Genomic DNA, 44,052 nt, shown 5'->3' with positions numbered 1-44,052 from the left:
ACCCCATCGCTGCGCGATGGGCGAGCGAACCACCGCGCTGCGCGCGGTGGTTGCGCTCCCGCTCCGCGGGAGCGCTGGTGGCTCGCTGCGCGAGCCACTCACCTCCGGTGCTGCGCACCGGAGGTGACGCCCTGTTCGCTGCGCTCCCAGGGCTGCGGGGCTTTGCCCCGATGCCTCGGGTTTCCGCTTCGCTTCAACCCGGGGCCGCCGGGTCCGCTGTGCTCCCCCGCCTCAACGGTCCTTCCGGCTGCGCCTCCAGTCCCAGGGCCCGCTGGCGCGGGCCCTGGCTGGCTGTGAGGGTGGGTCGCTCTCCGGTCTGGGTCTCATGACTTTCCTCTTGCATGAGGAAGCTGAGGCCTCGGTGGCTGGTGCCGGCGGTGCCGGCGGCGGGGTGCGGGACGGTCAGGCTTGATCGGCCTTGCTTGTGGGTGTCCAGGTCCAGGGCTTTGGCGCAGACGCTGGGCCCTCCATGGCACTGCGGAGCTTTTCCTTCAGGCTCTTCGGCAGTGCTTCCTTCTCTTCTCGCGTGTGCACGAGCTGGGCCGTGGTCACCCGTATATGGCACTCGCGGTGACGTTGCTTCACGAGCACTACCCATGACCCGTCTTGAGTGAGCAGGGCATGGCGGGCAGGCTCGTCTCCCGGGCGGGCGTGACGGGCCAGAATGCCTGGCAGGTAGTGCAGTGCCGCGTCCTCGGCGGCCGCGACCGCTTCCCTACGGTCTGAGCCGATGCGGTGCGTGCCTGTGAGCATCCATCGATGCAGTTTGAGGTCGGTACCGTCGACGCGTTGGGTGGTTCGGGTGTCCTCTTCGATGAGGACGTACCAGTCTGCGGTCATGGGTGGACGTTATCCGCTGGTGTGGCCCGGGGTGTGTCTCAGCTTGATGCAGCATGTAGAGTTGGCACAATAGCAGGATGCCCTAGAGGGTCTTCTAGTGGATCCAGGTGCTGATTCTCGTCTTCGGTGGATCGCATTGCCCATACTCGACAGCCATTTCGTAAGAATGGTTGCCGACGTAGACGCAGGGTGAGTAGACGGGCTGCATGCCGTACCAGGCTGTCCATATGAGGGCGGTGAGGGCGAGGGCGGATGCCAGGTGCTTCCACGTAGGGGGTCCTGCGATGGGACGGATCATGGCGCTGATCCTAGGACAGAGGGTGAGGGGTCTTGATTTCGCTCAGGGAGCATCAGGTAGACCAGCGGTCGGCGTTCCGTAGGTGGGTGGGATTTCCTGCAAGATCACCTGTGCCGCCGGAGGGGGTACGGGGCACGATCGTGTCGGCGACCGGGTCGGGCAAGACGATCACGGCCGCCGCGTGCGCGCTGGAGTCCTTCGCGGGCGGCCGGATCCTAGTCACCGTCCCGACCCTGGACCTGCTCGTACAGACCGCCCAGGCGTGGCGCCTGGTGGGTCACACCGCCCCGATGGTCGCGGTGTGCTCGCTGGAGAACGACGCGGTCCTGGGCTCGCTGGGGGTGCGCACCACCACCAACCCGATCCAGCTTGCCCTGTGGGCCGGGTCCGGGCCGGTCGTCGTGTTCGCCACCTACGCCTCCCTTGTGGACCGGGAGGACGTCGACGCTCCCGAGGGGCAGCGGAAGGTTCGCGGGCCGCTGGAGGCCGCGCTGGCGGGCGGGGAGCGGCTCTACGGGCAGCGCATGGACGGCTTCGACCTCGCGATCGTGGATGAGGCCCACGGCACCGCTGGTGATCTTGGGCGTCCTTGGGCGGCGATCCACGACAACCAGCGGATCCCGGCGGACTTCCGGCTCTACCTGACCGCGACCCCGCGCATCCTCGCCGCTGCCCAGCCCCAAAGGGGCGCGGGAGGCCAGGAGGCTGAGATCGCGTCCATGGCCGACGACCCGGACGGCACCTACGGCGCGTGGATCGCGGAGCTCGGGCTCTCGGAGGCGATCGAGCGGGAGATTCTCGCCGGGTTCGAGATCGACGTGCTGGAGATCCACGACCCCTCGCCCGTGTTCGGGGAGTCGGAGGAGGCGCGGCGGGGCCGGCGCCTGGCGCTGTTGCAGACCGCACTTTTGGAGCACGCCGCGGCGTACAACCTGCGTACGGTCATGACGTTCCACCAGAAGGTCGAGGAAGCCGCGGCGTTCGCGGCCAAGCTCCCCGAGACCGCAGCCGCGCTGTACATGAACAACGCCTCGGACGAGGACCTGGCAAAGGCGGAGCGGCTGCCCGCGTCGTCGATCGACGCGGAGTTCTACGAGCTCGAGGCCGGCCGCCACGTACCCCCGGACCGCGTCTGGTCGGCGTGGCTGTGCGGCGACCACCTCGTCACCGAGCGACGCGAGGTCCTGCGGCAGTTCGCCAACGGCATCGACGCCGCGGGCCGGCGGGTGCACCGGGCGTTCCTCGCGAGCTGTCGCGTGCTCGGGGAAGGCGTGGACATCACCGGCGAGCGGGGAGTCGACTCGATCTGCTTCGCCGACACCCGCGGCTCGCAGGTCGAGATCGTCCAGAACATCGGACGGGCGCTGAGGCTCAACAAGGACGGCTCCACCAAGGTCGCCCGGATCATCGTGCCGGTCTTCCTGGAGCCCGGCGAGAACCCCACCGATATGATCGCCAGCGCCTCGTTCCGCCCCCTCGTGGCGGTTCTCCAGGGCTTGCGTTCGCATGACGAACGTCTGGTCGAGCAGCTCGCCTCCCGCGCCCTCACCAGCGGCAAGCGCACAGTTCACGTACGGCGCGACGAAGACGGGCAGATCGTCGGGGCCGACGGGGAGGACCAGGAGGACGACGACACGCAGGCCGTTCCAAAGGCGGCGGTGCTGCACTTCTCCAGCCCGCGCGACGCCGCGACCATCGCCGCGTTCCTCCGTACGCGGGTCTACCGGCCGGAGTCCCTGGTCTGGCTCGAGGGCTACCAGGCGCTGCTGCGGTGGCGGAAGGAGCACGAGATCACCGGCCTCTACGCCGTGCCCTATGACGTGGAGACCGAGGTCGGCGTGACGAAGGACTTCCCCCTGGGGCGGTGGGTGCACCAGCAGAGGAAGGCACTGCGGGCGGGTGAGCTGGCGGAGCGGCGTAAGGTGCTGCTCGACTTGCCGGAGGCCGGGATGGTGTGGGAGCCCGGCGAGGAAGCCTGGGAGAACAAGCTCGCCGCTCTCCGCTCCTACAGGCGGGCCATGGGACACCTCGCCCCGCGACAGGACGCCGTGTGGGGCGAGGGCGAGGCGATGGTGCCGGTCGGCCAGCACATGGCGAACCTGCGCCGGAAGGGCGGTCTGGGGAAGGACGCGGAGCGGGCCGCCGTACGCGCGCAGCAGCTCGCCGCGATCGACGAGGACTGGAACTGCCCGTGGCCCCTGGACTGGCAGCGGCACTACCGCGTCCTCGCCGACCTCGCCGCCGACGAGGACGGCGGCGTCCTGCCGGCCATCGAACCCGGGGTGCTCTTCGACGGCGACGACATCGGCAAGTGGCTGAAGCGGCAGAAGAACCCGGGCACCTGGGCACAGCTGTCGGACGAGCAGCAGCAGCGGCTGGCGAAGCTGGGCGTGACGCCCGACCAGACCCTGGCCCCCACCCTGGCGGCCAGTCGCGGGGCAAAGAGCCCGAGCAAGGCACAGCAGGCATTCCAACGCGGCCTGACCGCCCTCGCCCAGTGGGTAGAGCGAGAAGGCGCCCACCGGCCCGTGCCGAGGGGGCACGCTGAGGAGATCGTGGTCGACGGCGAGACAGAACCGGTAGCCGTCAGACTGGGCGTGTGGGTATCGAACACGAAATCGAGGAGAGACCGGCTGGACGCCGACCAACTCGCCGCACTCGCGAAGCTGGGCATGGAGTGGGCGTAATGCTCATTGACGGGAGTCAGCCTGCCTGGTGGACGCTGCGTGTGGATGGCAGCCGGGCCTGGCTTGACGTAGAGCTCACGATTGCATCCAGGCAGCGAAGGCGTCGACAAGGCCCGTGTAGAACCGCTCGCCAGGCACCGATCCCGGGTTCTTGCTGGCGTCATAGAACGCGACATTGGTGAAGGTGGCAGAGGCGGAGGCGTTGAGGTTCTTGTAGAAGGCGAGCTTGCCGCGGCCGAATCCGACGAACAGCCAGAAGACGCCAAGTGAGGCGGTGTTCTGGAGCATGGATCGGACCTCCACTTTGTCCCAGGGTTCGTCGCCGACCTGGGTCACGATGAAGGCGGGGTCTGCAGCGCCGGACTCTTGGTAGTGGCTGACCGCGCGACGCATCGCGTCGGCGACATTGCCCCATCCCCAGTCGACCTGGGTATGCAGCTGCCCGATACGGCCGCGGTAGTTGTCCAGCCGGATCTCCTCCAAGAACGGCTCTCGCCCACTGGAGAAGATCACGGGCACCGTGCCGTCGTCGTCGAGGTTGGCCGACAGAGCCAAGACGCGTTCGGCGAAGGCCTGCACGGCGAACGATTCGTAAAGCTCTTCCATGTGCCAGTCGTGATCCAGAATGAGGTAGACGGCAGCTCGCCGCCCCGTAATCCCTCGATCTGCAAGAGCTTGGCCAGCCTGTCGCACGGGAGCCAGCAGACCCGGAGCCTGTCGCTCCACCTTCGTCAGGTCGACCGCAGCGGCCGTAGTCGTGCGTGTCTGCGCAGGGAGTGACGCGGAAGAGGGCTCGGGATCGACATCAACACCGTAGTCGGTCGCCAGTCCTGCAAGGCCGGAGGCGTAGCCCTGCCCCACGGCCCGGATCTTCCACCCGTCACCGCGGCGGTATACCTCCGCCAGGACCACGACTGTCTCCCCCGACCCGAAGTCCGGCGCGGTGAACGACACCGCCCGGGCGCCACTCTGGGTAATCGTCAGCTGCGGCGCGCGGGTAAGACGGCGCCGGGCTGCAGCGGGTCAGCACTCGCCACAACAACCACACGGTGTACGTCTGCCGGCAGGCGAGACAACTCGGCAGTGACAGCCGCGCCGTCAACGGACACCCCGTCTTGGGCCGGGTGGTTGTAGAAAAGTAGGTCATGATCGCCGCGAACCTTGTCATCAGGGCCGACCAGCAACGCGGACACGTCCGCTGAGAGCCCCGGCACCGCCACCGACAGCACCGTCCGCGTTGTCAGCAGTGACACATTTTCGCCCTTGCGCAGCGACGTCGTCTGCATTCCCGCCCCCTGTTGATCACTGGAGAAGAAGCGGTAGTCACCTATACGCGCATCTGCGGCCGCTTCGCCGTATCTAGAGCATGCACATCCTTCCTGCGCGGCTGCCTGGGCCATACCAGTGATCACTGAACATGAACCCTGGCCAACCAAGATGACAAGACCACGACGAAGCCGACGGGGTCCTGCTGTTGCTGCCCTATACCGGCAGTGTCCAGCGCTGGGCCACCTCGGACCCGGCCACCGACGAGGTGCTGCGCATCTGGTACGTCGCTGTCACACGCGCCCTCCGCCTGGCCGCCATCGCCCTGCTCGAGGAAGGGATCGACGCACTGGCACACCTGCTGGCAGCGCGTCGGGTGCCAGTCCGCATCGTCTGATCCCTCTTCCATCTGAGCCACAGGTCTGGGGGCGGGGAATGAAGGCTCGCGGCGGACGGCATCCAGCGCCGTCGTGAGGTGAGGGCACCCGTCTGTAGCCGGCCTGCGAGGAATCCGGTGTGCATGCGTCCTTCATTGAACATCCGCCACAACCCCCGCCCGGTTCGGTGAACACGAGACCATGGTGCAGTGACCCGTTACCCCAGCCTCCTGCGGATTGCTCCTCTGCTGGGGGAGACGACCTCGTCGCTGATCTGCCGCATCGCCTGCCGCTATGGGATGGAAGCAAAGGTGCTGCGGGCCTGCTGGAAGTGGCGCAACTATCCGCCCGGGCACGAGGGCGGAGGCGCACGGGCCGATGCCGAGGTGCTGCTGTTGGCGGCCGGACGCCGACGCCTGGCAGGCCTGTGCGGCGTCGAGGAAGGCGTGCTGGCACGGGCGTTGCCGTCCTGGGGAGAAGGAGACGCCAAGCTGCGCGCCGAGGATGACGATCCGGTGGGGCTGTGGCGGGTCGGTGGCGCGGTAGCCGGTCCGGTGGCGTTCGGCTGCCGGCTGTGCACGGCCCGGCGCACCGGGCAGGGGCTGCTGGCAGTGCGGGATGTGCCGCGGTGGGAGCGGGTGTGCGGGCGGCATGGGCGGTGGCTGCTGGACGCGGACGCCAACCAGCCCCTGGAGCACCTCGATCTGCGAGGTCTGCCGGAGGTAGTAGCGGCGCAGCGGCGGTGGGCCTCGGTGTCGCGGCGGGCGGTGCGGGCCGGCGCGGAGCCGGAGCGGGTGCTCGCGCTGGCGCGTGCGGTGGTGGCCCGGTGGTGGGAGCAGGCTTACGGCTGGGAGCGGGAGACGGTGTGGCCGCAGCGCCTGCACCTAGGAGCTGTCTTTCAACCTGAATCCGTGCCCTCAGCGGTGCCGTCGATCAACTGCTCATGCGGGCTGGCCAACGGCCACAGCTGGGTGGTCAGGGGTTGTTAGTGCCGTTCTGCGAGAGAAGGGGCAGTTGGTCGATGAGGTGAGACAGTGGCTGGTCCCCCTGAGCGTCGCTGTTCTCGGCACACTGCAGATTCTGGTCTGCGCTGAGGGTGCCCTGCACTCCGATGCTGGTCAGCGCGACGATGTTCTGCACGTTCGTGATGGGGATGCCGATACACGGGGCGTTCGTACCAGTCGAGGAATTCGGTGGCGGAGGAGACGTTGGGGCCCCAAAAGCCGCGGTGCGGTAAGCCGGTCGACCAGATCGCCTGGCGCCGACGTCGTGATCGAGTGCCCGTGCAGGGCGCCGGCGCTCGATCACGGCGGCACGTGGCCGCACTCCACTACGCGGGCTTCCTCAACGGGCTCGAGGTGATCCGAGGGGGACGCCCTGACTTGGGAGCTCCTTGACCAAGTGGGCCAGGTACTCCTTTGCACCCAGGTCATCGCCAGCCAGCGCTGCCGCCTGTCCGGCCCACAGATTCACGTACTCCGGCCTTCCCTGGGCAGCGGCGGCCCGGCGGATGGGCTGCATCAGGGCGTTCTGGATGGGATACGGAGGCACGGCGTCCTCGTACGCCGCCATGTCGCGGACGAACCGGTTGGGTATGCCGCGGGCGGTGCGGCCGGAGAAGAGCCGGGTGAGGACGGTCGTACGGGCCGCTGGGGTCCCGAGCTGACGCTTGTGGGCGTCGCTCGCGCCGGATTCCCGGGTGGCGAGGAACGCGGTGCCGATCTGCACGGCGTCGGCGCCGAGGGTGAGGGCGGCCCGGATGCCGCGGCTGTCGGCAATACCACCAGCGGCGATGACGGGCGCGGTCACGGCGTCGGCGATCTGCGGCACCAGCGAGAAGGTGCCGACCAGCGACTCCCGTACGGGTGCGAGGAACGCCCCGCGGTGCCCGCCCGCGTCACTGCCCGAGGCCACGATGGCGTCGAGGCCCGCGTCGTCGAGGGCGACGGCTTCCTCCACTGTCGTCGCCGTGCCGATCAGGGCGATGCCTTTACGGCGCGCCTCGTCGACGACGCGGCGCGGCGGGATGCCCATGACGAAGCTGATGACGGGCGGCGCGGCGCCGAGGAGTGCGTCGATCTGATCGTCGAAGTCAGGCAGGGCTTCGACTTCCTCGTAGGCGGGGGCTGCGGCGCCGAGTTCGTTGTAGTGGGGACGGAGCCGCTCGACGTGAGCGGTGAGTACGGCGTTGTCCGGCAGTGCGGAGCGCTCGCCCTCCAGTGGCACCCAGAGGTTCACGGCGAACGGCCGACTCGTGGCGGCTTTCAGGGTGGTGAGGAGCTCGGTGATCGCGGTGGGGGTGAGAATGTGCGCGCCGTAGGATCCGAGGCCGCCGCCCTCACTGACCGCGGCGGTGAGGGCGACGGAGGAAAGTCCGCCGCCGAAGGGGCCCTGGACGATGGGGTGCTCGATGCCCAGCAGGTCGCCGAGCCGGCCCGGGCCGCTCATGCGGTCACCACCAGGGCGGCGGCCTCGCGGCCGTGGGCGAACTGCAGGGCGGTGCGGGCGACGCGGGCGCCGAGGTGGTGGGCGGTGCGTAGGTCCGAGTCGGTGGGGGCTTGGTCGGGTCCGAGGTCGGAGGAGGACTGGGCCATGGCGCCGACGAAACCGCCGAGGCGGTTGAGGTCGTCCGGGCTGCCGGTAGAGGTGTAGGCCCAGCCGGGGAGCAGGCCGAGCGAGACCCAGGTCATGCCGTGCTGCGCGGCGAGGACGGCCAAGGACAGCAGCACGTTGTCCTTGTTGCCGTTGATGCCGGCGGAGTTGGTGAAACCGGCGGCGAGCTTGCCCTGCCAGCCCTGCTCGGCCCATACCTTGCTGCTGGCCTCGGCGAACCGCTGGAAGACGGCAGAGGTGGACCCCATATAGGTGGGCGAGCCGAAGATGATCGCGTCAGCCTCCTCGAGAGCCGCCCAGAGACTGTCGTCCAGAGTGGCGACGTCCCGCAGGTCGGCGCGCACGCCGGGGACCGAAGCGACGCCGGCCGCGACGGCGGCGGCCTGGCGCTTTGTGTGGCCGTAGCCGCTGTGGTGAGCAATAACGACGGAAAGTGGCGCGGACATGGATGTCCCTTCGTTCTCTGTGAAGCGGTACGCGAAGCAACCCGACCATAGACGACCGGTCAACTATTTACTAGCTCGCGAGTCGGATAGTTGACCGGACGTATACTCAGCCTCATGGGACGCACCAGCACGGCACGCGAACGCCTCATCGACGCCACCGGTGAACTGATGCAGAGCCGCGGCTACAGCAACCTCGGCGTTGCCGAAATCTGCGCCAAGGCAGAGGTGAAGAAGGGCAGCTTCTACCACTTCTTCGAATCCAAACAGGCGCTGACGGTCGAAGCCGTCAACGCCTACTGGCGCGCCGAACGCAGCTGCTGGACCACCGAGCTGGCCGCCTCCGGCCCCGCCCTCGACCGCCTGAAGCGACTCCTGGACACCATGGCGCAGCTCCAGCGCCGGATGAAGGAGACCTCGGGGACGGTCGACGGCTGCCTCCTCGGCAACCTCGCACTGGAGCTGGCCACCCAGGAGCCCGCCGTGCAGACCCGCCTGGAAGAGATCTTCGACGAACAGATCGCACTCGTCGCCGCCACCCTCAACGACGCTGCCGACGAGGGAACCGTCCCCCGCGAGCGAGCCACAGCGGCCACCGCACGAGCCGTGGTCGCCCACCTCGAAGGACTGGTCATGTTCGCCAAGCTCAAGAACGACCCCACTGTCCTCAACGACCTGTGGCCGCACACACTGCTGCTGCTCGGAGCCGCAGGCTAAGAAGTCGTTGACGCCAGCTCGTCGGCGCGGGCGCCGGGGACCAGCCGGGCGAGTTCGGCGAGCAGCGCGGCGTGGGCGAGGACCGGCGGCGTCAGAAGGTCGGCGGCAGCTTCACGGGCGCCCGGGTCGCGGTAGTGCCCGAGGTGCGCGGCCAGGGCGTGAGCGAGCCAGGCGTCGACGTCGGCCTGGACGTACCCGTCGGCTCGCCGGGTCAGCTCGTCGCGCGCGGCTTCGTCCCCGTCGCGGGGCTCGGTCTGCTCCAAAGCGTGGAGCTCGCGCAGCGCCTGGAGCTCGTCGGCGCGGGCCGCGATCCGCTGCGCCTCGCGTACGGCGGCCTCGCGTACGGCGGCCTCGCGTACGGCGGCCTCGCGGTCGGCGGCGGCCGTGGCTTCGGCGGCGAGCTCCGGCCTGGATGACGTCGTCGCTTTCCGGGTCGTAGACGGCCCAGCGGCGCGGCGGCGAGCAGCTGGGTCCAGGCGCTCCCACTCCGCGAGCTCCGCCCGGCCGCGGACGCCGTCCGTCAGGTCCTCGTGGCGGGAGTCCTGCCGCGCGTCGAAGCGGGCGTCCTCGAGGGCGCGATGGCGCCGGCGTCCATCCCCTTCGCCCGGCGCCGTACGACGCGCCGCCCGATGCGCGCGGGGTCGACCGGCTCCCGGAGCAAGGCGACGCGCGGGGCGAGCGGGCGGCGGGCGGTACGCGGGGGCGGCCAGGGAGTGGTCATCTTCGGCCTCGCATTCATAGTGCGGATTCAGAAGCGGGCCGTCATCAGAGCACTGTACGACGGCCCGCCGGATTGAGCCGAAGCACGAGAGTTGTCACCGTCGGCATCCACTGACCTGCGGATTCGATCGAGTGAAGCGCGGCGGTTGTCATAGATCGGCGCGCTGCTTGTCACCAGCAGCGCGCGACGTGCGGTTGGTGTCACCGACTCCTGCGTCCCATCAGTTGCCTGAGGGAGCAGCGGCCCGACGACCAGCGCGGTGCGCCATGTCCGGCCCCGAAGATCGATGACCGCTTGCGTGGATCGCCTGATCCCGCGGCATACGAGCAACAGGCGGTGGAGGCGTTGCCTGGCGGGCGGGTAGGACGGCACCATGGAGGCACCAGAACACGGGGGTGGAGCCGATGAGTCGCTTAGTACTGCCGTCCCTCTCCCCATACAAGCCAGCGCTGCCCCTGCAGGAAGCCGCCCCACTGGTCGGCCCCAAGGACGGCAAAGTTCATGTCCTGGAACACGAGTACCCATGGCGCTACGACGCATGGCGCGCAGTACACATAGGCCCCTTGTTCCTGGTGCGGACCCCTCAGCGGCAGGACGCGGCCCGACAGTTCCTGTTCGACAGGGCGGGTGTCGAAATCCGGACCGCCACAGTGATGAGCTGCCTTGTGCCGTGCACGGCACAGACCTGCCGCCGCTGGGTCGAAGGCGCCGTCGCCTATGCCTCCGCCATGGACGACATCTGCGCCGAGCTCATCGCCGCCCACCGTCGTGCCAGCTCCGTTCCGCAGTGGAGGCGCTTCGCCGCACCCCTCGCCCTGCGTAACTGGGAGCAGACCCGGCAGCGCTACGAGCGGGTCATCCAGGAGGCCAGTGAGGCCTACAAGCCGGTCCGCAAAGAGATCCTGCAAGCGATCGATGCCGAAAAGGACAAGGCCGCCGAACACGCACGGCAGGCAGCTAAGGCCCGCCACCGCAGGGCCGAGCTCGCCGAACGGCCCATCTGGGGCTGGTCATCGGCGGCAACGAACGACCGGCCGATTGCCCACATCTTCCGGCACGACCTGTACGCCGGTGACAGCCTCGCCCTGACTTCGCCGCAGGTGAATGGACCCCTCGGCTTGCCGGGTCTGCGCCAGGCGCTCAAAGTCCTGAAGCCGGCCCAGCTGCAGTGGGACAGCACGGCGATCACTCAGACGGAGCGTGAGCTGGAAGGCGTGAGCTTCGAGAGCTGGTGGCGGGAACTGTTCTCCGAGGACTACCGCACCTTTACATCGCCCCCGCCAAGCCCCCCATCCCGCAACTGGGGCGGTGGCACGGCCACCGGCGGAACAGGCGGTTTCACAGGCGGGCTCAGCTTCGGCGGGTACTGACGCAGCCAAGCCCCGCCCCACGCTCCTGGCAGCCTCAGCGATCAGGTCTGGCACTGCTTGGTGGATGCCGGGGACCAGCCGCTCCAGGAACCGCCGCTGACCTGGGCGTGCACTCGGATTTCGACCTTGACACTGTCGCATGCCCGGTCCTTGCTTCCCGCTTCGACCGGACCCACAGTCGCACCCGCCCCGACCGAGATACGGCTGCTGCCCAACTTCTTCCAGTCAAGGCCCGGAGTACGCCAATATGCCTCGTAGGAAACATTTACCGCCCTGGGTCCTGTGTTCCGTAGCGTGACATACGCCGTCACCTCCCGGTAAGGGACGTCGCCCAGCCATTGCCTCTGGGCGCTGATGCAGCCGTTGACCGCCACACGGCCGGTCGACGTGCCCCCGCCACAGGCGATTGACGCGGCGTGAGCATTGACCGGAAGGGTCAACACGGTAAGCGCGGCTGCACCCAGCACCGTTCCCATACCCCTGACATGCATGACATGTGCCCTTCGCTGGGTTTCTTACTGCCTGAAGGGACCATGGCTCACATCAGAGCATGGCATGTGGTTTCGACCAGCCCTTCATCCAAACGGGTACGGCTCGCGGCTTCGAGCGCGGCCAGGCGCCGGTTGAGGTTGGGGTCGTCGCTGGCGTCGATGACGACGCGGACGGTACGGCGCGGGACGACGGGCCGGGCGGCGGGGACTTGCGTCTGCTCGGCGGCGGCCAGGGTCTCAGTCACGCAGGCCGCCGCCGAGAAGGGAGTAGGCGTTGTGGACCGTGGTCTCGTCGACGGTGTCCAGGTTCTGCTCGGCGCACAGGGAGGCGGCGGTGTGGGTGAAGACGGCCCAGTCGCGCATGGTGCCGTGGCCGTAGGAGTTGTCGACCTCGACCAGCAGTTCGTCAGGGGCGTCGCCGTAGATCGGGTGGTAGCGGCGCATCAGGGCCGGGACCTTCGCCAGGGCCAGGGGTGAGAAGGGCAGGCGGCGGAAGACTCGGGAGCGGAGCATCGGCCTCCTTGGACAGGACCTCCCAGCAGCCGTCTCCGCCGACGTAGAGCAGGGCGAAGCGGGTCTTGGGGTGGTCATGGAAGTGGCGCAGCAGCTCGATGCAGTCGCCGTTCAGGCGCTGGGCCTCGTCGACGACGCCCAGGCGCATCGGGGTGGCAAGCAGGCCGACCATGGTGGTGAGGTCGAACCAGGTCATGAAAAATCGAACAGAGTCGGAAGCAGGTGCCTCCCGATGAGAACGGAAGGCACCAGGTGGTCCGGGCCTCCTTGTGGTCGCCGCGCTCCGTCCGTGCCCCCAGTCACAGGCCTTCCGCCAACCGTTGGATCGTCCTCCAGCGCGGGGCGTCGTCATCAGGGACATCCGGAGACGCGAAGTGGAAAGGCACGCGAAGGTAGCCGGCCAGCGCCCGGCCGACCTCGGCGGCGGCAACACCAGGAGGGCTGTCAGATCGGTGGTGGATGGCGCCTCCACCGCCGCCACACGGCCTGGGAGAGCCGCGGCGCGGGCTGCGAGCGAGGGGGGCCAGCGGATCAGACGGCGTGCGCTGCACGCGGTCGCCCAGAGCCTCGTATCGCGCGTGGACCACCCGCTCGGCTTCGTGCCGGCCAACTCCCAGCGGGCGCAGCGCCTCCCAGACGGACCTGACCGCCGACAGCCGACGGTCGCGCAGCACGTCGGCATCGACCTCTCGGCAGGTCCGCCCTGGTCGACATCCTCCAAGCCTTGCGCTCCCACTCGGAACGCATGGTCGACCAGCTCGCCTCCCGCGCCCTGACCCGCGGCACCGAACGCCGGCGTATCCACGTCCGGCCCGCCGGCGCGGCCGGCCCGGAGAACGGAGACATGCCCGAGGAGAGCAGCGAGGCGCAGCAGGAGGTCGACCGGGTCACCTCGGTCGTGGTCAACTTCGCCTCCCCCGCGACGCCGCCGACATCGCCGCCCTCACCCGCTGCCGCGTCATCCGGCCCCAGTCCCTGGTCTGGCTGGAGGGCTACCAGGCCCTTCTCCGGTGGCGCGTCGAGAACGGGATCACCGGCCTGCACGCCGTCCCCTATGACGTCGAGACCGTAGTCGGGACGACGAACGCGTTTCCGCTGGGGCGATGGGTCCACCAACAGCGAAAAGCGCTGCGGGCCGGTGAACTCGACCCCCACCGCAAAACCCTCCTCGACGAGGTTGGCATGGTCTGGGAACCCGGTGAGGAAGCGTGGGAGAACAAACTCGCCGCGCTGCGATCCTACCGGCGGGCCATGGGGCACCTCGCGCCGCGTCAGGACGCGGTGTGGGGCGAAGGCGAGGGAGAGGGCCTGGTGCCGGTTGGGCAGCACCTGGCCAACCTCCGCCGCAAAGACGGCCTCGGGAAGGAGCCGGAACGGGCCGCAGTACGCGCGGAGCAGCTGGCGGAGATCGACCCCGACTGGAACTGCCCCTGGCCACTCGAGTGGCAACGCCACTACAAGGTGCTCGCCGACCTCGCCGCCGACGAGGCCGGCGGAATGCTGCCCGACATCCAACCCGGCGTGCACTTTGACGGCGACGACATCGGACGATGGCTCCAGCAGCAGCGCAAGCCCGCCACCTGGAAGCAGCTGTCGACCGAACAGCAGGAACGGCTGTCCAAGCTGGGCGTACAGCCCGACCAGGCACCGGCCCCCGCGCCGGCGGCGGCGCGTACGGCGAAGGGCCCGAACAAGGCACAGCAGGCATTCCAACGCGGCCTGACCGCCCTCGCCCAGTACGTCGCCCGAGAGGGAGAGCCCGCGGTGAAGCGGACCCACCGAGAGAAGATCTTCATCGACGGCCAGGAGCACGATCTGGCCCTGGGGATCTGGTACGCCAACCAGAAACAACGCCGCGACAAACTCACCCAGGAACAGCTCAACGCACTCGCCGAGCTCGGCATCGAATGGGCATGAGGCGTACCAAACGCGTACACAGCGCGCACCAATCACCGCATAAAACCGTACCAACCAGCTCCCCCACGAGATGGCGAAAAGCCCATATCCGGCGGTGGTCTCACAGGGCCTGGCGGCCTTTCGGCAGGGCTCAGTGCTCCGGCAGCTCCCATGCAGCGAACCAGTGGGGGAACGGTCCGGCGGAGGGTGGGAAGGCGAACGGCGGGGTGCGATCGGTGAGCAGGCGCAGCACGAACTCGCCGGTGCCGTAGTCGAAGCGCCGCCACTCACCGTCCAGGTACTGCACCAGGACCGGCCAGTCGTCGGGATCGGCCGGTCCAGTCAGCCAGTGGAAGGTCGGCTCCTGCTCGGAGGTCCCTCATATGAGCACGCCGCCGGGCGCGGGGTGGACCGGGTACGGCCGGTACAGGTTGGCGTACCGCTTCATGTCCCGGCCCCCGGGAGACCAGATCCGTGCCCAGCGCTCCCGGCACCAGCAGGTCCAGGTACTCGTCGAAGCTGCCCGGGCCGAAGGCGTCGACGATGTCCTTGTAGTCACCGGGCAGCGCGGTGCCCAGTGCGGCCTCCGTCGTGGCCCAGTCGACGCCGCGCCGATCGGGCTCCGTCCATCCGGTGGCCTCCCGCAGCAACTTCACCCACCCGACACCGGCCGGGCGGGTGAACGCGTGTCGGGCGAGGATCGCGACGCGGCACGGGCCGTCGGCGGAGGACGACAGAGCCGGAGCTCCCCGGCCCTGGTCCACCGCCCGGTCGCGCGCGCGGTTGATCCGCTGTGGCTGGGACTCAGGCGGTCGCGTGAATGCGCGTTTCGGGGCCGTGCCAGTCCAGGCACAGGACGGTCGCGTCGTCTCTCGGCGGCTGGCCGTCATAGACGTCGGTGACCGCGCCGACCAGCGCGCGTACAACCTCCCGCGGGTGCTCGTCGGCCGTCTTACGAAGGAGGCCGGGCAGGTCGACCGCTTCGGCTTCGCGTTCCTGCATCCCGTCGGTATGGAGCAGGAGGCGGTCGCCGGGGCGCAGGTCGAGGTCCTGGATCTGGTAGATGCCCGGATGGTGGCCGAAGCCGAAAGGCATGTTCACGGTCAGGTCAAGTTCGGTGACCGTGCCGTCGCGCAGGAGGAGGGGTCGGGGGTGGCCGGCGTTGACGAGCTGGGCGCCGCTTCCGTCGAGGGCGATGCGCAGGAGCTGGCCGGTGACGAAGGTGCGGTGGCCGTGGTCGAGGAGGGCCTGGTGGGCTTGGCGGGCCTGTTCGGCGAGGTCTTCTCCGGCGCGGCGGGCGCCGCGGGAGGCGTTGACCAGGAGGGTGGCCATCAGGGAGGCGTGGACGTCGTGGCCCATGGCGTCGGTGATGGACAGGTGCAGGGTGTCGTTGTCGAGGCTGTAGTCGTACGTGTCACCTGCAATGGTGGCGGCCGGGACCAGAGCGCCGGCCAGCGTGAACTGGGGAGCTTCGCAGGCGGCGGCGGAGGGCAGGAGCTGGCGCTGGATCTCAGCGGCGACGCTGACGGTGGTGGTGCGGTTGCCCCAGTGGTAGAGGTCGGTGAATCGGCGGTCGGTGACGATGATGTAGGCCAGCGCGTGCGCGGCCTCCTCTACCTGGGAGAGGACGTCCGGGGTGACCTCGGCGAGGAACAGCTCCAGGACGCCGATGGTGTCGCCGCGGTTCGTCACCGGGGCCAGGACCCGCTGCCCGTGATCGCCCTCCGGCTCACGCACCAGCTGCTGGGTGCGCAGGACCTCGTCGTAGATGCTGCTGTCCACGAGGGGGATCCTCTCTGCGCGGCCTTCCAGATGCGTGCCCTCCGTGTCGTGGACGCGCAGCATGCGCCGGCCCACGATGTCGACGAACAGGAACGACACGTACTGCGCCCCGAACCGGTCCCGCAGATTACGTGCGACAACGTCGAGGGAGTCCACCGGCGCGGCAGTCTCCGCCGCGGCCAGTACCTCGGCCAGCCCGGTCCGGTCACGCGCCACGCCAGCCTCCACACGTCTTGGACCACAGAACGATACGTGGCCCGCCGGGGTACCGGTCCCGCTTCTGTGATCCGCCACCTCGCTCGGATGGCCTCGTACGGCCTGCGGCAGCCGAGGAACCCTGGTGAGGCAGGTCCGCCAAGCGGATCGTGTACCCGCTCCCCGAGCAGGACTGGCGTCGGGTCCGCTCCGACGGCCTCGCCATCGGAGTCGAGCGCCGTCCGGACGACGTCCGCGTCTTCCTCGCCGCTGCCGGGGGTTCGAGGACGCAGAGGACGTGGACCTCACCGATTCCGCCGTCGTGCAATGGCGTGGCGCAGGCCCGAAGCGTGGGACCCACCCCGGCAAGCCCGTTGCAGCCGACGGCATCCGAGAGGGCTGGCGCCTGCTGCTACCACGGGAGCTCCGCGCAGATGGTCTTGCCGCCTTCCGGACCGGCTCTCGTAGCCGAGATGGTCCGTCATCTCACCGTCGAGAGCGGACTCCAGCAGCCGCTTCGTCAGCTGCTGGAGCAGACCGCCCTCTCCCGTCAGCTGCAGGCTCTCGGTCTGGGCTCGGGCCACGAGCTCGTTCAGGAACTGGTCATCCACAGCTGCAGGCGCAGCCCCCGCCTCAGATGCCGGGGCTATGTTCTCGCTGGTCACAGGTGCACTCTTCCATGATCGGCGTTACACCGTTCTTCGTACAGTCCCACTCCCCGCTGAGCTGGAGGGCCGGCGTCCGGCAGAGCAACCGGAGCGCATAGAACCAGCTCAGGGGCATCTGACCAACAAACGAAGAGCAGACCACTTACCCACTGGGCGGTGCCTGGACGGCCGCGCCGGGGAGTGAAAGGTGACCGGTGCGGTCAGCGTGCAGGGTGACAGTTCCCCTGTCGATGGGCTGGTGGATGAATCCCGAGGTGCCGTGGTACCGGGGAGCGAAGCGCGCCTGTTCCAGGTTCCCGGAGATCACGTATTCCAGGTGGTGCAGGTAGGCGGTTGTGTAGCGGTCGGCTCCCAGGCCGGACGCGCGGACTGCTGTCAGCATGTCGGTGACCTGCTGTTCTTTGTCGCTGATGAGGTCGGCGACCTGGTTGATTGCCTGCTGGAGCGTGGCGCCGTCGGCGAGCAGGACGCATACCGCGTTGACGTGGTCTCCGGCGAAGTGTTCGGTGCGGAACGAGAACAGGTCGTTGGAGAAGAGCAGGTGCTCGGCACAGGCCCAGTGCACGGGGCGCAGCTGGGTGAGGGTGTCGTCGGGGAGATCGACGCCTGCGGCGTATTCGGTGAGGATGAAGTACACCCAGGCTGCCAGGCTCTGTTCCAGGCGCAGGGTGGTGTAGCTCGTCAGGTCCAGGATTGCGTCTGGGGCGCGGGAGGGCATCTCTGTGAAGCAGCCGCGGCCGAAGTCTTCGGTGGCCGTGCGCAGACGGTGTCGCTGGCGTGCGGGCATCCGGCCGGCCATGTCGTGCCAGATGTCTGCCAGGGCTGTGCCGTACGCCGTGGTGGCGGTTCCTCCGTCCAGGACGGTGAGCATATCGGTGAAGATCCGCTTTACGTCGGCGGCGGCGTTGGGGCCTTTGCGGAGGAAGAGGTCGTCGAAGGCGAAGAGGAAGGATGTCAGCCGGGACAGGTCGTGGAAACGGGCCTCGTCGGTGGCTGGATAGGTGACTGCTGTCCACAGGGCACTGCGCTGGGAGAGGAACGCGCTCAACGCGTTCTCGGTGGGAAAGGGGTAGTTCTGGCGCATCCACTGGTCGTGCAGGGGCTCCAGCCTGTCGATGGCGGGGTGCCGGCCGGTGGCCAGTTGGCGGGGCAGGGCGGGCAGTTCGAAGGTGGCGCCCGGCGGGATCACATGCGTCATGCGGCAGGTCCCTCGGCATCCATGCTCGTGCGAGAGGTCCAGGCCACGCAGTCCTCACAGGAGCTGGAGACGTGGATCCAGGGGAAGCCCTGGTATCGCACACATTCGGGAGCAGACGAAGCTGTCCTCGCCGGCTGCCTGTGGGTGCCGTGGGCCGGGACACAGTTGGGGGTCATCTTGCCTCTGTCTGCGTAGGGAACCACCTCCTTGTACGGCCAGAGTGGCAGCTGTGCGCGGACTTTCGCGAAGGTTGATTCTTTCGGGTGAACTGCTCGCTGATCCGTTTGGAGTCTGGCGGCGGCGTGCTGGAGTGATACCGCTTCAGACGTCAGCCCGTTGCGGCTACGTTCCCTGAAGTTCCCGGGGCGTCTCGCGGCGGGGACAACGAGTCCCGAAGGGTTGGCACCGATGGTGTTGCGTACCGTGCCCGTACGGCCGCACCCGACCGCTCATGGTCCTGCAGCCGCCGCACCGGTCGCCATGCCTGTCACTGACGGTCTCCTCTGTCGTGGGGAGCACGGACAAGGATCTGCCGTGATGCTCTCCCCGCCTCTGCCGGGGGCCGGTCTGGACCTGATGGGCTTCAAGGACGCGGTCGAGGCGCTCCTCGCCGCATTCCTGGATCGCAAGGCCCCGCCGGCGGACAGCAGCGGATCGCCGGACCTGGCCGCGCCACTGCGCCGCTTCATCGACGCGGGCGGCAAGCGCATCCGCCCGATCCTGGCCTTCGTGGGCTGGCACGCTGCCGGTGGCACCGGCGACCCGAGGACGGTCTGCCACCTGGCGGCATCGCTGGAACTCTTCCACGTGTTCGCCCTGATCCATGACGACGTCATGGACTCCTCCGCCCTGCGCCGGGGCCGCCCCACGGTCCACCGCGCACTCGCCCGCGCCCATCAGGGCGACGACAGCGCTATCCCCGCCGCGGCAGCCGCCCGGTTCGGCGAGGGCGCGGCCGTCCTCATCGGCGATCTCGCCATGGTGTGGTCAGACGAACTCCTGGTTGACGGCGGCGCCACGCCCGAGCAGCTGGCCGCCCTCTGGCCGGTCCTGCACGCCATGCGGTACGAGATCGTTGTGGGCCAGTATCTGGACCTGCAGGCCACCGGAACCGCCTCGCCAGATGCGGAAAGAGCACTGCGGATCGGGCACTACAAGACGGCGAAATACACCGTGGAGCGACCCCTGCACCTCGGCGCCCTCACGTCCGGTGCTGACCAGATCCTCCTGGACCGGCTCTCCGCGATCGCCCTGCCGCTGGGAGAAGCCTTTCAGCTGCGCGATGACCTGCTGGGCGTTTTCGGTGATCACGCGAGCACCGGCAAGTCGGCGCTCGAGGACCTGCGGGACGGCAAAGCGACGGTGCTCACCGCCCTCGCGCTACAGGCAGCCACTCCCATGGAGCGCAAGGAACTCACCGGCTGGCTGGGCAACCCTCACCTCACCCACGAACAGGCCGCTGCCGCCCGGCACGTCATCATGGCGACCGGCGCGCCGGCCCAGGTCGAAGAAATGATCACGGCCCGCTACCACACAGCGGTAAAGGCGCTCGATGACGCGTTCCTGCCCTGCGCCGCACGGCACGCCCTGCACGACATCGCCCAGGCGGTCACCGAGCGCACTACGTGAGGCTGCCTGCTTCACGTATGAGGTGCCGGGGCGGACTGCCCACGCCCTGCGTACGCGCCGCCACCCGCCGGTGCATTCCGCTCCCCGACCCGAGGTACTGTCATGCCCCCTCTATCCGATCAGACGCATTCGACCGTGCACGCAGACAACGCTCTGCTCGACAGCCTCGCCTCAGACGCAACCGAAGAACTCACAACGGCCATCGCGTATCTGAAGGGATCTCTCGCTGCTCACCGCCGTCACCGCGCCTGGATCTTCGACTTCGACGGCACCCTGGTGGACAGCGAACCACTGAACGTCGCCACTGCCCAGGCCGTCCTGCGCGGCTGCGGCCTTCAAGCCGACGCCGACTGGCTGACCGCGGGGCCCTTCACCCCCGCCTCCATGCTGCGCACCCGGGTCCTCGACCACTACAAGATCGACCTGCCCTGGAGCGACGAACGGCTCCTGAAGGAGGGCGGCGCCTTCTGGCTCGCTCACACCCACCAGCTACAGCCAGTCCGCTGCGTCGCAGCCCTCGCCCGAGCCGCAAAGGCAAAGGGCCTGCCGGTGGCCGTCGCCTCGGCCAACCACAGCGGCTTCATCCGCGCCGGCCTGTCCGCCACTGCTCTGGACGACGTCTTCGACATCGTCGTCGCCCAGGACCAGGTCGCCCGCACCAAGCCCGCACCAGACGTCTTCCTGCACGCCGCCCGCCTTCTGAACCTCGATCCCGCAGCCTGCCTGGCCTTCGAGAACACCGACCCAGGGATCGCAGCAGCCACTGCCGCAGGCATGGACGTCGTAGACATCCGCACCTGGTCCCACCCCACCCGTCCCGGCTCCTCCTCCTGATTATTTCTGCTGATCTTCGTTCGGGTCCTTGGCAGTCGAGCCGCTGGCGGCAGAGTCCTGCGGGAGGCATCGGTCATCGTCGGCGCGGGCGTTGACGTACAGGGCCGGCCAGCGCGTCTCGGCTCCTGGCGGGCAGGCGGCCGCCAGGGCCTCGCTGATGTCGGCGACGACGCGCAGCGCATGCACGCTCCACACCCGGCCGACGCGGTGAACGTTGCGCCGTACGACCGTCTGTCCCGTCTCGAAGGTACCTCCCGGGCGACTGGTCGACCGAGGAGTTCTTCGAGCAGCTCGTCGCCTTCGAAGCCCCTCACCCACGTACCCTCGCGAAGCTGGGCGTCGACTGGGCGTGACCCGGTTCGGCGCTGAACCGGAGAACACGAGACCCCGGAGCCGCGACGGCCTCGGGGTCTCGTGTGTCAGGCCGCTGCAACACGGTGGTGCAACAGTGATCACGGACGGGCATCCATCCCTATCACCGCAGGTCAGGGGTGCAACACGGGTCGGGTGTTGCAGCGGATGCCTGGGAGCTGGCTACCTTCGGCGCGGGATAGTCACCTGCGCCTCCGCCAGCACAATGTCGGTGGCCGGGTCGCGGTGGGTGGGAACGTACAGGCCCCAGTCGGCGTCGCCAGCGGTGAGCCAGTCGCCGTCCCACGGGGCATCAGTGGTTTCCAGCACGCGGCCGGCGAGCGGGCCGCCCAGGAGTCGGACGATCACAGCGGTACCTCCATTCCGGCGGGACCTCCGCCGAGTCCAGCTAAGGGGTGAAGGCGGGAGGCCGTCCTCCGTGACCGGGACGCAGCCCGCACAGCGCGTGAGCAGCGCCGCAAGGAGCTGTTGCACCGTTGGTCAGAGCTGTTTCTGGCCCGTGTACGCGAGATCGACCCGAGCAAGAACATCGCGACCATCGACGCCGAGGACTTCACCACGCTGGTGGACGGCAAGGCCTTCGAGGACAGCTCGGTAGCAGGAGGGCCCAAGACAGTCACCAATATCGCGGTCCTGCTCTCCTTGCGGGACCTTGCACGCGAGGAGCCGACGGTCATCGTGCCTCCGTTCTTGCTCATCGACTCCCCGCTGAGCGGATTCGGCGCCCAGGGCCTGGATGAGCAGATCAGTACCCGGCTTCTCAAGGCCCTGATCACCGCGGCCGACGACCCTTCCCCTGACGGCTTCGCCTGCCAGATCATCACCGTCACCAACGATCCTCTGCCTCAGGCACACTCCGGTGTCCGCGAGATCCGGCTCAGCCCCGAGCACCGCTATTTCGATCACGCGCCCTTGATCGACAGGCCGCTCAGCGCGTGAAGGCTGCCCCTGACCTGTCGGCGGTCCGGTCGTCGGCAGGTCAGGGCTGCGGCAAGGCGGTGCGGTCGGTGACGATGATGTGCAGGGCGTGCAAGGGCTGTGCGCGGGTGGGGCGGATGACTTCGATCCACTCAGTGACGTCTTCCAGGAGGTAGGCGAGGCGGCCGTAGCGCTGCCAGCCCAGCCCGATCCCGAAGACAGGGTCTGGCGCGGTGTCCCAGCGGCCGTGGAGCGGCTCTCCGTGAAGGTGGACGGCGGCCATGTCACACCCGCGTGTCTCGGCATGCGCAAGAGCCGCTGAAGCTGCCCTGCGCAGAGGGCTGGTCGGAGACCAGCGCGTGAGTGCGCGCTGGGCCAGCGGGTGTGCCGGCTCGGTTCCGTCGAGCGCCAACTGGGTGATGGTCACCGCTTTCCTGCCGACCATGGCGGCAAGGTCTGCACGGACCGGGCGGGGGATCCACTGGTCGAGTCCTTCGAAGGCGTCGATCATGTGGTCGCGTTGAGCCCGGCCGGCCAAGGGATCTGAGGTGAGGTCGGCCAGGCGGGCTCGCGCGGCTGCCATGGGTTCGCCTTTGCGCCACAGGAGCATCAGGGGGATGCCGTCCTTCTCCAGATTCTCGCGCTGCCGCAACTGGAGCTGGATCCCACGCGAACGCCCCTTCAAGGCACGCTTCATCGACCCCGACGGATCCCGCCCGTAGGACAGAGCATGGACGAACTCTGCAGTCAGGCGGTCATCCGTGCGGTGCTCGACGACGACGTCGACGTCGGCCGGCTCGAGCGCTCCTCGGGCATACGAGCCGAAGACGTAGACCTCGTCGGCCAGGTCCAACGGCCAGCCGCCCGCCTCCAGGCGATCGAGCATGTCCGTCAGAAGCTGAGTGGCACGCTCACGTTTCATTCCGGCTCCAATTGAGCTATTGGCAAAGGAGATTCGACGGTAGAGGGCACTTGAGACATGCCGGGCGCTTTGGGTTGTCAGTGCCTTCGATGGGATGACGTTTGCCGCGTCCTTCAGGCAGGCGAGGCGGCATGCACTGTGGAATGGAGAGAACTTCCGGCCGCCGGACACACCGAGCCTGCTCCAGGGGCGGGTGAGCGCAGGCAGCAGTGAAGCGAACGGCATGCGCAGCGTCTTCACGAGGGCTGCTGGCCGCAAGGAAATGTCGGGACCCTCTCTTGGTGCGTACGCCTCGACCTCTTCGCGTCGGAGATGTCTCACGTCACGGGGCGCGGTAGCCGAGCCCCTCCAGCGCGGGGGCGGCTGGCGGGAGAATATCTGGCAACTTGCCCAGGCTGCCCGGGTTAGGGGGATAATGCTGCTGTGCTCGAGGGGTGGCACCGGGCGTGTGCCGGAGCCGGTTGCAAGGGGGGCTGGGATGAGGCATGTACCGCAGAACACGGTGGAGTTGCCGCGTCGTATGAAGCACCTGGCCGGTCGACGCCCGGGTGATGACGCTCTTTGAAATCGGCCACACCCTGCTCAGGGGTGACCCCACACCTGCTCGTGATTTCCCAGTCTGGAGTGACATGACCTCCGTGGGGTAGGGGGCCGGTTTGTTCCTCGGCTGACGGTCAGGGTTGGTTCGCGATCCGTCGGCCGAGCTGTTCGAGGAACTCCTGCAAGCTGGACGCGGCGACCTCGAAGTCGTCAGACCACGAGGCGGTGGTGGACTTCCAGACTTGTCCGCTGTCTCCGATTGCGAACAGGTGGCCCCCGCCGTCGCTGGCGAAGACCAATGCGATCGATTCGCTGTCGATCGGAGCGGGGCCGTACTCGCGGAAGTGTTCCGCAGCCGTCGCAGGTGAGTGGATGAAGTACCCGTTGTCGACGTCGGGCAGGGAAGCCTCGCTGATCACCCAGTAGAGCGTGGTCAGGTCGGATGGGATCGGCGTCATGTCTACGAGTGGGTCCGTCGCCTGGTGGCTGTCGTCGGTTGCGAGCGTCACGGCGTTGTGACCGGGCGGGAAGCCGTGGGTCGGAAGGAAGGACTGCATCAGCTTCGTCAGCGCCGCGTCGGCCTGTTCCCGCCAGGACCGGACCCACTCCGCGTCAAGCCGTTCACCAGGCACGTTTCCCCCTCAAATACGCGTGGGGCCCGCCGGCGCGAGCCCGGAAGAACATATCGGAGGGCTCAGCATGGGGTCCGATGAGCACCGGGCTTTCCGATCCGCGGCTCCTGGATCAGTCAAACCTGCTCAGGCGATCTCCCCACTCATCGTGTGATCTTGCCCGGCGTGTCGAACTGGGATCGGAGTGTCGTGGAGAGCCTGCGTGCGCAAGTTCGGCCTGGTCGGGGGCCTGGATGCTCACGCGGGAGGAAGACGTGGATGCTCACGCACTGCGTCGTCAGGGTTGGACGATCTCGGCGATCGCACGTCATCTGGGACGTGACCGCAAGACGATCCGTGCCTATCTGAACGGCGATCAGGTCCTGGTCAACGACGTCAGAGCCCGGACGCCTTCGTGCCCTTCCTGCAGTACTGCCGACAGCGGCTCGCCGATGATCCGCATCTGTGGGCCTCGACCCTGTTCGACGAGGTCAGGGACTTGGGCTATGAAGGCGGCTACTCGACCTTCACCCGTGCGCTTCGCCGCTATCAGGTCCGCCCGCACTGCGAGCCGTGTCACGCCGCGACGGGCCGGAACGTCGCGGTGATCGCGCACCCGCCGGGCGAGGAGATCCAGTTCGACTGGCTGGAGCTTCCGGACGCGCCCGAGTCGTGGGGAGTGGGCGAGCACGCTCACCTGCTGGTCGGGGCACTCGCGCATTCTGGCCGGTGGCGGGCGGTGCTGGCGGAGTCCGAGGACTTTCCGCACCTGGTCCAGGCCCTCGACCAGGTGGTCCGGAAGCTGGGCGGGACCGCGAGGCGGTGGCGCTTCGACCGGATGGCCACGGTCTGTTCCCTTGGTCGGCGAGCTGGTCGCCACGGATGATCCGTGGGAGCCGTACCGGCTCGTCGATGCGCCGGGGGTGCCTGTTGAAGGGGCTGCTGCTTTCCTGCGGGACCTGCAGGCGGCGGGGCGGCCAGCGACGACGGCTCGTTCCTATGGGATGGATCTACTGCGCTGGTTCCGCTTTCTCTGGGCTGTCGAGGTGCCGTGGGACCGGGCCAGCCGCATCGAGGCAAGGGACTTCTCCCGCTGGCTGCAGGTCGCGGGGCAGCCGTCGCGCCCTCACTGGCGGCGTCCCGATGTGGTCGGCCAGTGGGCTCCGGGTGGAAAGCCGTACGCGACGTCGGTCCGTACGCACAGCGAGACGGTCCTGCGAACCTTCTACGACTTCCACCGTGATGCCGGCAGCGGCCCGCTCCTCAACCCGTTCCCGCTGGACCGCTCACGGCGGGGACGACGAGCGCACGCCCGCCGGAACCCGATGGAACCGCACCTCAAAGAGCGCGCCGACTCTACCGGCCGAGGTTGCCGCAGAGGGTTCCTCGCAGTGTCCCCGACGATGAGTTCAACGAGATCTTCGCGCGGCTGCCCTCGCACCGGGACCGGGCCCTGGTGGCTTTCTACGTCTCCACCGGGGCCCGCGCCAGCGAACTTCTGACCGCGTGGCAGGGCGGGGCCGACCCGGGCCGTCAGCTGATCAGCATGGTCCGCAAGGGCACCGGAGAGGTCCAGGAACTACCTGCCTCGACCGACGCATTCGTCTGGCTGCGCCTCTACCAGCTGGAAATGGAGGACGCCATCCCGAAGGGGCGGAGACTGCCGCTGTGGTGGACACTGCGCAACCCGTCCCGGCCACTGACCTATCACGCGGCCCACCGGATGTTCGAACGAGTCAACTTCTCCTACTCCAGCCCCGCCGTCCTCGGCACCCGGCAGGCCGCCTTCGAGGAACGCCTGCGCCGCGAACTCACGGCGCTCAGCCCGAACGGCACCTTCGAGAACACCGTCCCCATCGAAGCCGTCATCGCCACCAGGCCGTAGCCGCCCGGCCGCTTGAAGAACCGCCGGCCTGCCCCCGCCGCCCCTGCAGCACACGACTCGGCAGGCCGGCCCGCGGCGGGGAACGGCCGGTGTGCCACGCTGGAGGAGCCCGGTGGGGTCGCGCCCGTGAAGCGGAACCACAGCGACCGGTCAGAGCCGTCCATGCTGTGGCAGCTGTCCTTGGCTGCGGCAGATCATGGAGTTCTCGGCGATCGGCAGCGGGTGACGAGCTGGTGTTCCACAGGTGGCCGAGAGCCGGCCTCTGCGTTGCAGACGACATGGTGCCGACTGTTGGAGCAGAGGCCGGTGATCACCGCTTCTCGACTCATTCGTCTTCGGCGTCCGGATCTTCGTCGGGGTATTCGCTCGGGGTATCGCTGACGCCCCACTCCTGGTGTGTCAGCACTGCTCCGTGCGGGGCGATGATCCGGCGGAGGGTGTCACTCGCCAGTAGGGCGGCGGCGGCTTCGGCCGGGGCGATGTGCGTTTGGCCCTCCAGCAGCTCAGCGGTGCCGGGTTGCCGCGTCACGAAGTCGGACCACGCAGCGCGATCGGTTACCTCGAACGCCCAGGATCCGGACACCACAAAGCACGTGTCGGAGCAACGTTCCACTGATCGGCTCGAATCATCGGACCGGTCGGATCCCGTATGCTCCTCGGTTTCGTCGATGACGCCGAGTCCCTCGACCTCTTCCAGTTCATCGAACGGACTGTCCCAGCCAGTTGCCTCGCGGACAGATCTGCCGTAGGAGACCGCTGCGGACCGCAACGACTCATAGGCTTCGACGCCCGCTTCTCCTGCCGAGCCCGGCTCGGACATCAGTCGAGCGTGCTGACGCAGAGCGGCGATCAGTTCCTCCAAGGCGACGGGAACTTCCATGGGTTACTCCTTTCCGTTGTGGGAGTTCGGGACCCACGGTGCAGTACTTCCAAAGCGTTTGCGGAAGACCGTGCCCGGCATCGCGAACGCAGCTTCTACAGCGCTGTGGTCGACGATGTTGCGGGCGGGGCGTTTGGGAACCTTTCGGTATCCACACGCGCGCATGAGGTCGGTGGCCGACTTCCAGCTGTCTGCGGCCACCACCACCTCGTCGACGGCATCGCAGGCATTGCTCGCATCGGCCAAGACCGCGTATGCGATGACCGTGTCCTTGATCGTAGCCTTGGCGCTCATTCCGCCCATCTGCACTCCAATCGGTGACGGCGGGGCCGCAGTACGGCCCCGCCGTCTCATCTCCATGCCAGGAGACAACTATTGTCGGGTTGGCTCAGTAGGTGCTACCTCAGCCCATGCGACCGCGACCGCGACCGTGCCAACGGTAGTGGATCGTCCCCCATCGGCCGTTCTTCCTCCACGTCAGGTGGGCGTGGCCGCCGTTGCTGCACGGCCCCCGAAGTTCGCAGGAGTAACCCCGCCGCGTCAGGCTCTGGTAGTCCTTCCTGCGCTGCTGGTATGCCTTCCGGCGGTTGCTGAACCACTTGCTGCTGTTGCGTGAACAGTTGTGGACAAGGGAAGGCTGCCCGTCGGCGACCACGTAGTAGGTGTGGGTGCCGGCGACGGTCAGGTTGAAGACGGTGCGGACTGCCTGCGTGCGGCCGGTGGCCGTGACCTTCGGCGCGCTCCCGTCAGGGTTCGACAGGCGCGAGCCCGGTGTCAGCTGGACCGCGTCGACCCATCCGCGTCCCTGGACGAAGAAGGGGTGGTTGGCGGTCGCGGTGATCTTCTGCGACCGGCCGTCGCCGTCCGCGTCCACGGACAGGGTGATGAGGTCCTTGGTGCCGTGACCGGTGATCACGTCGGAGACCGCGGAGACCTTCGTCTCGCCGGTGATCTCGTCGACCGCCTTGACCAGGTCTCCGACCTTCACCTGGCTGATCGGCTTGGTGCTGCCGTCGGCCATGACGACCGGCGTCTCGGGCAGGAAGGAGTTGCGGCGGCAGCTGCGGCCGATGGTGCGTGCGGCCCGCAGGGCGCGGTAGCCGCGGTAGGCCCGGTAGCCCCAGGCGGCGGCACCGAGGCCGGGGATGAACCCGACCGCGGTGAGCGCGATGTCCCACTTGTTGCGCCAGGCCCAGCGCTTGGCCTTCTTGAAGAACTTCTTCCAGCCCCACTTGCCGTCGAGGTCGAAGCAGTTGACCGGGTCGGCCGAGCAGTACTCGTAGGCGTTGGCGTTGCCGCCCTGCTGGGGATCGACGGACAGGAAGCGGCCGGTGGCGGGGTTGTACTGGCGTACGCCCATGAGCGTGAAGCCTGCAACCGTCTCGCTGGAGCGCTGCTTTCCGCCCAGCCAGCCGTAGCGCACGGCCTGCTGCTTGTCACGCGGATTGCCGTACTCGTCGGTGTCGAGGACGATCGGCGCCTCACCCGCGGCGAGCGGGAGCTGAAGCGCCACGTCACCGTGAATGTCGGTGAACTGGAGCACCGTGTCACCGGTGGCGCTGGTGACCGCGCCGAGGTTCCCGGAGAGGGCGTCGACGTTGCGGGTCAGGGCGCCGGTGGCGGTGTTCTCGACGATCCAGCGCGGATTGTCGTTGTCGCCGTCGTAGTGGTTGAGCTTGTTCTCGGTCGGCGACCAGGTTCCGCCGCTGTTGGTCTCCACCGTCCAGCCGCGGAAGCGCAGCGCGGCATCGAGGGTCCACGTCTGCCGCTTGGCGCTGCTGGTCTGCTGGTAGGCGAGATCGTTGGCGTAGTAGCCGACGCTCACGCCGCCCGGCAGGGAGGTGGTGCGGCCGAACGCGTCGTAGACGTAGCCCGCGTCGGTGATGCGGTCGGCGCTGTCGAACGTCGAGGTCTTGCTGGTTCCTCCGGTGGTGGGGCAGTCCATGCCGGGCGTCGAGGCGGCCGTGGTCAGGGACGTGCGGTTGGCGTGCTTGTCGAACCCGTAGGTGCGCCGGGTGCAGACCGTCTCCACCGTGTCGTCGACCTGGACGAGGCGGCCGACGGCGTCGTAGCGGTAGGTCTGGTCCGACCAGCCGGCGTGGCTGGTCGTCTGACCCTGCACGGACTCGGTGACCGTGTCGGACATCACCACGGTGCCGTCGCTGTCACGGGTGTAGGTGCGCTTGACCGGAGTGCCGGTGGTGTCCTCGGTCTGGGTGAGGGTGTATCCGCCGGGCAGCTTCTCCGTGGCGACCGAGCCGTCCGCGTCGTACGCCGCCTGGAAGACACCCGCGATCGAGTCCGTTGCCTTGGTGGCCAGGCCACGCGGCTCGGCGGTGTGGTCGTAGGTGAAGGTGACCGTTGAGGGGACGGTGTCGCCGATCTTGACCGGCCGGTCCAGCAGGTCGTATTCGGTCGTGGTCCTGCCGCCGTCGGCGTCCGTGTACGAGGCCAGTCGGCCGAGCTTGTCGTAGACCCGCGTGATGGTGCCGCCGGTCGGCGACGTCGTACGGATCTCCTCCCCGGTGACCGGGTCGTACTCGGTGGTGGCGTCCGGGACGGCCTGGCCGCTGCCGCCGGTGACCTTCACCGTGACGGGGCGGCCCGCCGCGTCGTACGTGGTGGTCGAGGTCCGCGTGACGCCGTTGGCGGTGTCGGTGCCGGTCGTGGCGTTGCCCCACCAGTCGTACTGGGTGGTGGTGGTCGGCAATTGCGCCGGGTTGCTGCCACCACCGGTGATGGCGCCTCCCGGGCCGGTGGAGCACACCAGGTCGGCCCACTCCGGGCGGCCGTTGCAGGTGCCGGTGCCGGTGGCCGACCAGTAGGTGGTCACCACGGTGCCCGCGTCGGCCCCTGTGCTGCCCGTGTTGTACGTCTTGGTGACGCGGCCCTGGGCGTCGTACTCGGTCGTGGTGGTGATGGCCAGTCCGGCCGGGTCCTGGATGGACTTCGTCGGAAGGCCCCTGGCCCAGTCGTACTGGGTCTCGGCGACACGCTTCTCGGCGTGGACGCCGGGGTGCTCGCGGACCTGGGCGCCGGTGGTGACCCTGGTGACCTGGTCCTTGATCGTGGCGGTCCCATCGGTGGGACGGCCCGCGTCGTAGTCGTTGACGGTCCAGCTACGAGCCACGACCGAGGTACCGGCCGTCACCAGGGTGGTGGTACCCGACTTCAGGTCCGCGGTGAGGTCGACGCGCCGCAGCGGGCCGAACTCCTCAAGCTCACGGGTGCCGTTGTCGTTGTAGACGGACTTGGTGGTGAGCAGGTCGGCACGCTCGGACGAGGCCCGAGAGGCGATGCCCAGCTCGGCCTGCATTGCACGGTCCGCGGCGCTCGTGCCCAGTGCCACGGCCCGGTTGGCCGCCGTCAGTTCACGGACGGTGTTGCCGAAGCGGTCGTACTCGGTCGTCGTGATGTGCCCGCCGGGCGTGGCGGCGTTCACCGCGCGGCCCGACGCGCCCATGTAGGTGACGTCCGCACGCTGGTAAGACGTGGCGGACAGGGCACTGCCGGCGTTCGACGCCGGGGCGACGTCGGCGGGGAACACGGCGGTCGCATCGGTCGGCGCGTCCGTCTGCCCCCACGCCTTCACATCGGCGGCGCCCATCTTGTAGGGGGCGGTGGTACCGGTTAGCGGCACGTCGTAGACGACGCTGGTGGCGGCCGTCCCTTCAACCACGTCGAGGGTGCCCTGCCGCAGCGCGGGCCGCGATGCCTTGAGCAGCATGCCGTCGCCGGCCGCGCTACTGGCGCCGGCCTTGCCGTAGGTGAACGTCCACGGCAGCTGACCGGACGGGGTGACCTGAGTGACGCGACCCGCGGTGTCGTAGGCGTACTGCGTCTTCAGCGCGGGGCTGATCAGAGGGTTCCACGTCTCGGCGAGCCGGCCCGCGTCGTCGTACCGGTAGGTCTGCACGGCCTTGGAGGTCGCCGAGGCGGCCCCGGGGTCGGTCGACCACAGACGGATCTCCTTCACCTGGCCGGCGAAGTCGCCGAACGTGGTGGCGTTGGCCGTGGTGGCGGTCGCGTAGACGAACTCCAGCGAGCGGCAGCCCTTGGTGGCGGGCGTCGCGGTGCAGGTCGCGGCGGACGCCGCCGAGGTGGGCGCGATGACGCGCTTGGGACGGGCCAGCGTCTTGCCAGCGACGTTCACCGTCTCGGAGACGACGGTCGTCGTGGTCTGCGCCATGCCGTCCAGCAGCGCGCTGGAGACCTGCCAGGTCGTCGAGGCCGGATCCGGCTTGGTGAACTCGGTGACCGTGCCCTCGGTGTCGGAAAGGGTGAAGCTACCGGTCACGCTCCCGGTGAGCGTCAGCTCCTCCGAGCCCGGCTCCGGCACCCAGCCGTTCTTGGCAGCGTTCGCGGTGAAGGAGGTCTCCTCGCCCTCCAGATCCACCACGGCCACGGCCGTGTCCGAGACCCTTCGCAGATGCGAGTAGTCGGAGTTGGTGGCCTCGGCGGCTGTGCCCGAGACCCACTCCTTGCCGAAGATGGCCGCTTGACCGGTCTGCTGCGCCCCGGCGTCCGGCTTACGGGAGGACGCGCTGCGGGTGACGGACAGGTCGAAGTGCGTGGTGTCGGTGGTGGACAGACTGTAGTCACCGGTGAGCAGGTTCAGCGAACCCGGGCCGATCTCGTCCACAGCGGCACCGGATGCGCTGCGGTCGACGACGACGGAGAGGGGCTGGGTGCTGCCGGTCGCGGAGTTGGGACCCGTGAAGTCGGCCTTGATCTGGACGGTGCCGTCCGGATCGACCGTATCGGTGGCATTCCACACCAGTGGGCTGTTCCTGCCACCGCTGAGCGGTACTGGCCAGGCGGTCAGCGCGGTGCCACCGGAAGTGACCTGACCGGCCGGGATCGTCACCCAGGCGTCGGCCTCGGAACGGCGCCAGGAGAAGGAGACCTTGTCGTACTTACCGCCGTCGGCCTCAGCGACCAGCGGCAGGCGACGGGCGGTGCGCTCGCCTTCGCTCGGCTGAACGAACCCGCCGGGACCGGCATGGAAGGTGTACTCGACCGGCTCCGACTTGTTGTCGGCCTTGTCCACTTGCCGCACCTGGAGGGTGTGGGTGCCGTCCTTGGGCGGGGTGACCGAGATGGCCTTGGCGGTAGTGGAGCCTGCGGTGGCGGCCTTGGTCCAGGTCACGCCGTCGAGGGACCACTCCAGCCAGTTGTGGTCGGTGCCGTTGGGGGTGACGGTGAAGGTTCCGGCCTGCCCTGCGCCCTTGACCCACGCGGTGGTCGGGTAGTCCGTCGAGGTGATGCCGGTGGGGGCGGACGGTGCGGCGGTGTCGACCGTGAAGGTCTTCCACGCCGACCAGCCCAGGTTGTAGTGGGCTCCGTCGTACGGGGAGGTGCGGAACTTGTACGTCTTGCCGTTGGTCAGCACACCGGCCGGGACGGTCACGGAGGCGACCTGGCCGGAGTTCACCCAGGGGGAGACGATGACATCGCCGACCTGGGTGTTGGTGGCGTTGTCGAAGATCTGGAAGGTGCCGTTGACCTTGTCACCGTTGGCGTCGACGAAGGTGTCCCGCAGCGTCGGGGTGAGCGTGTTGACCACGTAGGCGCCGCTGTAGGAGAAGTACGGCGGGCCGGCCTCCTGCTTGGTGCCGGTGCGCGGCCGGTAGTTGTAGGTGACGGTCAGTTTCGGAACGTTGGAGGCGGCGTTGGCGGAGTTGACCCGCTTCCACTCCTTGGTGTCGTTCTCGTCGGTGGCCTTCAGCCCCATGCCGGCGTGGGACCACTTGTTGTTCGCCCAGTGCTGGACCAGGTCGGTGACGTCGGCGTTGATCCACCCGTCGGGCTGCGTGGAGCACCCGGGGTTGCCCTTGGTCTGGGTGGAGGTGGCCATCTTGGTGACCATGGACGGCTGGTTCGTCCAGCGCGAGGCGGTGGAGGCGTTGTTCGCCGTCCACACCTCCCACGGCTGCGCGGTGCAGTCGGTGTTGCCGGAGTGGAAGTTCCACAGGCTCAGGGTGGCGCTGGAGACCATGGCGTCGGAGACCGGCGCGGTGTTCCAGGTGATGAAGGAACGGGCCGTGCGCCAGGTGCCGTCGCCGTTCTTCGTCCCCGGGTTGCCGAGGTCGAGTTCGACGTCGTTGGACCAGTCGACGGTCTCGCCCTGCTGCACGTAGGTGTCGAACAGGTTGCCCAGAGCCGAGGTGGAGGGGTCGACGGTGACGGGGTACTTGGTGGCCGGGTCGGCGAGGAAGGCCGCGTCCGGAGTGATGACCAGGTCGACGCCGCCCTTGGTCTTGACGACCTTCATCGCGACCTTGGAACGGTGGGTGTGCTCACCGGAGACCTTGTCGACGGTGGCGTCCCACATGACCGGGGCCGGCATCGTCGCGGTCTTCTTCGACTTCTTGTCCGTGAACAGCACGCTGCCGTCGGCCTGCTGCTCGACCTTCAGACCTTTGGTCTTCAGCGGCAGCGTGTAGGAGAAGCCGTCGGTGGCGGGCTTCTGCTTGAGTTCGACGAACTGCTCGAAGCCCGTACGAGTGGCTTCGACCACCACGTCTGCGCCAGGCACCGCGTTCACGTAGGTGGCACGGGTGCCGTCCAGCTGCGGCGCGGGCAGTCCGCCCCGCCACTGGAGCGTGATCTGCTCATCACCCTGGCCGAGAGTGACCAGATCAGTGGCGGCGGCAGTCTGTGCCGCGCGCAGAGAGCGCGCGGGCACACCGGTCTTCCCGGCCAGGGTCAGGCCTTCGGGATGTGCCTGGGCCGCGACCGAGCCGTCGGGGCGGGTGACCAGGTCGACGTTGACGTCGCGCCAGTCACCCGTGGCGGAGTCCTGGAAGCGCACCGGCCCGGCAGCCAGTTCGGTGGTGAGAGAGCCGTCCTTGTTGGCCCAGGTAGTCGACGTCTCGGTCCGCTCGGAGAGCACCTCGACCCTCGTACCGGACAGCTTCGCGGCCACGCGCGCCGACGCAATGTCGGCCGCTTGCGTCACCGCCTCCTGCTTCGGCTCAGCCGCAGGCGCCTGACGCGACTGAGCCATGGCGTAACTGGCGCCGTCCAGCACAGTGATGGCCAAGACCAAGGCGAGACCGCCGGCGATATGCCGCAGGCTTCTCCCGGTCCAGGGCCGATCCCGCTCCTCCGGAGCGGGTATGTGAATCGTCATGATCCCTCTGTCTCATGGTTTCTGACGCACCGTCTTGCGGTGCACTCGTGAACGTACAGAGAGAAAAATCGGCAAAAATTTCACAAAAGTCCTGCAAGGTGACAGTGAAGTTCCAATTTGCTAAGTGATTTGCAGCACTCGCGTCCAGCTCAGGAGTGCTGCCGGTGCGGGTGGCGTCGGGGCGCCCGCCCTCGCGCAGGTGGGCGAGGTAGCCCATCTCCATAGGCAGTGGTTTGACCGCGTCGAACAGTTCGGCCGGGACCAGGACGGTGGCGCACTGCTCGTCGTACTCGTCCGGGCGCAGGCTTTCCGGCGGCAGCGTCGGCGGTGTGCCGTCGCCGAGGTCGCCCTCCAGGAGTCGGCGCACGGTGCCAGCGGTGACCAGGCCGACCGCGTTGGGGTCTTCGGGCAGCTCGTCCTCGCGGAACACCAGCAGCGCCATCCATGGCACGGCGCCCGGCTGCCCCGGCGCCAGGGGGCGGTTCCAGGGCAGGCCGGGGGTGTCGAGGTTGATGTGGGCGAGGGTCTGGCTGTAGGTGCCGACGGCGTCGGGGACGGGGAACTGCGCGTTGATGCCGGTCGGGTCGAAGCTGAAGCGCGGCTGGACGACGTCGAAGGGCTGCGGGGTGGCGTCGATGACGCGGTCCGCTCCATCGAGGTCCTTCAGGATCTGGCGGTTGTCGATCCGGTAGCGGCCTGCGTACAGCGAGGGGATGCGGTGGTCGAAGAACCGGGTGCGGTGCTGGGCGCCCGGCGCGGTGGTGCGCGGCTGGGGGCGGGTTCGGAGGTGGTGGTCACGTGGCGTGCCTTTCGACAGGACGCGGCAAAGAACAGGGGGCGGACAGGGCGCCGTGAGCAGCGCATGGCGGTGCGCAGCCGCCCCATGGGGCCCGGAGGCGGGCGGTGTGGGGCGGGAGTGGGGCGGCCGGTCAGCCGGCGACGAGCATCGGTTCGGCGGTGAAGGCGGTGCTCTCGGCGTTCGCGTGGGCGCTGAGGTTGGTGTCGAGCGGGCCGAGGTTCGCGCCGAGGCCGGTGAGGGCCTGGGCAGGTGCGCTGCGGTTTTCGCGGGTGGCGGTGGTGTCGATGCCGTCCTGGATCGCGGCGATGACGCCGCCGGGCCGCGTCGGGGTAGGCCCGGCAGCGGGCTCGTCGGCGGTCAGCGGCTGGTTGCCGTCGGGGTTGATCGGGTCGAAGGAGATGGCCTTCTCGTCGAGGAACCCGCTGTCGGTGCCGTGGTCGACCGGCGGTGAGGTGAGCCGGATGCCGAGGATCCGGTCGGGGATGATCCCGTCGTTCGGTGCGTCGGCCCGCCGGCCCCACAGGCCGTTGGGCACGTTGCCACGCAGGACCGCACGGCCCCACGGCGTCAGGGTCGCGGCCTGGCCGTTGCAGGCGAGCCAGATCTTCAGCTCGCTGCCCTTGCCCTGTAGGCGCATGGGCAGGATGTCCACGGCGGTGTCGGAGGCGGCCTCGACGGTGTCGCTGCCCTGGTTCAGATAGATCTTGCTGACGGGGGCCTGGGTGTCGGCGGTGGACGTGAAGCCGCCGCTGCTGACCAGCCACGGCTTGACGTCGCCGCGGGTGGTTGGGGCTCCCTCGCCGGTGTAGCCGGCGATCGCCGTGGTGCGGACCATGTTCTCCGGCGGCGGCAGCATCCCCTGGAAGCCGCCCCACCCCAGTGCGGGGGCCTGGCTGCGGCGGTCGGCGCCGAAGCCGATGGTGAAGGAGGTGAACCACAGGTGGACCGTGGCCTCACCCCCGACCGCGGGGCCCCGGATACGGACGCTGACGCCGACCTCGACCGAGATCCTGATCTTGACGAACCAGACCTTGATGGTCGCCGAGACCCCGACCCGGACGCCGATACCGACGTCGAAGTAGAAGGGGTTCCACTCCAGCAGGGCATCCACCCGGGCGGAGAGCCAGGCGCGGAGCATTCCGGACTGGAAGACCACCTCCAGGGAGCCGCCGGCCATCAGGGACTTGGGAGTGAACGCGGCGTAGGCGTTGCCGGTGATGCTGACGGTGGAGCCGACGCTCCAGGTCAGACCGGCGGGTTGCTGCTCGGGGTAGCGGGTCGGGAGCTACCGGCCGGCGGGGATCGCGCCGAGCATGAAGGCGAAGTCGCCGGCCTGCGGGTGGTCGCCGAACCAGAACTTCATGCCGACGCCTCCGCGCAGCTTGCAGTTCGGGTCGATGAGGAACGTCTTCTCGGTGAACGCCGCGCCGATGCTCGGTTCCCCGGCCGTCGGGCTGAAGGTCGCCTCGATGCCGATCTCCACCCGGGCGATCTTCTTCTCGCTCTTGTTGGGCAGCTGCATCCCGGCCGCGCCGAGCAGGCTGATCGTCAGGTCGGATCCGGTCTGCACCAGTGCCAGAGCGTGGCCGCGGAAGGTCTCGAAGCAGTCGAAGGCCAGCCCGGCGGCGAACCACAGGTCGCCCTCCTGCGGCGTCACCCATGGGAGGGAGCCGCCGATCAGCGAGCCCAGGACCTTGAGCGGGTCAACCTCCTCGTCGTCGGCGCCGATCTCGCCCGGGTTGTCGAGCGCGACCAGGAACGGGAAGTTGCCCAGCGCGTCAGCCATCGGCACTCGTACCCGGCTGTTCCAGCCGAACCCGGCGGAGATGCCGCGCAGCTGGAACAGCGGCGGCCCGAAGCCGACCTCGCTGCCCAGGGAGCCGTAGGCGAACAGCGAGGGATCGGCGCCGCTGCCATCGGGCACGACGTACGCGCCCATGGCGGAGCCGTTGAACGCGCCGGTGTCCACAAGGAGAACCCCGCCGACGACCGTCTTGTACGGCGGGGAGGCAGGCAGCGCTGTCAGTGCGCCGGCTGTGCGCAGCGGCGGACTGCAGTAGTCGACGCTCACACCGTTGTCGCCGCGGGTGTGCCGATCGGCGACCAGCCCCGCACCGCGGGGGCTTCGAGGACCCGCATGCCCTTGCGGCGCCGCGGCCCGGGGCGGGGGTGAGGATGCCGTGCTCGGTCACCAGCGCCTGCGGGACGCGGTCACGTACGGCGCCGTACGTGGGGCAGGGCGCGGCCCAGGCCGTCTAGGCGGTCGGGGTCGGCCGGTGGGGCGGAGACGCGCCGAGTCAGCCGCAGGACCCGTCCCTCCGTCACCACCCACGCGCCGGGGGGAACATCCGTGCCGGCCGGGGCGCCGTCGACCAGGACCAGAGCCCTCGCGTCGCCGAGATCCACGGTGGCCACCGTTCCGGTCACCCACTCGTCGTCGGCGGTGAACGCCAGGTCCACCGGCGCCGTGGACGCGGTGATCGTGGCCTGCCCGCCGACCGACAGAGCCCGCGGATCACACACCGCGCCCGCGATCCGCACCGTGCCGCCGGGAAAGACGAGCGCGGCGGCATGCGGGTCGTTGAACAGCGACGCAGGGATCTCGACCGCGCCCCCCGCCGCCTGATCGAGAAGCTTCCGAACGTCTTCCACACGTGCTGTCACAGCAGTCCAGCCCTCTACTGCGGCAAAAGGGAAACGCGAAAGCCCGCGTCGGCCCGGCGACGCGTCCACTGCGAGGACCCTATCCGGCCAACAACACCATGTGCACAAGCGGCTACTTTCTGTAGCATAGTTGACCGAAAGGCCCCGCCCTCGACGCCCGGCATACGGATGCAACGCCCCCTCCGAGGCCGCCCCACACGGGCAGACGACTCCGGCGAACCACCGACCAGCTTCGGGCGCCGGGGCAGCGCCACCGGCTCAGCATGATCACCGAACAGGCCGTCGGACCCGGCGGGCCCGCTGCTCTTCAGCCCCGACGAGAAGAAGCTCTACTCGTGGCCCGCACCCCGCGCGACACCCGGTACACAGACGTCGCCGTCGCCCGGCTCCCCGCGGACGGCTCCGACGTGGCGGACGAGGACGCAGCCCAGCTCTCCCCGCTCGTCCGCCACCACGCGGCCGGGCACAGCCGCCGTCGGCCTCCCAGGTGTCCTCGCCGCTTCGGGCGTCACGCATACGGCGGCCGGCAGCGGTTTCGTCGGACATCAGGACACCGGCGGCCAGGACGCTGCCGGGGACGCCGCGGCAGCCATGAGCCGGGCGGCCGCGGCGGGTTCGGTCTCGGGCGGGATCACCAGCAGATCGCAGCGGCCGACGGTGTAGGAGAGCAGGATCATCTTGTCGGGATCCTGTTCGGTGAACCAGCCTACGTGCACGGTGTGCCCGCCGGCGGGGGCGGCCGTTCCGCGGTCCGGCGTCGCCCGGCACACGGTTCTCTTTCGCCCGGCGCCACGGGCATGCACGCCGAACGGCCCGCACCGTCACCCGGTACGGGCCGTTCATCCACCCAAGAGCCCGCCGGAAGGGGGGCGGCAGGCTCTGCATATCCTGAGCGGTCCCACTCGCTCACCACCCGCATGCCCCTGATCCCACGGCCCACACCCAGTGATCCGACCGAACAGCCCGGACAGCCGGTCCGGGCCTGCCTGAGGCCGGCGCAGACGATCGCAGAGGCGGTTCGGTGGCAGCGGCGCAGGTCGGCGCAGAGCCGTGCGGTCATACCCGGCGCCCCCGGTACGCGCCCTACCCCGCGCGGTGTCCCCGAGGCCGCCCAGTGCCGGCCGAGTTCCTCGGCGGCTACCTGGAGGGTCGGGTCTCACCGGTCGAGCGGGACGGCCCGCAGGACCTGACGGACCAGCGGAAGGTACGCGGCCGCCTGTCTCCTCGCCGTGGTCAGCGGTCAGATGCCGAAGTCCGCCGCCGGCAGGCCAAGCGCAGCGCACGCCTCGCGGATGATCTGCTCCTCGGCAGGGTCGATGAAGCCGTCCGCACCCGCGACCACGATGCCGGTCTGGATGACGGCCCGTGCCTCGGTGGGCTTCTTCGACACCTTGACGACCTCCTGAAGCACCGCCGTCTTGCCCATGACGAAGCCGGCTGAAAGCTGGTCGACGTGCTTGTTGAAACGCTGGCGGAGCTGGTCGGCGGGGAAGTTCTGCAGGACGTCGTTGGTGAGGATGAGCGACTCGACGTGCTGGCGCTCGGCCGGATCGACCCGTCCGTCAGCGGCGGCCACCAACGCGCACATGGCCATGCTGGCGTCCCGGAAAGCGCCGCTCTTCAGTTCCGTCTTCAGCGACGTGAGCTGCGTCTTCAGCGCGCTCACGAGCTCGGCCCTGGAACCGCCCCCGGGCGGTGCGCCGGACGGCCCATGGCCGCCGGATCCGCCGCGCACCCCTTGGGCCTGCTGCAGACCTCTTGTCGCCTGGTCCTTGATCCGATCCCACATCGCCACTCGTGCCACCTCAGCTTCTGCCACGTCGTCCCTTGTTGGACACGCTTCCTCGCGCGTCACCCTGCTAACGCCTTCGACACACTGTGAAGTTCCACCACGGCGACTGTCACGGCGCCCTCGGCACCCGTGCCACCCCAGCGCAGGCGCAGGCCGGAGCGGCGCAGCGCGAGGACGACCGAGACGCGAGGCCCGGGCAGGACCGGCACCCCGCCGAGGAGGCCGAGCACCGCCAGGATGTGGGTCGACCTGGTCCGCAGGGATAAGAGCAACGATCTCGATCGCCTTCGCGGTCGGCAGCGCGGTCCAGTACGGCGCCGGCTCGTACTACCTGACCGCCAACGGCCAGGTCGCCGCCAAACCGTACGTCCTGCTGAGGAACGCGCTGGAGCGCAAGGCAAGTTCGCGCTCCGCGACTGCGAGCGCCTCGGCCTGCTCCGCCCTCTCTGTGACGCGTTGCTGCTGTCGGGGCTGCACTGGGGTGATGAGATCCGCTCCCCGGACGAGCTCACTCCGAAGGAGACCGAGCTCACCGACGACAAGGGCGAGGGCGCGCTCGCGCTGATGAAGACGATGACCGTAGACTCGATCACCGACCTCGACGTCTCCGACCGTTACACGGAGGCGCTCCTCGAGGTCATCGAGGAGCGACAAGCCCGCACCGAAGCAAAAGACGGCGGCGAAGAAGGCCCCGGCCAATAAGACGGCCGGCGCACGGCGCCGGAAGTCCGCCCGATCTGGGCCTCGAACGAGGCCTCGCCGCTGTCACCGCCGGCTTCACGCTGCTTGGAATTCCGCCATTGTCGAAGGCCACGTCAACCGGATCAGAATGATCAAGCGCCCAGATGTACGGCCGGGCCGGCTCCGACGTGCTACAGGAACGAGTCCTCCTTTCCTGACCGCAGCTCTGTCGATCGACAGGCGGGTTTGTTGAGCTGATCGCGTACGGCACGGGAGCCAGGCCCAGCTTGCTCCGGCATGAGTCGACGGCCCGCGTGACCCAGGCGGTCATGGCGTCGCGGTCTGCCGCGATCGCGTGGAGCTCACGAGCCGTGTCCGCGTCCCCGAGCAGGGCGGCTGCGATCCCTGAGTCGAAGCTGTCCCAGAGGAACCCGCGCCGCACCGGCCTGGATGTCAGGTATCGGGCGGCATCCGGCAGGACGGGGAACCTCTCCCTCAGCGCGGTCACGTTCGCAGCCGCCTGCCGGCTGAGTTCGTGTGCCAGCCGTGTGAACTGGTCCTCGGCGCGAAACAGATCGGAGCCGGCCCGGACGGCGTCCACGTGGAAGGCGAAGTGGTCCACGTCGTGCCGCAGCCACATCGCGCCGACGTACAGACCGCTGCCGGCAATCCGCGGTGGGGTGAACTCCACAACCCCGAGCCGCCACCCGTGATCATCGATCCACAGCCGCGACCGCCCGCGCTGGGCCAGGCCGAGCGGCTTCAGGGACTCCCGGGCCGCTGAGGTGATGATCCGGAGTACCGGACTACGAGCTGCCATGACCGGCATTAGCGGCTGTCCTGGACGTGACCCGAGCTCCAGTAGCTGGACAGGCCGGCGGTCGTCCTCCTGGTCCCGGTGGCGGCCGTGACCAGGGAGCGCCGCCTGGGCGTCGGTCCGGGGACCGCCGAGGTCTGTGACGCGGCGCCCGGCAGGGTCACCGCGGGGCGGGGCGATGGATGCCGGCGATCGTGGTTCAGGGACGACGGTCAGTGGAGCATCACGTACATCCTGTGCCGTCGAGGTGCGCGCTTGCGGTGTGGAGGCGGGTTTGGGGGCAAGGCTGGAGGAATGACGATGTCGCTCGGTGCCTTTGTCCTCGGCACGCCGGATCCTCCCGCGCTGGCTGACTTCTATCGAGCCCTGTTGGGCTGGCAGGAAGCCGAGCGCGTGGCGGAGTGGGTCCGGCTCAAGGATCCAGAGCAGGAACGCCCGAGTCTCAGCTTCCAGCTGGAGACCGATCACATTCCTCCCACCTGGCCGCAGCGCCCGGGTACTCAGCAAATGCAAGGACACCTGGACCTACAGGTCGACAACCTGGAAGCGGAGACCGAGCGGGCATGCGCTCTGGGCGCGACGTTGGAGGAGCACCAACCCCAGAAGGATGTGCGGGTCCTCCGCGACCCTCATGGCCATCCGTTCTGCCTCTTCCTTCCCGGCGCCTGACGTCCCCTCTGTCCCACCGACTCCCGGCGACTCCTGGCGGCCGAAGGGTCATGGACAAGTCATGGCACTCCACTACCTGCCGACCGCCATCCCTGCTGAGCTGGAGGGCAAGCCCAGCCCGTCTCCGGCGAAATGCCTCTCTTCTTTCGCACCGGTCCGCCCGCCGCCGTCGAAGAGGTGATCCTCAGCCTGGACCCGGTGGACTGTGACCGTCGATCCTCACCGGCGCGGTGGCGAGCCGAAGGGGCCTGCCCGAGCGCGCCACGGCAGTTCCTCGAGGCGAGCGGGAGCGAGAGCAGCAGCAACCCGGCGCTCCGGACGGGCTATGCCGTGACCCGCCGGTACTGCGCCAGGCCAGAGCACCCGATACGCGGGCGGTGGCGTCTTGTCCACCCGCGCTCCCAACGCGTCCTTGACCGAGCGCGGGCAGCCTCTCAACCGCGTAGGGGCGGTGATGGACCGACCGCGTGCACGGAAGTTCGGTGTCACGCAAGGGGACGGCCCGGCCTTCCGGCTTGCCGGCCGGCTCTCCGGCTCGTGCCGGCTTCCCTCCCGGTCCCGCGGGCTGAACAGGTCTGTGTGAAGCGCCTGTACCTGGGCCGCGAGCAAGCCCGAGACGGTCGCAGCGGCTCGCCCGGTCCACAAGAAGCCAGGCGAACCGTACTTCCCGGGCCGGCGCCGCGACTCTTTCATTGCAGCCTCGCAGAGGCGGTCTCGCCCATCTGGCCGTGCCGGTATGAGTCAGCCCCTGTCGGACGGTCCCAAGCGGCTCCCCGGTGGGGGTCGCATGCCCGGGACCGATCTCGCGCGGCCGCGTCACGTGCACCAACAGATCCCCCGCTGGACCACGGAGCATGAACCTGTTGCGTCTGAGCTGCGGTAAAGCGGGTAGGCGGGGGAACCGCCGCCCTTTCGACGCATGGAGTGCGAGGGGACCTACGGCCCCGAGCACCCGCCGTACGAAAAGATGCCCCCATGAGCCCCACCTCGGTCCTGCCCCTCCCCCGCCGGTCGGTGCGCGCAGCCGCTCGTGCGTCTGTCGCTGTCCCGACTTCGGCGCTCGACGCGATGCTGGACGCAACCTACGAGACGCACCGGCGTTTCCGGCACGGCGCTTTTGCCGAGCCCTGCCCGACCTGCCACGTCCCGGCGGGTGAGCTCTGCCTGGCGCGTCGCAGTGTGCACGCCGCCCGCCGACTGGCGCACCGGGTTCGGGTGGTGCAAGCCAAGCCGGTTCCCCACACGGCCGCGGAGGCCCGCTGAACGCAAGGGCAGGCGGCCGTCTTCTTCCGTGCCAGGCAGGTGAGGCGGAGGGGGAGAAAGTCAGGACGGGGTGGTCGATGTGGTGGTGCTCGGTCTCCACGCCGTACCGCCCGCCCCATGCCTCCCCCACCTGACGACCGGCCGTCTCCTACCGCAGCGCCGCTGCGCCGCTGCGCCGCGGTGCCGTGGTGCCGTGGCCTGGCGCGCGGTCGTGAGCCGGACCAGACGGCCCACCGGCACCCCACCGGCCAGGGCGCACAGCTGGACGGCGGTCCGGGAGTGGGGATTATATCCAGCGGCGGCTTGGGAGCCTCCTTGTGGCAGGCAGGTATCGCCTGTTCAGGTGCCGACGGCGGTGACACCGAACATCAGGGTCCGGCGACTGACGTCGTAGTGCACGGTCGGTGTGCTGCGCAGGAGGTCCTGGAGCACGTCGGCGTCGTCGGCGTCGACGGTCAGCACCTCCTCCCAGGCACCTTCATCGAGGACGAGCTGCAGGGTGAGGGTGCCCCGGGCGGCGGGCTCACCGGCGACCCAGCTGAATTGGTAGTGGCTGAGCTGGCGCACCTTGATGCTGTCGTCCGTGACGGGCTGGGTCACCTTGGTCGTAGCGGCTCTGGGCATGATGGTTCTCCTCGCGCGGGGTCATGCGGTTGCGGGCTGCCGCGGCTGGAGTGCAAGGCATGGACGTCCCTGCGGCCGTGGCCAGTGGAATCAGGTTCTGGGTGAACGGCGGCGTCCACCAGGCGAGGCGCCCACGCGGCGTATCCCGGGTGGGGCGGAAGCGGGCGCCCGTGGGGTTTGCTGTGTCCCTAACCGCCACTTCCTGGAGATACATCGTGCCGTCCTTCCGCAAGACCTTCACGGCCGTTTTTCTTGCTGCTGCCGCGGCGATGGCCGGTCCTGGCGGCACGGCGGCCAACGATCATGCCGAGCGGGGCGTGAAGGCGGCGTCGTACGGGCTGTGCAACGACTTCACCACGCGGGCGGCGCGATGAACGTCGACCAGGGGCCGGTCTGTATGGAGTTCTACGTCGCCAGTCGCGTCGATGACCAGCACAACGGCATCGTCGTGAAGGTGCTCAACAACGTATTCGCGCACGTCGTCGCAGACGGCATCGGCATCCCACACGGCTCGGCACAGCAGATGCTGCATGCCGTGCGGGCTGGCCTCCCCGGCCCACTCGGCGATCGTCCAGCAGTTCTTGCTCGGTAGGTCCGACAACAGGCCCAACACCAACCGTCGAGCCCGCAGTCGTGGTTCGTACCGGGCGAACCGGCCCGCTATCCGGCTCATGGCCGCCTCGAACGCCTCCCGCCATCGGGCGGGATCTGCCACCGTCTCATCGTCAGTCCACACAACTCACGATGATCAACGGTGGCCACAACCGTCTCCGCACCCGCCCCACCTGCAAGATTACGGTTCAACTAGTGGCCAAGACGGCAGGGGCGAGTCCGCGCTTCTGACCTCATCAGGGTGGTGGGGGCGGGCGGGCCCCCCCCCCCACCCCCCCCGAGAACAAAAGCAAAAGGGACACAAACACCCCCCCGACCAACAACCCGCGC

Annotated in this window: 37 protein-coding genes and 6 pseudogenes; 15 read left to right on the top strand and 28 right to left on the bottom strand. The window is 68.8% G+C overall.

The annotated features are described in order from the left end of the window. Window positions 1–402: 402 nt before the first annotated feature. Window positions 403–840 (bottom strand): hypothetical protein, encoded by a 438-nt coding sequence (locus tag ABT034_RS32260; RefSeq protein ID WP_351220633.1) that lies wholly within the window; start codon window positions 838–840, stop codon window positions 403–405. A 330-nt stretch (window positions 841–1,170) separates the two neighbouring features. Between ABT034_RS32260 and ABT034_RS32255 the strand changes: the two genes are divergently transcribed. Then, the gene (locus ABT034_RS32255) at window positions 1,171–3,825 is read left to right on the top strand and encodes a DEAD/DEAH box helicase (protein WP_351220632.1); all 2,655 of its coding nucleotides are present in this window, start codon (window positions 1,171–1,173) and stop codon (window positions 3,823–3,825) included. A gap of 75 nt (window positions 3,826–3,900) precedes the next feature. Here ABT034_RS32255 and ABT034_RS32250 read toward each other — a convergent pair whose 3' ends face one another. Together ABT034_RS32250 and ABT034_RS32245 are read right to left on the bottom strand one after the other, a co-directional pair. Continuing rightward, entirely contained in the window at window positions 3,901–4,737 is an 837-nt protein-coding gene (locus ABT034_RS32250; RefSeq protein WP_351220631.1) for a VWA domain-containing protein, read from the bottom strand. Window positions 4,738–4,805: 68 nt separating this feature from the next. After that, entirely contained in the window at window positions 4,806–5,111 is a 306-nt protein-coding gene (locus ABT034_RS32245; protein ID WP_351220630.1) for a TerD family protein, read from the bottom strand. A gap of 188 nt (window positions 5,112–5,299) precedes the next feature. On the opposite strand from ABT034_RS32245, the gene ABT034_RS32240 reads away from it, so the two are divergent. Continuing rightward, a complete protein-coding gene (locus ABT034_RS32240) occupies window positions 5,300–5,488 on the top strand; it encodes a hypothetical protein (RefSeq protein ID WP_351220629.1) in 189 nt (62 codons plus the stop codon). Window positions 5,489–5,677: 189 nt separating this feature from the next. Beyond that, window positions 5,678–6,457 carry a hypothetical protein gene (locus tag ABT034_RS32235; RefSeq protein ID WP_351220628.1) on the top strand — a complete coding sequence of 260 codons (780 nt, stop codon included), beginning with the start codon at window positions 5,678–5,680 and terminating at the stop codon, window positions 6,455–6,457. On the opposite strand, the gene ABT034_RS35370 is transcribed toward ABT034_RS32235, so the two are convergent. The 3 genes from ABT034_RS35370 to ABT034_RS32225 are packed head-to-tail and all read right to left on the bottom strand — an operon-like array spanning window position 6,444 to window position 8,527. Further along, window positions 6,444–6,776, bottom strand: coding sequence for a rodlin (locus ABT034_RS35370; protein ID WP_502973102.1), 333 nt, complete (start codon window positions 6,774–6,776; stop codon window positions 6,444–6,446). The two genes, ABT034_RS32235 and ABT034_RS35370, sit on opposite strands and share 14 nt — an antisense overlap. Before the next feature lie 36 nt (window positions 6,777–6,812). Then, on the bottom strand, window positions 6,813–7,916 hold the full coding sequence (locus ABT034_RS32230; RefSeq protein ID WP_351220627.1) for an NAD(P)H-dependent flavin oxidoreductase: 1,104 nt from the start codon (window positions 7,914–7,916) through the stop codon (window positions 6,813–6,815). Next, entirely contained in the window at window positions 7,913–8,527 is a 615-nt protein-coding gene (locus tag ABT034_RS32225) for a flavodoxin family protein (RefSeq protein ID WP_351220626.1), read from the bottom strand. Before ABT034_RS32225 ends, ABT034_RS32230 begins: the two co-directional genes overlap by 4 nt. A 114-nt stretch (window positions 8,528–8,641) precedes the next feature. On the opposite strand from ABT034_RS32225, the gene ABT034_RS32220 reads away from it, so the two are divergent. Next, on the top strand, window positions 8,642–9,241 hold the full coding sequence (locus ABT034_RS32220) for a TetR/AcrR family transcriptional regulator (protein ID WP_351220625.1): 600 nt from the start codon (window positions 8,642–8,644) through the stop codon (window positions 9,239–9,241). Here ABT034_RS32220 and ABT034_RS32215 read toward each other — a convergent pair. After that, on the bottom strand, window positions 9,238–9,504 hold the full coding sequence (locus ABT034_RS32215; protein WP_351220624.1) for a hypothetical protein: 267 nt from the start codon (window positions 9,502–9,504) through the stop codon (window positions 9,238–9,240). The genes ABT034_RS32220 and ABT034_RS32215 overlap by 4 nt on opposite strands. A 3-nt stretch (window positions 9,505–9,507) precedes the next feature. Between ABT034_RS32215 and ABT034_RS32210 the strand changes: the two genes are divergently transcribed. Both ABT034_RS32210 and ABT034_RS32205 read left to right on the top strand, forming a co-directional pair. After that, complete coding sequence (locus ABT034_RS32210; RefSeq protein ID WP_351220623.1) at window positions 9,508–9,657, top strand: hypothetical protein; 150 nt, start codon at window positions 9,508–9,510, stop codon at window positions 9,655–9,657. A gap of 868 nt (window positions 9,658–10,525) precedes the next feature. After that, a complete protein-coding gene (locus tag ABT034_RS32205; RefSeq protein ID WP_351220622.1) occupies window positions 10,526–11,332 on the top strand; it encodes a hypothetical protein in 807 nt (268 codons plus the stop codon). Between the two features lie 538 nt (window positions 11,333–11,870). On the opposite strand, the gene ABT034_RS32200 is transcribed toward ABT034_RS32205, so the two are convergent. Then, window positions 11,871–12,068: a hypothetical protein gene (locus ABT034_RS32200; RefSeq protein WP_351220621.1), complete on the bottom strand. Its 198-nt coding sequence runs from the start codon at window positions 12,066–12,068 to the stop codon at window positions 11,871–11,873. Next, the gene (locus ABT034_RS32195; RefSeq protein WP_351220620.1) at window positions 12,061–12,336 is read right to left on the bottom strand and encodes a hypothetical protein; all 276 of its coding nucleotides are present in this window, start codon (window positions 12,334–12,336) and stop codon (window positions 12,061–12,063) included. The genes ABT034_RS32200 and ABT034_RS32195 overlap by 8 nt, the downstream gene beginning before the upstream one ends. 703 nt (window positions 12,337–13,039) lie before the next feature. Between ABT034_RS32195 and ABT034_RS32190 the strand changes: the two are divergent. Next, window positions 13,040–14,253 (top strand): annotated as a pseudogene (locus ABT034_RS32190) (helicase associated domain-containing protein); the annotation flags it as partial. A 130-nt stretch (window positions 14,254–14,383) separates the two neighbouring features. On the opposite strand, the gene ABT034_RS32185 reads toward ABT034_RS32190, so the two are convergent. The 4 genes and pseudogenes from ABT034_RS32185 to ABT034_RS32170 all read right to left on the bottom strand — a co-directional run bounded on the left by ABT034_RS32185 (window position 14,384) and on the right by ABT034_RS32170 (window position 18,075). Beyond that, window positions 14,384–14,539 (bottom strand): hypothetical protein, encoded by a 156-nt coding sequence (locus ABT034_RS32185; RefSeq protein WP_351220619.1) that lies wholly within the window; start codon window positions 14,537–14,539, stop codon window positions 14,384–14,386. Window positions 14,540–15,036: 497 nt separating this feature from the next. Then, on the bottom strand, window positions 15,037–16,230 hold the full coding sequence (locus ABT034_RS32180) for a PP2C family protein-serine/threonine phosphatase (protein ID WP_351220618.1): 1,194 nt from the start codon (window positions 16,228–16,230) through the stop codon (window positions 15,037–15,039). A 422-nt stretch (window positions 16,231–16,652) separates the two neighbouring features. After that, window positions 16,653–16,874 (bottom strand): annotated as a pseudogene (locus ABT034_RS32175) (IS256 family transposase); the annotation flags it as partial. 145 nt (window positions 16,875–17,019) lie between these two features. Next, entirely contained in the window at window positions 17,020–18,075 is a 1,056-nt protein-coding gene (locus tag ABT034_RS32170; RefSeq protein ID WP_351220617.1) for a terpene synthase family protein, read from the bottom strand. Between the two features lie 537 nt (window positions 18,076–18,612). Here ABT034_RS32170 and ABT034_RS32165 point away from each other — a divergent pair. Then, a complete protein-coding gene (locus ABT034_RS32165) occupies window positions 18,613–19,704 on the top strand; it encodes a polyprenyl synthetase family protein (RefSeq protein WP_351220634.1) in 1,092 nt (363 codons plus the stop codon). A 135-nt stretch (window positions 19,705–19,839) separates the two neighbouring features. Further along, on the top strand, window positions 19,840–20,538 hold the full coding sequence (locus ABT034_RS32160) for an HAD family hydrolase (protein WP_351220616.1): 699 nt from the start codon (window positions 19,840–19,842) through the stop codon (window positions 20,536–20,538). On the opposite strand, the gene ABT034_RS32155 is transcribed toward ABT034_RS32160, so the two are convergent. Then, on the bottom strand, window positions 20,539–20,724 hold the full coding sequence (locus tag ABT034_RS32155; RefSeq protein ID WP_351220615.1) for a hypothetical protein: 186 nt from the start codon (window positions 20,722–20,724) through the stop codon (window positions 20,539–20,541). 348 nt (window positions 20,725–21,072) lie between these two features. After that, on the bottom strand, window positions 21,073–21,258 hold the full coding sequence (locus ABT034_RS32150) for a hypothetical protein (protein ID WP_351220614.1): 186 nt from the start codon (window positions 21,256–21,258) through the stop codon (window positions 21,073–21,075). Window positions 21,259–21,378: 120 nt separating this feature from the next. Between ABT034_RS32150 and ABT034_RS32145 the strand changes: the two genes are divergently transcribed. Beyond that, window positions 21,379–21,849, top strand: coding sequence for a hypothetical protein (locus ABT034_RS32145; protein ID WP_351220613.1), 471 nt, complete (start codon window positions 21,379–21,381; stop codon window positions 21,847–21,849). 40 nt (window positions 21,850–21,889) lie between these two features. On the opposite strand, the gene ABT034_RS32140 is transcribed toward ABT034_RS32145, so the two are convergent. After that, window positions 21,890–22,990: a nucleotidyltransferase domain-containing protein gene (locus tag ABT034_RS32140; protein WP_351220612.1), complete on the bottom strand. Its 1,101-nt coding sequence runs from the start codon at window positions 22,988–22,990 to the stop codon at window positions 21,890–21,892. A 434-nt stretch (window positions 22,991–23,424) separates the two neighbouring features. Further along, the gene (locus tag ABT034_RS32135; RefSeq protein ID WP_351220611.1) at window positions 23,425–23,922 is read right to left on the bottom strand and encodes an SMI1/KNR4 family protein; all 498 of its coding nucleotides are present in this window, start codon (window positions 23,920–23,922) and stop codon (window positions 23,425–23,427) included. 77 nt (window positions 23,923–23,999) lie between these two features. On the opposite strand from ABT034_RS32135, the pseudogene ABT034_RS35365 reads away from it, so the two are divergent. The 3 genes and pseudogenes from ABT034_RS35365 to ABT034_RS32125 all read left to right on the top strand — a co-directional run. Then, window positions 24,000–24,239 (top strand): annotated as a pseudogene (locus tag ABT034_RS35365) (hypothetical protein); the annotation flags it as partial. Window positions 24,240–24,316: 77 nt separating this feature from the next. After that, window positions 24,317–24,787 carry a hypothetical protein gene (locus ABT034_RS32130; protein ID WP_351220610.1) on the top strand — a complete coding sequence of 157 codons (471 nt, stop codon included), beginning with the start codon at window positions 24,317–24,319 and terminating at the stop codon, window positions 24,785–24,787. A 570-nt stretch (window positions 24,788–25,357) separates the two neighbouring features. Continuing rightward, window positions 25,358–25,786, top strand: a complete 429-nt coding sequence (locus ABT034_RS32125) for a PH domain-containing protein (RefSeq protein ID WP_351220609.1) — start codon at window positions 25,358–25,360, stop codon at window positions 25,784–25,786. Between the two features lie 325 nt (window positions 25,787–26,111). Here the strand turns inward: ABT034_RS32125 and ABT034_RS32120 are convergent, their stop codons facing one another. From ABT034_RS32120 to ABT034_RS32080, 9 genes and pseudogenes are all read right to left on the bottom strand, one after another. Further along, window positions 26,112–26,666 (bottom strand): hypothetical protein, encoded by a 555-nt coding sequence (locus ABT034_RS32120; protein ID WP_351220608.1) that lies wholly within the window; start codon window positions 26,664–26,666, stop codon window positions 26,112–26,114. A 3-nt stretch (window positions 26,667–26,669) separates the two neighbouring features. Beyond that, window positions 26,670–26,960 (bottom strand): hypothetical protein, encoded by a 291-nt coding sequence (locus ABT034_RS32115; protein ID WP_351220607.1) that lies wholly within the window; start codon window positions 26,958–26,960, stop codon window positions 26,670–26,672. 109 nt (window positions 26,961–27,069) lie between these two features. Continuing rightward, window positions 27,070–33,711, bottom strand: coding sequence for a DNRLRE domain-containing protein (locus ABT034_RS32110; protein ID WP_502973101.1), 6,642 nt, complete (start codon window positions 33,709–33,711; stop codon window positions 27,070–27,072). Next, on the bottom strand, window positions 33,644–34,243 hold the full coding sequence (locus ABT034_RS32105) for a hypothetical protein (protein WP_351220605.1): 600 nt from the start codon (window positions 34,241–34,243) through the stop codon (window positions 33,644–33,646). The genes ABT034_RS32110 and ABT034_RS32105 overlap by 68 nt, the downstream gene beginning before the upstream one ends. A 487-nt stretch (window positions 34,244–34,730) precedes the next feature. Then, a pseudogene (locus tag ABT034_RS32100) lies at window positions 34,731–36,671 on the bottom strand (DUF6603 domain-containing protein). Between the two features lie 140 nt (window positions 36,672–36,811). After that, on the bottom strand, window positions 36,812–37,252 hold the full coding sequence (locus tag ABT034_RS32095) for a hypothetical protein (RefSeq protein WP_351220604.1): 441 nt from the start codon (window positions 37,250–37,252) through the stop codon (window positions 36,812–36,814). Between the two features lie 459 nt (window positions 37,253–37,711). Continuing rightward, window positions 37,712–37,989, bottom strand: a pseudogene (locus ABT034_RS32090) (DUF5994 family protein); the annotation flags it as partial. Between the two features lie 515 nt (window positions 37,990–38,504). Beyond that, entirely contained in the window at window positions 38,505–39,059 is a 555-nt protein-coding gene (locus tag ABT034_RS32085; protein WP_351220603.1) for a tellurite resistance TerB family protein, read from the bottom strand. Between the two features lie 56 nt (window positions 39,060–39,115). Then, on the bottom strand, window positions 39,116–39,328 hold the full coding sequence (locus ABT034_RS32080; RefSeq protein WP_351220602.1) for a hypothetical protein: 213 nt from the start codon (window positions 39,326–39,328) through the stop codon (window positions 39,116–39,118). A gap of 184 nt (window positions 39,329–39,512) precedes the next feature. Here ABT034_RS32080 and ABT034_RS32075 point away from each other — a divergent pair, with 184 nt between their 5' ends. Further along, window positions 39,513–39,758, top strand: coding sequence for a hypothetical protein (locus tag ABT034_RS32075; RefSeq protein WP_351220601.1), 246 nt, complete (start codon window positions 39,513–39,515; stop codon window positions 39,756–39,758). 1,090 nt (window positions 39,759–40,848) lie between these two features. Continuing rightward, window positions 40,849–41,223, top strand: coding sequence for a VOC family protein (locus ABT034_RS32070; RefSeq protein WP_351220600.1), 375 nt, complete (start codon window positions 40,849–40,851; stop codon window positions 41,221–41,223). Window positions 41,224–42,825: 1,602 nt separating this feature from the next. Here the strand turns inward: ABT034_RS32070 and ABT034_RS32065 are convergent. Both ABT034_RS32065 and ABT034_RS32060 read right to left on the bottom strand, forming a co-directional pair. After that, complete coding sequence (locus ABT034_RS32065) at window positions 42,826–43,110, bottom strand: hypothetical protein (RefSeq protein WP_351220599.1); 285 nt, start codon at window positions 43,108–43,110, stop codon at window positions 42,826–42,828. A gap of 394 nt (window positions 43,111–43,504) precedes the next feature. Next, window positions 43,505–43,783: pseudogene (locus tag ABT034_RS32060) on the bottom strand (transposase); the annotation flags it as partial. Window positions 43,784–44,052 lie beyond the last annotated feature (269 nt).

The sequence above is a fragment of the Streptomyces sp. NPDC002773 genome (assembly GCF_040295605.1).
In the GTDB taxonomy this organism is placed as follows: Bacteria; Actinomycetota; Actinomycetes; order Streptomycetales; family Streptomycetaceae; genus Streptomyces.
The sequence above is the reverse complement of the archived record's forward strand: the minus strand, read 5'-3'. Positions and strand labels throughout refer to the sequence as shown.

Coding starts and splice junctions, on each gene's coding strand:
- ABT034_RS32245 (WP_351220630.1), bottom strand. CDS start 5,111: ATGCAGACGACGTCGCTGCGCAAGGGCGAAAATGTGTCACTGCTGACA.
- ABT034_RS32230 (WP_351220627.1), bottom strand. CDS start 7,916: ATGAGCGGCCCGGGCCGGCTCGGCGACCTGCTGGGCATCGAGCACCCC.
- ABT034_RS32070 (WP_351220600.1), top strand. CDS start 40,849: ATGACGATGTCGCTCGGTGCCTTTGTCCTCGGCACGCCGGATCCTCCC.
- ABT034_RS32115 (WP_351220607.1), bottom strand. CDS start 26,960: ATGAGCGCCAAGGCTACGATCAAGGACACGGTCATCGCATACGCGGTC.
- ABT034_RS32120 (WP_351220608.1), bottom strand. CDS start 26,666: ATGGAAGTTCCCGTCGCCTTGGAGGAACTGATCGCCGCTCTGCGTCAG.
- ABT034_RS32165 (WP_351220634.1), top strand. CDS start 18,613: ATGCTCTCCCCGCCTCTGCCGGGGGCCGGTCTGGACCTGATGGGCTTC.
- ABT034_RS32065 (WP_351220599.1), bottom strand. CDS start 43,110: ATGCCCAGAGCCGCTACGACCAAGGTGACCCAGCCCGTCACGGACGAC.
- ABT034_RS32105 (WP_351220605.1), bottom strand. CDS start 34,243: ATGGCGCTGCTGGTGTTCCGCGAGGACGAGCTGCCCGAAGACCCCAAC.
- ABT034_RS32220 (WP_351220625.1), top strand. CDS start 8,642: ATGGGACGCACCAGCACGGCACGCGAACGCCTCATCGACGCCACCGGT.
- ABT034_RS32260 (WP_351220633.1), bottom strand. CDS start 840: ATGACCGCAGACTGGTACGTCCTCATCGAAGAGGACACCCGAACCACC.
- ABT034_RS32170 (WP_351220617.1), bottom strand. CDS start 18,075: ATGACGCATGTGATCCCGCCGGGCGCCACCTTCGAACTGCCCGCCCTG.
- ABT034_RS32195 (WP_351220620.1), bottom strand. CDS start 12,336: ATGCTCCGCTCCCGAGTCTTCCGCCGCCTGCCCTTCTCACCCCTGGCC.
- ABT034_RS32225 (WP_351220626.1), bottom strand. CDS start 8,527: ATGTCCGCGCCACTTTCCGTCGTTATTGCTCACCACAGCGGCTACGGC.